The organism is Mangrovibacterium marinum, assembly GCF_003046625.1.
Lineage (GTDB): Bacteria > Bacteroidota > Bacteroidia > Bacteroidales > Prolixibacteraceae > Mangrovibacterium > Mangrovibacterium marinum.
Genome location: NZ_QAAD01000001.1, coordinates 403,700 through 458,741, shown reverse-complemented (window position 1 = coordinate 458,741; position 55,042 = coordinate 403,700). Strand labels below are relative to the sequence as shown.

Below are 55,042 nucleotides of genomic sequence, written 5' to 3'. Positions count from 1 at the left end.
TTCCGAACAGAGAAGTTAAGCCCGCCAGCGCCGATGGTACTGCCTTATGGTGGGAGAGTAGGTCGTCGCCATCTTTACCAAACCCGTTGTTCCTGGGAGCAACGGGTTTTTTTATGCCCGGAAAGTTGTAAAGGAAATCATTGTTCAGAACCAAATTCCGGGTACAAGCATGAATCTTGCCTATTCGATCCAGGAGAAACCTCACGTTTCAGCCAAGCCTATGAATTGTGTCCTGAAAGGCGTTATCGGGGCATTGAATGCTTGGATACCTACCTTGGTACTTCTTCTATTGAGATAGTTGATAATGGGGGCTTGATGTGTTTCGAAGCTTCTCTTAATCGTGGATTTACTTTCCCGTCCACCGCCTATCTTTACATCTCAATAAGGATTCTTAACGCTTAAGGTAACCAGCATACTGCAAATAGCACGATCATTAATCGACTTTGGCTACCTTATCCTCCGGATTTCTATATTCTTCCGGAATGATATTCTTTTTTTTTACGGAAAGATGGTTTGCGGTTTGTCGTAAACAGACTGTCGACTTTCAAAATTAGATTCAACTTCTCTGCGAGACTCCCGAATACTTGAGAGGAGAACAACAAGGGCAACAGACGTTCATGTCTGTTGTTGATTTTCTTGGATTATCTGTTTTTTCTATCGGGGTTTTTTGACCACATCAGTCAAATTCAATATTCTTTTACCTAAAAAAGATGCCTAAAAAGTCGTTATTTCTGTGCGCCAAAAAATTCGTTCGTATAGCCAAAGTGCAGTTTCGTCCAAAATTCGTAGTCGTTCCTCAAGTTGTTTAAGTTTTACTTGACTTGTATCTTTCGGCTATCGTATCTTTGTTAGGCTTTTACGATAGTTAATTGTATCAAACCTTTTTTATTTTTCGTTCCATTCTTAAGCACGAAGCCGGCAAATTTGTTGTCGGCTTATTTTTTTCAGGATGGCCAGTTATCAGAGGAGGCGCTAATAGATGGGTGCGTTGCACGAGCTGTTGTACGGCTGCCGATGGAAGGCGACTTTGATGATCAGGGAACCGCGAGAGTGTATGCAGGGCTGCACGGTCTGCTTTTTCTGCGCCATCTCCGTCTTCTATTTTACAAGTATTTTCTGTCCGTCGAACTCGATGATGTCGCCGGGACGAATTTTGGCTCTTTTGCGGTATTCAACTTCTCCGTTTAACAGCACATAACCTTCGTCGACTACCAGTTTGGCTTGTCCACCCGATTCGACTAGTTGAAGACGCTTTAAAAGCTTGATCAGTTCAATATATTCGCTGCTTAATTCAAATTCAATCATTGTTGTAATTAAAGGTTGTTCAATTCTTCTTTTTGTTTGCGGGTTAACTTGGCTGCCACCAGCTGGTACGATTCGTCAATCCATTTTTGCAGTTGAGCATCACTTAATGTTCCGTTTATTCGAATAGTGGCCCAGTGTGTTTTATTCATGTGGAAAGCCGGAGTTATGCTCGCATATTGTTCGCGCAGTTCGACCGCTTTATCCGGATCACACTTCAGGTTAATGGCAAATTCGCTTTCCAGGTCTGTTAACACGTACATCCTGCCCATCACTTTAAACACAAGCGTGGTTTCATCGAAAGGGAACTCTTCTGTCGTGCCTTTTTTCGACATACAATAGTCTCGAAGGTCTTCAATGTTCATGGGTTAAAAATAATAATTTACGCAGTGGGATAAAATGCATTTTTGAAATGTTCAAGTTCGAAGTCATCATCCCGAAAGATGATGGTAATCACGTCGAATCTGGTATCGCAGTGGCTGTCGGTTTTAAAAATATAAGCTTCGGCGGCTTCAATCAGAAAGCGGATCTTCCGAGTGCTGATGGCTTCGCTGGGATGCTCATACGCAATCCCGGTTCGCGATTTTACTTCCACAATCACCAGTTCGTCTCCATCTTTGGCAATAATGTCAATTTCGTAATGGTGAAAACGCCAGTTTGTCGCCAATAGTTGATAGCCTATTTTTTGCAGATATCCTTGTGCAATTTCCTCTCCTTTGTCCCCTATTTCCTTTTGTCGTGTCATTAGGCTGCTGGTTTGGTTTCATTAAATCATTCATTTTAAGTTTAAATATCGGAAATTATATCGTTCGACAGACTAATTTATGCATTGAAATACCACAGTATAATGCGGGAACACATTTGAAAACCAATAAAAAGCGAAATGATTTTATGGGGTAATTTTAAATACAAATGGGTATTATTACAGAATAGGCTCTGTGCTTGGCTGTCAATAGTACTTAACCCGCGTCGTTTTTGCCGGTGGCTGGTTGGTAGCAGTTGGTCGTTCGAACGGCATGATTGTCAGTGGTAGTTTTAATGACTGTATGTCGGTTAATTAGTTGCTCTGCAATTATTTACTTGATTCAGAAGATGTACTTTGCCGCACACCTGAATGAACGATAAAACACGACGGAGCACAAACAACAAGTTTCGAGCCTTCGCCATACAATACTGGGCGCTGGAGGGGCAATTGGTCGTTGCCTGGCAGACGAATTAACCAGACAACACAAAACAGTTCGGCTGTTAGGTAGGCAGGCTTATGCCACGGGCTTTGTCGAGTCGGTTAAAGGAGACGTTGGATTTTTGTCCGATGTTGTTAAGTCGGTAAAGGGCTCCTATGTGGCATATTTTTGTGCCGACCAGCCTGAGCGCTGTTACCGGCGGAAAGAGCGATGGTCGCGGATTATGGATAATGTTACAGAGGCTTGCATACAGGAAAATGTGTTGCTGGTGTCTCTCTGGATAGTTTTGACGTGTACGGGCCTGTTGAAGGGCTAATAACCGAGACAACAACCTATAATTCATGCAGTAGAAGCGGAGAAGTAAGGGCTGGTATAGCTTTGCAGTTGCAGAGCGAGATGCAGCGGAAGAACATTCGGGCAATTATAGCGCGCGCTGCCGATCTTTACGGACCTCATGCGCAGCACCACGGGCGTTTTTGCCGACGGGCAGTTCGAAATTGGAAGAAAGGAAAAAGAGCCCGCTGGATGGGCAGCCGGGATGAGCCTCATTCGTGCAGCTATACCCGCGATTGTGCGAAAGCACATAGTATACTGGCTGAATCGCAGTTTGCGCAAGGTCAGCTGTGGCATTTGCCAACCTCTAATCCTGGATTGACAGGTCGTCAATGGGCTCAGCTTATGGATGAAACCCTGGGCGCAAATCCGAACAATAAATCAGGCTCGCTGTGGGCGCATAAGCTTTGGGGTTATATCGATAAAGTGACCGTCGAACTTTACGAAGCGGGATGCCAGCCTAAGCGAGTTTGTCAGTTTGACTCCTCAAAATTTGAAGGCGCTTTCAACTTTGTTCCAACTTCCTATCGGCAGGGTTTAAAGGAGACACTTGATTTCTGGAATATTCTTTAGTCGGGCAGGGGGCTTAGAGTCACTTCCCCCGCGCTGTTCGCCAGCGAATAGCGGTGCCCGAGAAGTAGTGGCCTATTTTCATCGATATGGCCGGACGGGCAGTTGAAGAAAACCGGATAATCGTATTCCTTAATGGCATCGAATATGATTTCTTCCACACTCGATCCGAAGGGAGAACTATTATCTTTCATATCGGTAAAGCTACCCACAAGCAAGGCCTTCAAATTTTTGAGCGAGCCCGACAGCTTCAGGCTGTGCATCATGCGATCGAGTTGGTAAAGGTATTCCGACAGATCTTCTATAAACAATATCTTGTTGGTTGTATCGACCTGCTGCGGAGTTCCGAGCAGACTGTAGATAATTGACAGATTGCCTCCGCAAAGTTCGCCAGTTGCCTGCCCCGGGCGGTTTAAGCTTGCTTGCGCCAATGAATAGGCCGGTAGTTTACCAGTAAGGAGCTGCATAAGTTGCCTAAAGCTCGTTGTTGGTTGGTTTTCGTTCTGGTAGAAGCCCGGCATGGGCCCGTGAATGCTGCAAAAGCCTTCTTTTTGAAGATAGGCGTGCAGAACGGTGATGTCGCTGAACCCGACTAGCCATTTCGGATTTTCGCGAAAGCGCCGGAAGTTTAATTGGTCAGCAATCCGAACAGAGCCATAGCCACCGCGGCTGCAGATGATGGCTTTGCATTGGGGATCATCCAAGGCCTCTTGTAAGTCGGATAAGCGCTGTTGATCGGTCGCCGCGAACTGAAAGTGGTTCCCGAACACGTGTTTCCCCTGCACCAAGTCATAACCTTCGGCTCTTAGAAGCTCCAGACCGGGCCAAATTTTGTCACGATTCACTTTCCCCGCCGGCGAAATAATGCGTATCCGGTCTCCTGCTTTTAAGAAAGGTGGTTTTATCATGGTGTTCTGTTTTGGGTCTGAAGATAATAAATCTTCCTCCAAGCAGGTTTTAACTTAATGCTTAAAAGATCGTAAAAGACAGCAATGTAGGCTTTTATTAACCCTATAAATGTCAGAATTATGAGAAATCGGGTTGGTGTACTCGGCTCCGGCGTTGTTGGCCGGGCGTTGGCAGATGGTTTTCTGAAACATGGTTATCAGGTGAAGGTTGGTACTCGCCAGCCGGGGAATTTGCAAGACTGGCTTGCCGAAGCCGGTGAAAGCGCCTCGTTGGGCTCGTTTGAGGATGCGGCTCGATTTGGCGACGTGGCTGTGTTGGCTGTAAAGGGAAGTGCTGCCGAGTTTGTGCTTGACTTGGCGGGAGCTGCCAATTTGCACGGCAAAACGGTCATAGACACCTGCAACCCCATTAGCAGCGATCCGCCCGAGAATGGGGTGTTACGATATTTTACAAGTCAGAATTCCTCGTTGATGGAACGACTGCAGGCAAAATATTCGCGGGTCCGCTTTGTGAAAGCGTTTAATAGTGTGGGGAGCGAGTTGATGGTGGATCCGGATTTCAAGGAAACTCCAACCATGTTTATCTGCGGCAATAGTGATGAAGCTAAAGGCGAGGTGAAAGCAATTTTGAAACAGTTTGGCTGGGATTGCGCCGATATGGGAGCCGCTGAGGCAGCCCGCCCGATCGAAATGCTGGCTGTGCTGTGGTGTATCCCCGGCTTTTTACGACACGAGTGGAAGCATGCTTTTAAACTGCTAAAATAGGAGCAAGAGGAATTGAGGGAAAAAGAAAAAAGGCTGTCGTTACGACAGCCTTTCGTGTATTTCAATTTCTACATTTTCTTATAGATCCATGCTCCGGAGCCGGACGATTGGGCTAAATAATCTTCGCGGGCGTTTAAGGCGGCATCAATGTTGGCATAGCCACCAAGCGAAATATAGTTCAACCCTTTGATAACGCCCAGGTTGGTTCCCTGAAAGCCTTTTGTCTCAAGCTGACGGATAAATAAGTCCGCGTTTTCTTCATTCTTGAAACTCCCGACAATCAGAAAATAGCGGGCAGGTGCTTCCGGCACGTTTTCTTCAACGGCTGTCGTTTCCGGTATTGCTTCGTCTGCAATGATTTCCGTTGTAGCAACTGGCTCTTCCTCCTCAGCAGTTGCTGCGGGACTCATCATCTCGCGGATGTAGCTCATATCCGACTGCTGGATGTGGGATGTGTTGTTCTTCAGCGGGATCACAGCCAGTGCCATCAGCAAAGGAATAGCGACTAACACTTTTTTCAAGCTTCGTTTTTGGAAGATCACTTCAACGGCCTGGCGGTTTTCCATCGATACGGCCTTACGCGCTATTTGTCGTGCAAACAAACTTTCGTACGAAAAAGAGCTTAAGCCAAACGCATCGATATTCAGGTTTCCTTCAATTCTAGGTTTGAATACCAGGTGCTGTTGTTCGTCGTAATGCAGGATACCAAGTCCCGGAATGGTTATTTCTTCACCATCTGTTAACCGATAATTCAACTCCTGAACCAGCAGGTCAACTTTTTTGCGGGCTGCGATGTAATTTACGGCTTCCTGGGAAGCAACGTGGTTAATGAACAGACCATCGTTGAAGTTCAACTTTCGGTTGAAGCTAACCGATTTTCCCGGGGGAGTAAACTGATCGGCATGTACTCCGGCTTGCTTGTAGTTGGTTACAAAACCACCAAAACCCGGAATGATCACGCAATCATTCAACAATAATAATTCTTTGATATAAGCTAGTAATTCCACAGGCTTTTGTCTTTACTAAGTCAAAAATAATGAAAAATTAATGGCCTGCCAACTGAAAGTTTTCAACAGATTAAATCATTTTTTAACCAATAGGGCTGTAATGATGTTCCGGCGGCTTGCTAAGCTCGTTTGTTTATTGCTATTTTTACCTGAAATTTAAAACTAACTTATGGCAGCAAAAATATTGGTAACCGGCGGTACCGGTTACATTGGATCTCACACGGTGGTTGAACTTCAGCAGTCTGGCTACGATGTTGTGGTGGTTGACGATTTGTCCAACTCGAGCATCGATGTACTGGATAATATCGAGAAAATTTCGGGTATTAAGCCTGCATTCGAACAATTAAACCTGGCTGATGCAGTAAAGACAGACGAATTTTTCAGTAAAAACACCGACATCGCCGCAATTATCCACTTTGCCGCATCCAAAGCGGTGGGCGAATCGGTGCAAATCCCCTTGCACTACTACCGGAACAATCTGGTGTCGTTAATGAATATTCTCGATTGTCAGTTAAAATACAACATTCCGAATATTGTTTTTTCATCATCATGTACTGTCTACGGGCAGCCCGAAGTGTTGCCGGTTACCGAAAAAACGCCCCGCAAAGATGCTGAATCGCCTTATGGCAACACCAAGCGCGTGAACGAAGATATTTTAAACGACAGCATTAAGGCCTACCCGCAGCTGAAGGGAATTGCATTGCGTTATTTTAACCCGATTGGGGCGCATCCTACAGCTTTGATTGGTGAGTTGCCGCTGGGCGTACCTCAAAACCTGGTGCCTTTCATTACACAAACAGCAGCCGGCCTGCGCGACGAACTGAAAGTTTTTGGCGATGATTACGACACCGTTGACGGATCGGCCGTTCGCGATTACATCAACGTGGTTGATTTGGCCAAGGCGCATGTGGTAGCTATTGCACGCTTGCTGGAGAACAAAAATAAAGCGGGATACGAAATCTTTAATTTGGGAACCGGTAATGGTTACTCGGTTTTGGAAATCGTTAAGGGCTTTGAGAAAGCTACCGGTGTAAAACTGAACTATCAGATTGTTGAACGTCGCGCCGGCGATATCGAAAAAATTTGGGCCGATACCACTTATGCCAACGAAGAATTGGGGTGGAAAGCCGAAAAAGGACTGGAGGAAACCTTGCGTTCAGCCTGGAATTGGGAAAAACGCGTTCGCGGAATTCAATAAATTTCAGAATTATTGTTTGACATGAAGAGTCTTGTGTGTTTATGCAAGGCTCTTTTTTGCTGAAAGTCCCTTCGGGTGGTGCGGTTTCCAACCGCACCGGGGATGCCTTGAATAGCGGTTCAGTTTGAACCTGAAGCAAAGGCTCATTTTGTAACAAACCAGTATTGATGGGCATTGCCTTAAACCCGACTGCCTTTTCTATTTTTGATCAAAGAGGAACTTTGTCCTACCGGACGGGTTTTCATCTTTCAGCAATGGCTTTAGCCATGCAATTTGGGTAGCACGTATGTTAACACAGCAGACTCTCCCGTCCCGTACGGGACGGAATTTCCCCCTGTCGTCGTTATGCTACCCAAATTGCATCCCTCCGGGATTGCAGGAAGCTTTCCGTTTGATTTCGGCCTCTTAAAAATAGGCCAACTGACTCCCAACTTTTTGACATTGATCAAACCACCTCCTTGCTCGTTGACGCTGTTTTGGACAACAACTTGATAACTTTTGAGAACAACGACAACAGCATAGTCGATAAATGGTAAACTTTCATTCCTGTTGGTGATTCCTCGGAATCATCTGTATTTTTTATGCTTGCCGGTGGATCGGCCACGACAGCCCGTTTATAGCTTGCCACACACTTGTTTTTCCACAGTTTTCCAAAGTCTGAAGAATAGATTTATCTTTGTGTCGGTCAGATCGTTTTAAGCGGTTTGCAAAACTAGTTGATTGAAGAATGAAAAATAAGAAAGAAAGCAGCGATAAAGCTAACAACCCCAAAGATCGGGGACCGAAGACGATTCAGTTCAAAGTGAAGCAAGAGGAAGAGTTGATGAAGTTTTTGATCGCGAGCTTGCCGCACAAAAACCGGAACAACATTAAGACCATGCTTAAGAAACGGCAGGTAGTGGTTAATGGTACGGCTATCAGTCAGTTTAACCATGTTCTTAAACCCGGCGATTCGGTGGAGTTAAGCCGCCGTCCGGCCGAAAGTGCACTGAAAATGCCTGGTGTGGTGATTGTTTACGAAGATGAACACCTGATTGTGGTGAATAAAAATGCGGGCTTGCTGACCATTGCTACCGAAAAGGAAAAACGCGACACGGTATACAGTATGCTTAGCAGCTATGTGAAGACACAGGATAAAAGTAACAAAATATTCATTGTTCACCGTCTTGACCGCGAGACCAGCGGCTTGATGCTTTTTGCCAAATCGCGCGAAGTGAAAGAGCAGATTCAGGAAACCTGGACTCAGACGGTAGCTGAGCGGAGCTATCTGGCCGTGGTGGAGGGCCATCCGGATCCGTCGGAAGGAAAACACAGCTCTTACCTGTTCGAAAGTAAAGCTTTTATTGTTTACTCAACGCAAGATCCGGAGCGTGGGCAGCTGGCCATTACCAATTATTCGACGATGAAAACCAGTGAGGCTTTTTCGCTTTTGAAAGTTAACCTGGAAACCGGTCGTAAAAACCAGATTCGTGTGCACATGAAAGATCTGGGGCACCCCATTGTCGGGGATAAAAAATATGGTTCATCCATGAACCCGATCCGCCGCCTGGGATTGCATGCCTGGGTGCTGGCCTTTAAGCATCCGCTTACCGGGAAAAAACTCCGTTTCGAGACTTCCATTCCCGGAAGCTTTCTGAAGTTGTTCTGATTCGATTTAAAAAATTCGACCATCGCTTAAAAACGATAGCATGAAAACAATATTAATTACCGGGGGAGCCGGCTTTATTGGTTCGCACCTTGTGCGCTTGTTTGTCAATAAATATCCGGATTATAAGATTGTCAACCTCGACAAGCTGACTTATGCCGGCAATTTGGCAAACTTGAAAGATATTGAAGACAAAGCCAACTACGAGTTTGTGAAAGCCGATATTGTTGACGGCGAACAGATGCTGGCTCTATTTCGAAAATATCAGTTCGACGGTGTGATCCACCTGGCTGCCGAGTCGCATGTTGACCGCTCAATATCGAATCCCACGGCTTTTGTTTTTACCAATGTCATCGGGACGGTAAACTTGCTGAATGCGGCTCGTGAATGTTGGAAGGACAACACGGACGGTAAACTTTTCTATCATATCTCAACCGACGAGGTTTATGGTTCGTTGGGCACTGATGGGTTGTTTACCGAGGCAACAAAGTACGATCCGCACAGCCCGTATTCGGCATCCAAGGCGAGCTCCGATCATTTTGTGCGCGCCTATTGCGATACCTTTGGTTTGCCTACGCTGGTGTCCAACTGTTCCAACAACTATGGCTCGTTTCAGTTCCCCGAGAAGCTGATTCCCCTTTTCATCCATAATATTCGGAACAAAAAGCCACTTCCGGTTTACGGAAAAGGCGAGAATATACGCGACTGGCTGTGGGTTGAAGATCATGCCCGGGCTATCGATTTAATTTTTCACCAGGGGAAAGTTGGCGAAACCTACAATATTGGCGGACACAACGAGTGGACCAATATTGATCTGATCCGGCTGATGTGCCGCATTCTGGACCGCAAGTTGGGACGCGAAGAAGGGAGTTCTTCCAAGCTGATCACCTTTGTGAAAGACCGCGCCGGCCATGATTTGCGTTATGCCATCGACTCGTCGAAACTGCAATACGAATTGGGCTGGACACCAAGCTTACAGTTTGAGGAGGGCCTGGAGAAAACCATCGATTGGTATCTGGAAAATGAGGATTGGCTGGAGAATGTGACCAGCGGCGACTATCAGAAATACTACCAACAGCAGTATTCGAAACGCTAAAGCAACCGGTTAACGAGCTTGAGATGTGGCCTAACGATTTGAAACACTTTATTATTTTCACGATTAACAGCTTTTGGGTAACTTCGCCCAAATTCAAAATCAATTAGCATGTTTTCAGGAATTGTAGAAGAATATGGCGTTATTACGGCCATTGATCGAGAACAGGAGAACTATCATTTTACACTCAGCTGTTCGTTTGTTGATGAGTTGAAAATTGATCAGAGTCTGGCGCATAATGGTGTGTGTTTGACGGTGGTGAACATCGACAATGAGGCAAAAACATATACCGTGACAGCAATCAAGGAGACGATTTTGAAAACCAACCTGGGCTGCCTGGAAGTTGGTTCAAAGGTGAACCTGGAGCGTAGTATGATGATGAATGGCCGCCTGGATGGTCATATCGTACAGGGCCATGTTGATCAGACTGCTGTATGCAAGAAGGTGGAAGAGGCCGACGGAAGCTGGTATTTTACCTTTGAGTATGAATTTGACAAAGCACAGGCTCAAAAAGGTTATATGACGGTTGAAAAAGGATCGGTGACCGTGAATGGTGTTAGCTTAACCGTGGTTAATTCGAAAGACAATTCATTTCAGGTGGCTATCATTCCTTACACCTATCAGGAAACCAACTTTCATACTTTTAAAGAAGGATCGGTTGTGAATCTGGAGTTTGATATCATCGGTAAGTATCTGGCAAAACTGAATACGTTCAAATAACGACTTTTTAACTTACAGGAAGAATCCGGGCACGCTGTCCGGATTTTTTATTTGGTCGCTTTTCAAAATAAAGCAGCGAATATCGTCCGATATCCGCTGCCTGTTATCTGTCGTCGCTTATGAGTGAAAAACCAAAAGTGGTGTTTTCACATGGAAGACCATTTTTCGGGCTATACTCGGGTTAAAAATCCGGGTAATCATGTTGCGTTTATGGGTGGTCAGCGAGAGAACATCAATCTGGTGCTCTTCAATAAATTTATCCAGATCTTCGAGAATGTTTGCTCCTTGCTGGATGATGCACTCAATTGGTGTGTCCGGGTATTTTTGACTAAGCAGGTTATGCAAACTCTCCAGTTTGGCTTCGTCCCATTCGCGGGCGGCATCGGGGCCGACGTGCAGGCAGGATAATCTCGCTTTGAAGGGTTTCAGCAAGCCGAGTAGTTTGTCGATCGAAACCAGGTCTTTATCATCAAAATTGGTGGCATAAACAATATGCTTCATCGAAGCCAGGTTCAACAGCGGGGCTTTGGCCGGAATTACCAGCACCGGGACGGGCGATTTATAAATCACGCCGGCGGTTGTGCTGCCCATAATCTCCGGATTTTTCTCATCCGGCCCCTTAATTCCCATGACAATTAGCCGTGGCGGATGCTTGTCGGTGAAGTACAGGATATCGTCTTCGGGGTAACCCAGTTTGATGATGTGTTCCGACTCAATCGCCTCCCAGGCATTTTTACCCACATAGTCCTTAATCTTGGTGACAAACTTGCTAAGTTCTTCGTTGGCCAGTTCTTCCCGTTCTTTCAGGTGATCGTATAAACCCGTGTTGAAGGCCATCACATCGGAATAGGGCATGCTGAAAAAATCAGGCTGTTGGATGACATGGAAGAAAATCAGCTTGGAGCCCAGCTTTTGGGCTAGCTCGAAAGCCATCAAACCCGCCTTAAACGAATAGGTGGAGAAGTCGACCGGTACCAGGATGGTATCTTCCGATTTCACCTGATCTTTAACTTCTTTACCCAGCAGTTGGTCAATCATTGGCCAGGCTTTTTTGATGTCTTTCTCATTGATTCGCACTTTAACTCCCGAAGCAACAGCTCCTTGTATCAGATTAATATTCTCGAGGGTGCATTCAATACCTTCGGCTTCCAGCATCGAACGCAAAATTTCTGCTTGCGAATAGGGGAGCAGGGCAATTGTGATTAGTTTTTCGTTCATGGCTCGATCGTTTTGGATTCAGACTCTACTTATTATTTCGTATTTGAACCGCCGATTGTTTCATCCTTTCATCTTTTTCGTTGTTAAAATGTTATTTAAGTTATTTCGCACCGGAAATTTGCGGTTAGTTTTGCTTTCCGGGAAAAGAGTGATTCGGGTTTGAAAGAAATTAACTATCTTTTTTTTCTGAATGCGGCGAAAGTGAAGGTTTGGTTCGCGGGCCAGCTGATTGCAGCTAGTCAGTTCTTTTTGGCGGAACTACGCCTGCATTGGCCGTTAGCGACCCGGTTAACGCTGACCATTTTACAACACAGATTATAACGCTAGAGCAAGAATATGACGAAACGTACAGCATTAATTACAGGATCGGCCAAACGGGTTGGAAAAGAGATTTCGTTACACCTGGCCGAGCAGGGATGGAGTTTGGCCTTGCATTACAACAGCTCGGAAAAGGCCGCCGGCAAGCTTATTAAGCAGTTGCAGAAGGATTATCCGGAGCAGCAGTTTGTGTTGTTTCAGTCCAATATGCAAAACCCCTTTGCAGTCGAAAGCCTGATTCCGGAGGTATTGCGGGTGTTTGGCCAGCTCGATTTGCTGGTGAACAATGCATCGGTGTTCGAACGTGCTTCAATCTTCGAGACCCACTTCGATTTGCTCGACCGCCAGATGATGATTAACTATCGGGCGCCCTTTTTGCTCATTCGCGATTTTGCACGGCATATTGGCAAGGGAATGGTGATCAACCTGGTCGATACGCGCATTACCAATAGTAAATCCGATTATGCAGCTTACAGCCTCTCCAAAAAAGCGTTGTGGGAGTTAACCAAGATGGCTGCTCTGGAATTTGCACCTTACATTCGTGTCAACGCCATTGCTCCGGGGGCTACTTTGCCGCCAGCCGACAAAGATGAATCGTACCTTTGGTTGCTGGCCAAGAAAACACCAATGCAAAAGCCCAGCGGAATCGAACCAATTCTGAAAAGTCTCGATTATATTATCGAGAATGATCACCTGACCGGGCAGCTGCTGTTTTGCGACGGCGGCGAAAATCTGGGACTGATTGTGTGACGGTGGCAACAATCTTTGTAAGTTCATGTTATTGTAAAAAGCGTTTCGGCAACGCACATAGTCGAACTAAAACAGAAAACAATTATGGCAAAAATACGCGTCAAAAACTTGTTGCTTCGAACCTATATCGGGTTCAACCCCGAGGAGCTGGTGAACAAGCAAGATGTGCTGATTAATGTTGAAATTGAAGCGGCAATTTCTCCGCAATCACTCGCCTCGGACGAGCCCGATGGTATTTACAACTATAAGTTGATTACTAAACGCATTATCGCCCACGTGCAGGAGGGGCATTTTAAGCTTTTAGAGGTGTTAACAGCGAACTTACTGGATATGATTATGGAGGATGAACGGGTAAGCTATGCTAAGGTTGAAGTTGACAAACCTCATGCGCTGCGATTTGCCGAGTCGGTGTCGTACGAAATGGAGGCCCGACGTTGAATACTTGCATCATCTCAATCGGGTCCAACATTCATCCGGATGAAAATATCCGGAAAATGCTGGCCATCCTGTGTGCCGAATGTTGTCTGCTAAAGGTCTCCGATCTGATTCGAACCAAGCCAATCGGAATTGAAGATCAGCCGGATTTTGTGAATGGTGCTGCCCTGCTGAAAACCGAACTCGAGCGGGGCGTGTTCGAAGCCTACCTGAAAGATGTTGAAGATCGTTTGGGGCGTGACCGATCTCTGCCTAAATTTGGGCCCCGAACAATGGATCTGGATCTTGTTGTTTGGAACGATGAGCTGCAGGATGAAGACTATTTTACACGCGATTTTTTGCGAAAAGCAGTCAACCAGCTGGGCTATCGTTTGTAAGTTTTTCTTCTTGTTAAAATTCATAAAATGAAATATCGAAAGCAGATATCCTGGTTGTTGCTCCTGGCTGTTCTTTTTGTATCCGGAGCATGTAATAGCAACGACACAGAGACGATTCAGAAGCCGGACGCAGTCTTGTTGAGCAGTGAACTGGGGACTTCAATTCCTAAAGTCATTATTCAGGCCGGGATTGGCGCCTTGGAAAGCCGCTATCCCGAAACGTCGGGCGTAAGTAGCGCTGTTAAATCAGGCGTGAATGTTTACAAAATAACCTACCAAACTACTTTTCAGGGCGAAGATTTGACAGCCTCGGGGATTGTTGCCATCCCCGGCGATGCAGGAGACTATCCCTTGCTTTCGTTTCAGAACGGCACAAACGTGCTGTACAGCGATGCGCCAAGCAAAAATTTTGAGTTAACATCGACGGCTGATCTGGAGAATACCACGGTTGTTTCGGAAAGCCTGGCTTCCTTAGGTTTTGTGATCGCCATAGCCGATTATCCGGGTTTTGGCAGCTCCGAGTCGGTTTTTCATCCTTATCTGGAAAAGGAAAATACCTTGCCGGCCTTGGTGGATATGATCCGGGCCACCAATGAGCTAATGGCGAAAGCTGAAATTCAGGCTAAATTGTCGGGCGATTTGTTTCTGGCCGGTTATTCGCAAGGTGGCTGGAGTACGATGCAGTTGTTGAAGGAGCTGGATCAACAACCGCTGGAGGATTTCAGCCTGGTTGCAGCTTCCTGTGGCGCGGGCCCCTATAATTTGAGCCAAATGAACGAACTGGTGCTTGGCAGCGAAACTTATCCGATGCCTTTTTACTTCCCTTATTTGTTGCACGCCTACCAGTTACATGGGCTTATTTCCAATTCAATGGCTGATATTTTTCAGGAACCCTATGCCTCGGCTATTCCGCAGTTATTCGATTTTGAAACTTCCGGAGGCCAGATCAATGCTGCTTTGACTGATAATATGGCTGAACTGTTTCAGCCGGCTTACCTGGCGGGTTCTGTCACCGACGATCAATTTGAGACGGTCAAATCGGCTTTGGCGGCAAACAGCGTTACAGCCTGGAACTTAAATACGCCTACCCGTCTGTTTCACGGCGATGCCGATGTGTATATCCCGATGGAAATTTCGGAAGACTTCCTGCAGGATTTTCGCGAGCTCGGAGTGGGCGAGAGTACCATTCGCTTAACCGAAATTCCCGATGCCGATCATTCGGGTGGCGTTCTCCCTTACGGACTTCAGACGCTTAGCTGGTTTATGACTTTTGAAAACCAGAACCTGACAAAAAGCAGTTTACAGGAAGCTGTTTCCTTGTAATTTTGTAGCAAACAATTATAACCATGTGTGTTTTTGATGTCGAAATAGCACTTTCCGGACAACGATACCTGAACATCAAGAAACGCGATTCATTTCATTTTTAATCGTCTGTATTTGTGTGCTCTAAACCGTCGTGTTCAGAGCCAGCTTTGCAGTACACCCTCGTGTATTGCCTTTTCGTGTTGAATTTTATTACAGAATAACAAGATTAAAAAGTATAGATATGAAACTTCCTTTTGCAGAAAATTACCGGATAAAAATGGTCGAACCGATTTACAGAAGTACGCGTGAAGAACGGGAAAACTGGATTCGTCAGGCTGATTATAATTTGTTTAACCTGCGCAGCAATCAGGTTTATATCGATTTATTAACCGACAGCGGAACGGGAGCCATGAGCGACCGGCAATGGGCTGCTGTGATGACCGGCGACGAAAGCTATGCCGGGTCGTCGTCCTTTTTCAATTTGAAAGATCGCGTGAAGCAGCTTTTCGGTTTCGATTATCTGTTGCCGGTTCATCAGGGGCGGGCGGCCGAAAATGTCTTATTTTCAGTACTCGTGAAAGAGGGAAATGTGGTGCCCGGCAATTCGCACTTCGATACAACCAAAGGACATATCGAGTTCCGGAAAGCGCAGGCCATCGATTGTACTATTGATGAAGCTTTTGATACCACCGTATATCATCCGTTTAAAGGCAACATCGATTTAAACAAGCTGCAGCTGGTGCTTGAAAGCTATCCGAAGGAGCAAATCCCCATGATTATTGTTACCGTAACCTGCAACAGCTCGGGTGGTCAACCGGTATCGATGAATAATTTACGCCAGGTAAAACAGTTGGCTGATACTTACGGGATACCGGTTGTTTTCGACTCGGCCCGTTTTGCCGAAAATGCCTGGTTTATTCAGCAGCGCGAAGAAGGTTACGCGGATAAATCGATTAAAGAGATTGTTGCTGAAATGTACTCTTATGCCGACGGCATGACCATGAGCAGTAAAAAAGATGGCATCGTCAATATCGGCGGTTTGCTGGCTATGCGTAGCAAAGAGTGGTTCGATCAGGCTTCGGTATACAACATCATGTACGAAGGTTTTCTGACTTATGGAGGGATGTCGGGGCGCGACATGAATGCGCTGGCAGTAGGGCTGGATGAGGCTACGGAAGCCGATTATCTGGAGGCTCGCATCAGCCAGGTTCATTATCTGGGAAATCAATTAATTGAAGCTGGCATACCGGTTCAGCAGCCACTGGGCGGGCATGCTGTTTTTGTGGAAGCACGGCGCTTTTTACCGGCCGTTCCACGCGAAGAATATGTGGCTCAAACGCTGGCTGTAGAGCTTTATCTGGAAGCCGGTGTGCGCGGGGTGGAAGTGGGCACCCTTTTGGCCGACCGCGATCCGGTGACCCACGAAAACCGCTATCCTAGCACCGAGTATTTGCGGCTGGCTATTCCGCGCCGCACCTACACCAACAACCATATCGATGTTGTAGCGGCTGGCCTGATTAATTTGTACGAACGTCGCGACCAGATTACGCATGGCTTTACGATTGAGCACGAAGCACCCATCATGCGTCATTTTACCGTAGGCTTGAAAAAGATTGACTAGACGCTTACTGATGCAACAGTAAGCGATTTAGCAGAAAACAAAAAATCCCGATCATAACGACCGGGATTTTTGTTTGCCATAAACTGAATTTGGCTTATTTCTTTGCATTTGTTGTAAAGTCGCGGTGGGCTTTAATCAGGTTGATATAGTGCATCAACATATTCTTAGTCTCCGATACGATATTGAAGAAAAGCACGGAGTTACGCGTATTTACATCTTTATTTTTGATTCGCTTAATTTGTGCCTTTTCCAGTTGCGCCAGCTTTTGAATCAGCTCGTCGCGTTGTACAATGGCATTGTCCAGCTCGTCGAATTTCTGTTCTTTAACCAGGTGAAGCGTTGAATTAACGAAACTGCTTGTTTCACTTAAAAATTCGGTTAATTCCTGAATCTGTGCTTCCTTAAATGGTTTGTGGTTATTCTCGAGATGTTGGAACAGCGGGTCAACCAAATAGGTCAGCGAATGCGAAACTTCACGCATATAATCAACCAGTTGTACATAGAAGTGGCCGACCTCCAGCGAGTCGCTTTGTTGCAGTTTATCAATCACCGATGAAACCTTATTTTTCATCTTTTTGGTTTTCTTGTCGAAATCCTTTCGCATTTCAGCGGCTCCCTTCAGGTGACTGCGGTCTTCGTTCAGGAAACTTTCCAGTGCCATCGAATAGACCTGATTAACTGTTAATACAGCGTTGATGACTTGTTTCTGCGTTTTGTCAATCACCTTGTCGGTTCCATCGGTCTCCGATATTGATTCTTCTTCTTCATTAACTTTGCTGGCAGCTTTTTTACGCAAAACGATATGTGTACGAACCACTGTGAAAATGGCCAGACCGATGAATATAAAAATCATGAAATTGCCGCTTACAGAAATGATCAGCGCGATGATGGCCGATACGGTAAAAGCAACCAAGGCAGTCATAAACCAGCCTCCTACAACGGCAAATACACCCGATATACGGTATACGGCGCTTTCGCGACCCCAGGCACGGTCGGCCAATGAGGTACCCATGGCGACCATGAAGGTTACATAAGTTGTTGACAGGGGAAGCTTCAAGGAGGTTCCGATTGAGATTAGGATACCCGAAACAATCAGGTTGATGGCTGCACGGATCTTATCAAAGGCAGCCTCATCTTCCATGGCTACAATCTGCTCGCCTTTGGGGTGTTCAAAGCGTCTGTCGATGAAATTGCTGATGCTGTCGGGAAGTACCTTACGCAGGTTGTTGTTGAATTGAATGGTCTTCCGCACGATAACGCGCGATAATAAAGATGATCCGAAACGCTCGTCTCCTTCACTTTGCCGCGATAAATCGACAGTTGTCGCGACCACATTGCGGGCTTTTTTCGACATGATCAGGGTAACGATCATGACTAATCCGGCAATAAGCAGCATATAAGACGGTGTGGCAACTTTTCCTTTGAGCATCTCCATCGAGAAAGCATCGGGAGCTGCGGCGCCACCGGCAACCCATGCTTTAAAAGATTGGAAGCCGGCCAGGGGAACACCAATAAAGTTCACCAGGTCGTTTCCGGCAAAGGCCATGGCCAGACCGAAAGTACCAACCAAAACAATCATCTTGGGGATATCAATTTTAAAGACCCAGGTTAACAGTTGAAGGATGATTGACCAGCCCACAAAGCTGATCAACAGGATTTGCAACATGTTTTCTTTCATGTAGCTCAGCATGTCTTCGGTGATGAAAGTTGCTCCTTTGGCTCCTTTGATGATCATGAAGTAGGTCATTGCGGCAATGGATATACCACCAAAAACAGCTCCGTAGTATTTCAGGGTGCGGTGCTGGCGGAACGAGAATACCAGGCGCGCCAGGTACTGAACAAGAGCACCTACTGCAAAGGCAATAATCACCGAAATAAGAATACCCGAAATGATGGCCAGGGCTTTCTCGCTGTTGATGTATTGTGCCAAAAATCCAATTGGTTCGCCGGCCAGTTTGATTTTCACAACCGACACAGCCACTGCTGCACCGAGCAACTCAAACACGATGGATACCGTGGTTGATGTTGGAAGCCCAAAGGTGTTAAACATGTCCAGCAGGATTACATCGGTAATCATGACGGCCATAAAAATGATCATGATTTCGGAGAACATGAACATGTCCGGGTGAAAGATGCCTTTACGGGCAACTTCCATCATCCCGCTGGAGAAGACAGATCCCACCAGCACGCCAAGACTGGCAACGGTAAAAATAATCCATTTGGGGGCTGCTTTTGATCCGATTGCGGAGTTTAGGAAGTTTACTGCGTCGTTGCTAACACCAACAATGAGGTCTGAAATGGCCAGTGCAAATAGCACGACGATCAGGATAAGATAGAATTGTTCCATTTTTGATTTTTATTATAATCGCGGGCAAAAATAAACCCTCTGTTTATACTGCTCAGAAATAATAAATTAAGAAACCGTTAAAAATCCGTTAATGAGTATTTACGGCGAAATAAGTATTTTTTGTTCGATTTTCGCTATTAATTTTTGAATTTCCCCGAAATTATTTCGCTGATTATCTGATTGTAAGTTCACGCTTTTTATCTTTGCGCGACCCAAGTACGCTGGCCTTTTGTGAATTTGTGTACTTTGGATGCTCTTGAAAGACAAATTCTGTTTACCCGAAAATTGAATGTGAATGAAGATTTATCCGACGAAGCGATTAGCTTTTTATGTAACTGTTTTAATTGCGGTTCTTTGTTTGTGCGAGGCTTTTGTGTTGTTAGTATTTAAGTTGCCTGTTTGGGTGAAACTGACCATGATTGCCTTGTTGCTGGTTGTTGTTTATTACCTGACAATTCAGTTGCTCACCCGTTACATCAACGATAAAATAGAGCCGATTTACAAGGTTATTCGCGAAACCCCTTTGCAGGGAAAAGCAACAAAAATCAACAACCAGCCGGTGAACGAAATTGCCGATGTGCATAAAGAAGTTGAACAATGGGCGAAAAATCAAACCCAGGAAATCACCCGGCTGAAAGATCTGGAGCGTTACCGGAAGGAGTTCGTCGGGAATGTGTCGCACGAGCTGAAAACACCGATTTTCAACATCCAGGGCTATATCCTCACGCTGTTGGAAGGAGGCCTGGACGATCCCAAGATTAATATGCTCTACCTGAAAAGAACGGAGAAAAGTATCGATCGGATGATTTCCATCGTCGAAGATCTGGAGTCAATCAATAAGCTCGAATCCGGGGTGATGCGCTTGCGGGTTGAAAGTTTCGATTTGGTGAAGATGGTTGACGATGTGCTTGAAATGGAGCAGATGATGGCCAGCGAGCGTAAAATGCAGTTGGTCTTCGATCGTCCCGAAAAGCCGGTCCTGGTTCGTGCCGATAAGAAACGGATGATGGAGGTGCTCACTAATCTGGTGACCAACGGAATTAAATACGGGCGCCAGAAAGGCTTTGTACGAGTCACCTTTTACGATATGAAGGATCATCTGATGGTTGAGGTGATGGACAATGGAATTGGAATCGACAAAGGTGACCTGCCGCGGATCTTTGAGCGCTTTTACCGGGTCGACAAGTCGCGTTCGCGCGAGCAAGGTGGCACCGGGCTTGGCTTGTCAATCGTTAAGCACATCATTGAGGCCCATAAACAAACCATTAATGTTAAATCGGAAGCGGATGAGGGGACAACTTTCACCTTCACCCTTGAAAAAGCCAAATGATTTTGGTACTTTTCGTGAAATTCAAGATTATTTCAACTTTAATCGTAATCTTACATCAAAGTAATACATTGCCCCAGTAATTTGATCTGATATGAGTGAAGAAAAATACAAAATCCTTTTGGTGGATGATGAAGTCGATATTTTAGAGTTCATCAGTTATAATCTGGAGAAAGAAGGTTTCCAGGTGTTTACCGCTCAAAACGGAGCCGAGGCGATTAAAATTGCCGAAAAAAATGTACCTCATTTAATTATTCTGGATGTGATGATGCCCGAGATGGATGGTATTGCAGCTTGTGAAGAGCTTCGTAAGATACCGGCATTGCAAACTTGTATCATTGCATTTTTAACCGCTCGCGGCGAAGATTATTCACAAATAGCCGGTTTCGAAGCAGGAGCGGATGATTATATCACCAAGCCTATCCGTCCGAAGGTGCTGGTTAGCCGCGTAAAAGCCTTGCTGAAGCGTACTGGCGGAGGCGGTGGAGCCACAGCAGCTGCGGTGGTCGAAAATAGCAACACGGTTGCCATTGGCGATCTGGTGATCGATAAGGAACGTTACCTGATTAAGATGAATGGTGAGGAAATGATCCTGCCGCGCAAAGAGTTTGAATTGCTTTCGTTGCTGGTTTCAAAGCCGGGTAAAGTATTCACCCGCGAGGAAATCTATTTCTCGGTTTGGGGCGACAATGTTGTTGTGGGCGATCGTACCATCGATGTACACATCCGCAAACTGCGCGAAAAAATCGGCAACGACCACATTAAGACCCTGAAAGGGATTGGTTACAAGTTTGTTGAATAAGGCTTTTTGAAAGCTCTTTATAATATATTGAAGCACGGTCGGATAATGGCTGTGCTTTTTTTGAAAGTCTTACCACGCAAAAGACACTGAGGCGCGATGCCAATAACTGGTTTTAATTAGATGTGGGATGACAACCCGACAACTTATGAAAACAACGACAACAGCATAGTCGAAAAATAGTGAACTTTCATCCCAGTTGGTGATTCCCGGGAATCATGAATGTTTTTTTTGAAAGTCGATGCAGGTGATGCGCCAGCCGTTGGTCGGCTTGGTTTTATTCAAGTCGGGAATGTTTTAGCAAGTCGTCTTGATTTGATAGAGAGCTCCGGATCTAATTTGTTTCAAATTGCTTGGTGGGATGCTACCGTGTTTTCACTGAATCTCTTGCATCTGGTGTTCGGTAATGCATACAGATTTGTATTTGAAATCACCGAATGAATTCGCTTTTTTCTAATGGTTTCCAAATATCTATTGTTCCCTGCAGTCAAGACAGAATAAAGCGATAAAGCAAATTTATGGAGGCTGTCCTGGAGGCTTTGCAACAGACTAAAATTTTTATTTTTGTATTCAAATTAGGATAGAGGTAGAAAAAGCATGGCCAAAAGAATCAATCAAAAAGACTAACGAGTCAGCATAAAGAGTCTAAAGGTGTAGTTGGTATATTTGGAGAAGAAGCAAGATCACATGACATAACAGTTGGGAAAATTTCACATTTTGTAATTGACCAGCTTGAAAAGGAGTTCCCTCAATTATCTTTTCGATATAAAACAAGTATAAAAAAGGCTGAGATAAACGAAGCTTTAAAGAAAGTAGATCCAGAATTAGGGCAAAACCTTTTTGTGCCAAATTCAAGTATCATACCTGATGGTGGTATAATAGAAGTTAAAGACGATAACGGTAATTGGAGAATCGTTCTAGTGTCGGAAGCTAAACATCAAGGGAAAGACATTGAAAATATCAAAATAGGAAAACTGGTAGGTAAGGATAGCAATCAAGACTTAATGGCCGCGGGTAATGCCATAGAAAGGTCACATAAAAACATATCTGAAATCGCCAATTTGATGTTGTCTGAATCTCACTTCCCTTATGTCTTATTCCTGGAAGGCTCAAATTTTTTAACCGAAACTATTTCAGTTAAAAGGCCCGATGGAAGGATAGTAACTCTGGAATACAATTCAGGCATGTTAAATAGGTTAGACAGATTAACTTCTGCAAATTATGGGATGCCAATAAATAAAAATTTGTGTAAAAATAAGTTTGTCACCCATAAAGATAAAACAATAATGCTTCAAGCAACGTCTATATACACACAAGGAAATGGTGAAAGATGGGATGTTAAAAAGATGTTTGATATTATGCTTGAAATTTCTAAAACATCTCTTCAACTATTAGGTAGTGAGATATTTAATCAGATAACCAAGGTCGATAACTAAGAACAGAAGCTTTATTAAAAACAGAAGTGGAAAATGGCAAGAAATGCAACAAATGAATTATTACAAAAAGCTAAAAAATCTAAAAGTGACGAGTTTTATACACAGCTTTCAGATATAGAAAGTGAACTACAACATTATAAAAGTCATTTCTACAATAAAATAGTTTATTGCAATTGCGATGACCCCCGAATTAGTAACTTTTTTAAGTATTTTGCTTCAAACTTTAAAAAATTAGGTCTTAAAAAATTAATAGCAGCTTGTTATAGAGAACAAGTAAGAGATTTATTTAATCCAGAAGAAGATAAAAATGGTTTTTTCTTCGAATATACAGGAGCAGAGGGGGAAAAGAACGAGCCAGGGTCAACTGACATTGTTTCCTTTAATGGGGATGGCGATTTTCGTAGTTCGGAGAGTATTGAACTATTAAAGCAGTCCGATATTGTTGTCACTAATCCTCCATTTTCATTATTCAGAGAGTATGTAGCTCAGTTAGTTAAATATAATAAAAAGTTTTTGATAATTGGCAATATTAACGCAATAACTTATAAAGAGATTTTCAAGCTAATTAAAGAAAACAAGGCGTGGTTAGGGATAAACCTAGGTAGAGGAATTTCTGGTTTTATTGTACCTGATCACTATGAATTATATGGGACAGAGGCTCGTGTTGATAGTTCCGGGGATAGAATAGTTTCTCCAAATAATTGTTTATGGTTAACCAATTTGGACACATCAAAGCGACACGAAGATATAGTGCTCACAAAAAAATATTTTGGGCACGAAGATGAATATCCCAAATATGACAACTATGATGGAATTAACATTAATAGAACACAAGACATACCATCAGACTTTAAGGGATATATGGGGGTGCCAATAACATTTCTGCATAAATTTAACCCTGACCAATTTGAGATCGTTAAATTCCGGAAAGGGAATGACGAAAGAGATTTATCAATAAATGGGAAATGCCCGTACTTTAGAATATTGATCAAAAATAAGCGGATATAAACTAAATAGTCCGAGAATAGAGGAATGCTGGTAGTTAGTACTACGCATTGTATATCAGATGAATAATGGTCGTTTTGGGGATCGTACGATTAATGAATATTGTGGTGGTTTGATTTGAAAATTGCATTGAAATGTCAAACGTTTTATATCTACACCAACAGGATTACCAGCGAGTTTACCAGCAAGCCGATGACGAAACCGGCGTACACCTGTTGCGGGCTGTGTTTTTGCAGCAGGATACGCGATGTACCCACCAGGCCGGCAACCAGAAGCAGGACGCTTAACAATAACGAACCGTTGAAGTTGAGTCGCAACGACAGAGCCAGAAAAATGCCAATTAGGCCCCCAATGGCCGCCATGTGTGCGCTTATTTTCCAGCGTATGGTGATGAGCAACAGTATGGCAATGGTTAGCACACTGGATATGAGCATGAGTTTGTAGATGGGGAAAATGGGGAGCTTGCCCAAAAAATAAAAGCCCAGGTAATAGAAAATGGCCGTATTCAGCATCGGAATAATGCGGTCGGAAGCTTTGTCGAGGTTTAGCTTGAAGCGCGTGGTAAGCATCATCAGGCCAATGCTGATTAATGGCAGAACCAGGGTGCTCATCAGCACAATCAGTAGGATAAATTTTTTGGCTTCAAACGAGATGAGCGTAAAGTAAAAGCTACTGTTCATTAAAAGCAAAAATCCCAGTGTTGGGATCAGCAGCGGATGAAACACATAGGATAAAGCTTTGGCCACATTTTTAATCATAGACTTGAGGGGTGTTATAGTTCTTTACGCATTCGTGCTACCGGTATGCCCAGTTGTTCGCGGTATTTGGCCACCGTGCGCCGGGCAATGGGGTACGATTTTTCTTTTAAAATCTGAGCCAGTTTGTCGTCGGTCAATGGCTTGCGTTTATCTTCGTTGGAGATACATTCCTCCAGGATTTTTTTGATTTCACGGGTCGAAACTTCCTCGCCGGTATCTTTTTGCATGCCTTCCGAAAAGAAATATTTCAACGGAAAGATGCCGAAGTGCGTTTGAATGTACTTGCTGTTTGACACCCGCGAAATGGTCGAAATGTCGAGCCCTGTACGATCGGCAATGTCTTTCAATATCATGGGTTTAAGCTTCGTTTCATCCCCTTCCTGAAAGTATTCTTTCTGAAAGTCGATGATTTCCGACATGGTTACCAGCAAGGTTTGGTGGCGCTGGCGAATGGCATCGATAAACCATTTGGCCGAATCGAGCTTTTGCTTGACAAATAGCATCGCATCTTTTTGGTCGCGTGAGATGTTTTTGCGATTCTGGCTGTAAGCTTTCAGCATTTCCATATAATGGCTGTTCATCCGTAAATCGGGTACATTACGCTGGTTGAGCGAAAGTTGCAACTCGCCATCCAGATTGTCGAGCAAAAAATCGGGGACAATTACCTGATTCGATTTATTGAGCGGATTGCTGTACGAGCCTCCCGGTTTGGGGTTGAGCTTGAGAATTTCGTTCAGGGCATCTTTCAGCTCATCTTCGGTCACCTCGTATTTGCGCAGAATCTTATCGTAATGCTTTTTGGTAAACTCGTCGAAATTGTGGGCCAGGATTTTTTCGGCAAGCATGGCTGCCGGAGTTGCTCTTTTTCGTTGAATTTGAAGCAACAAACATTCCTGCAGATCGCGGGCACCCACACCGGCAGGGTCAAATTCCTGAATAACCTCCAGCAATTCGGCCAGCTCTTCCTCGGTGACATTCATGTTCATGTTGAAGGCCAGATCATCGCTGATCGAAAGCAGGTCGCGTCGCAGATAGCCATCGTCGTCAATGTTGCCGATGATGTATTCTGCCAGTTTGCGCTTTTCTTCATCCAGATCAGCCAAGCCCAGTTGTTCGTGCATGGACTCGTGGAAACTGGTTCCGGCCGAGAACGGAATATCTATCTGTTTGTCGTCTTTCGAATAGTTGTTGGCTGCCAGCTTATACTCCGGAATATCGTCTTCATCCATATAATCTTCCAGCGAGAATTCTTCGTTGTCGCGGTCGTTCGGATTTTCCTCTTCCTGCATATTCCCCTCCTCGTCGGGCAGGTCGTTCTGCATTTCCAGTACCGGGTTTTCCTCGAGCTCTTTTTTGATGCGTTGCTCCAACTGCACGGTAGGAATCTCCAAAAGTTTAATCACCTGAATTTGTTGCGGTGATAACTTTTGCAGCAATCGTTGTTGTAAACTAAGTTTCTGAGATGGCATACCGTTATTACGTATTTGGAACTTAAATATGTTCGGGGCCGATGAACAATTTTGCACTCATCTGCCGACTCCTGCTTTTTGCAGCAGTATACTTTCCCAAAAATAGAAACTTTTACGCGTTATTGAGAGCGATAAGCTCAAAAAGCGGCCGATTGCGGCTTCTCATTTAAAATTAGCCACCATCAGCCTTGCTGCCTGTGCTTAGTACGGATTGCGGAAGATGAGGCCATTGCTGCGCTTTCGTTTAATTCTTTTCAGCTTGAAAAAGGGAAGATAATCCACTTGTTTATAACGTACTTTGGGGCCAAATAAGTTGAGATCGACACCGAAGGTGAAGCTGCAGTAGTCCGAAAATTTGGGTACAAAGGGCGACAGCAGGTTGTCGGTGCCCAGATGAAACTGCGCCGCCCGCCAGCTGTAGAGCAGCCCAACGGGAAGGTTTTTTAAGGATGTTCCGTAAACGCCCAGGCCGCCCACGATCGTTAATCGCTCGCTGGCCCTGTAGTTTGCTAATGCCGAAAAGCTGTTGTGCCCCATCTTTTTTTCGTAGATGTAGCGGTTAACAATACCGATGCTCAGCTGGCTGTGAACCTGGTAATTTAGGCCGGCATAACAGGTTGTTGGCAGCCGGGTTGTATAGGTTTCGGGGCTGTCGGTAATTTCGTACAGGCTCGAGATGTTGTCAATCAGATCTACTTCGTCGGTTTCTTTTTCCAACTGCTCGGTTTGAGGGTTGTAACGGATATTTTCGATCTCGTAAAGACCTTCGTCAAAGTCGAGCTTGTAGAGGTATTTCTTCCAGCTTATTTTGCCCAGATCCAGAACACTGACAGTAAAAGTTAGTTGCGGGTTTATCTTCCAGCTCATTCCCAGGTCTATCCCCAGTCCCTTATTGCCGGTGTTGAACACATAATCGCTTACCGACTTGCCATCCATCAGATTGATTTTGCTCGGTGGTATGGTGTCGGTTCCATTGTCGCTCGCCGGAGCTGAAAGTATGATACTGCCGCTCGATTTGGCATAAAAGGCGCCCTCTTTTTCAATCATCCGGCCGCTGACATCCGAGGTCGTAAACGATTTTCCGTAGTACAGTTTTAGACGGGCACCTACTGTCAATATCTTTGGCACAAGTTCGTTGGCATAGCCCAGCGAGTATTCCCTGAAGTGCATGGCTTCGGTTGGAAAATGCTGAAGTTCGTTTAAGCGAACTGTCTCGGTGCTTAAGGTGTCCATTAAAAAGCGCGAAAAGGAACCCCCGTAGCGCATCAGCACGTATGCCTTTTCCTTAACCTGGAAATTCAGGGCGCCATACGCACCGTTAATTCCGATATTGAAGAGGTTTATATCCAGATAGTTGTATGACAGGTCTTTTTTGATCAGACTGCGAAAGATCTCTTTCGATTTGTCATTGATTTCTTCGTTAAAAAGAATTTTTCGGATTTTGTCAACGGCATCGTAATTATTGTAGCTAAACCCCATGCCCGACAAGGGGAAGATGTTGACTGTGAATTCCTTCTGCTCCGTGAGTTTGGCCGGGTTATAGTCGGCTGCATTGTAAAACCCGTCAGAATGGTAAAAAAGAATGTTTGACTGCGCCCGGGCCAAACCTGCGCTTGAAACCAGAAGGAGCAGCAAAAGCAGATATCGGGGTGAATGTTTCAAAGCCGTCATGGGTTTGTAAGCGCTTTTGTGGTTTTGAGTTGACGAAAGATTGCCGGAAGCAAAAGTCCTCGAAAGAGACCCGGTAAAGATAGTCGGAAATTGAGCGATGCGTGGCTTTTTTGCCAATTTTTATGAACGAACGATTGTTGGTAACCGACTGGTGGAAAAGCATTCAGCTGCTTTTAGACGGACGTAAAGGGTGTGCTTATCACCAAAAAAAAACTCCCGGAGGTAAGGTCTCCGGGAGCTTGAAAATAGGAATGTATACTTGTTTTTAACAGTAGGATTAGAACTCGGCATTTTTCGGAGTTCTAGGGAAAGCAATAACGTCGCGAATATTGCCCATGCCGGTAACAAACAAGATGAAACGCTCGAAACCTAAACCAAAACCAGCGTGGGGCACCGATCCGTAGCGGCGGGTATCCAGGTACCACCACATTTCTTCGACCGGAACATCCATTTCATTCATGCGGCTTACCAGTTTGTCGTAGTCGGCTTCACGCTCCGAGCCACCAATGATCTCGCCAATTTGCGGGAACAAGACATCCATGGCTGCTACCGTTTTGCCATCCTCATTTTGCTTCATGTAGAAGGCTTTGATGTCTTTGGGGTAGTCGGTCAGGATCACCGGTTTTTTGAAATGCTTCTCAACCAGGTAACGCTCGTGTTCGCTTTGCAGGTCAACACCCCATTCAACCGGGAACTGGAATTTTCCTTTTTTGTAAGGTTTCGAGTTGGTCAGGATGTCGATGGCTTCGGTGTAAGTACAACGTACAAAGTCGTTCGCCAATACAAATTCGAGTTTTTCAATCAGCTCCATGGAGCGCTGATCGGCCGGCTTGTTTTTCTCTTCCTGCTGCAGGCGGTTGCTCAAAAATTTGAGGTCGTCCATGCAGTTGTCCAAGGCATATTTAATCAGATATTTCAGGAACTCTTCAGCCAGGTCCATGTTGTCTTTCAACTCGTAGAAAGCCATTTCCGGTTCAATCATCCAGAACTCAGCCAGGTGGCGTGTTGTGTTCGAGTTCTCGGCGCGGAATGTTGGTCCAAAGGTGTAAATCTCGCCCAGCGCCGTTGCTCCCAGTTCGCCTTCCAGCTGTCCCGAAACAGTCAGGTTGGTTGGGCGACCAAAGAAATCCTGTGCGTGGTCAATTTCGCCTTCTTCGGTCATCGGAGGATCTACCGCCGGCAGCGTTGATACGCGGAACATCTGTCCGGCACCTTCTGCATCCGATCCGGTAATGATTGGTGTATGCAGGTAAACAAATCCTTTGCTGTTGAAGTAGTTGTGAATAGCAAAAGCCATGGCATGGCGAATGCGGAAGATCGCGCTGAATGTAGCCGTACGGAAACGCAGGTGAGCATTTTCGCGCAGAAACTCCAGGCTGTGCTTTTTGGGCTGAATCGGATATTTCTCCGGATCTGCTTTGCCGTAAATTTTAATTTCGGTGGCATTCAACTCAACCGACTGTCCACTTCCTTGTGACTCAACCAAATCGCCGGTAACAGCCAGCGAAGTACTGGTGTTGATGTCTTTCAGGAAATTTTCGCCAAATTTTTCAACGTCGGCAACAATCTGCAAATTATTGATGGTCGACCCGTCATTCAAGGCGATGAAGTTGACATTCTTGCTACCGCGTTTGGTTCGTACCCATCCTTTCACCAAAACTTGCTGGCCTGTTTGTCCACCAGCCAATACTTCTTTAATTTTCAGTCGTTTCATACTGTTCGTATTTATTTGCAGGTTACCTATTCTGTTAAAATTTAGAAGAAACAAAAGTACATTTTTCTGTTGAAAAACATGAATCCGGTGACTTTAATGTTACATCATTTGCCGTCAATTAACTTGAGTGTATTTCAAGAGAGCTTCTTCAAACATTTAGACAGACTAATTTCTGTTGTGTGTTGATATTGTTTAATTTCTAATTTCTGTCTTACTTTAATCCATCAACCAACAACTTTAGCAGACTCATGAGAATTGAGGACCGGATACTTTTCAATGAAATAAAGCAAGGCAATCGCAAGGTGTTCGAAGCTCTATTTTATGAATATTACCCGGGATTGATCCGTTTTGCAGAGAACTTCGTTTTTGATTCTGCCGTTTGCGAGGACATTGTTCAAACCCTTTTCCTTTATTTTTGGGAGAAGGCCGCTGAGTTGAATATTCAATTTTCACTGAAAGCTTATTTTTACCAAGCTGTGAGGAACCGCTGTTTGAATTACCTGCGTGATCTGCAGGTTGAAGATAAACACAAGGTTCTCTATATTGAAGCAAGCCTGGATTGTGATGATCCCGATTTTTTTGAGGAGGTGGATTTGAGCCGTGAAGTGGAGCAGGCAATTGAGTTGCTCCCGGACCAGATGAAGGAGCTTTTTTTGCTGAAATACCGCGACGGCCTGCGGACCCGCGAGATTGCCGAATTGAAAGAGGTTTCGGAAAATACCGTCAAAACACAGCTGCTTCGGGCGAAGGAGCGGCTCCGCAAAAAACTGTTGGACAACACATCTTTGCTTTTTTTCTTCTAAGCTTGTCACCTGTTTTCCACCGGGGCGTGTCACAGGGGTAAAAAGCTTATAAAATGGCACCCAAGCCTGCAATCGATATTAATATCATTTGGAAATCGGTTCACGGTCAATTGACCGCCGATGAAGAAAAGCACCTGCAAGACTGGTTGAAGGAAGATTCTTCCCACCGCAGCTATTACCAACAGGTCAAGCGATACTACGAAAGCGGTTCTGCTTTCACCGGCTCCAAGTCGGAATTGGATCGGGCCTGGCGTTCTTTCGAAGGGCGCGAACGTTCGGCTAAAAAGCGGAAGTTTGTGCAGAAAATGGCAATCGCTGCGTCAATCGCTGCTTTGGTTGCCCTCGTTTCTTCTGTCTTGATTTGGCAATTCCAGCCGGCTCCCGAAGTCATTACCAAAAAGCAGGTGAGCCTGATCAAACCGGGCAGCGGCAAAGCAACCTTGTTTTTCGACGACGGCAGAACATACGATCTCACCAATTCGGGCAATCTGGCTTTAAACGAAGATGGAATTATCATCCGGAACACCGAGAACGGTTTGGCTTATTCGGGTGGCGAACTTGCCGACGGCGAGCTTCGGTACAATATTTTGCGCGTGCCGCGTGGCGGCGAATATGTGCTGACCCTTCCCGATGGAACCCATGTTTGGATGAACGCCGAAAGCTCCATTCGATATCCGATTTGTTTTGCTGATGATGAACGCACGGTCGAGCTGCAGGGGCAGGCTTATTTTGAAGTGACGCACGATGGGCAGCGGCCTTTCCGGGTGTGGTCGGGCAACCACGAAATTCGGGTTTTGGGGACCCAGTTCGACCTGAAAGCCTATCAAAATGACGAGACCATTACTACAACATTGGTGCAGGGAAGTGTTCGCATTAGTTTGAAGGACAATCCTGAAGTGCAGGAAACACTGGTTCCGAACGAACAATGCACCTTCAATAAAAACGAAAACATATTGGAAAAACGGAAGATTGAAACCTTGCCATACATCTCGTGGCGAAAGGGCAAGCTAATGTTTGAAGATGAAGAGCTTTCGGAAATTATGAAAACGCTGCAACGCTGGTACGACTGCGATGTGGTATTTGCTTCGCAGCGGGCCCGGCAGATGAGATTTACCGGCACGCTCATGCGCTACGACGACATCAATGAGGTCCTGAATAAAATTGCAAAAACTAACGAAATCAAAATATATGTAAACGGAAATTCTATTCGCATTGAGTAATAAAAAACGGGAAATGTTCGCACCATTCCCCGTCATTTGAACACTCAGTGTTAACACTAAATGTTGGATTCAAACAGCTCAAATTTATGAAAAAAAATCGATGTAATCCTGCTTTTGGGAGCGGGTGGCAAAAACTCTATCTTATGATGAGATTAACACTATTCTTCCTCATTTTGGGGTTGTTGCAGGTCTCGGCCGCAGCATATTCCCAACAGACGAACCTAAATATAAAAATGGGGAATGCGAAAGTTGAGGAGGTCTTGAAAAATATTGAAGATCAGAGCAACTATTACTTCCTGTACCGCTCTGACATGTTGAAGGAGATTCCGGCCGTTAATGTCGACCTGTCCAACGCCAAAGTTGAACAGATTCTCGATCAGGTTCTTCTACCTTACGGTTTCTCGTACGAGATTGATGACCGGATCGTAGTGATCAAAAAAGGCGACGAACAGCCGAACAACACCAAAGTAAACCAACAGCAAAAGAAGGTGATGGGTACCGTTTCCGACAAGGAGGGTTTTCCGTTACCGGGTGTTTCGGTGGTTGTGAAAGGTACGACCGCAGGAACGATCACCGATCTGGATGGTCGGTTTAACCTGCAGGTTCCTTCAGATGCAATACTCCTGTTTAGTTTTATAGGTATGGAGCCGCAGGAAATTGTTGTTGGCGACCAAATCCTGTTTGATGTTGTCCTGAAAGAATCGCTGGTTGATATCGACGAAGTGGTGGTGGTTGGTTACGGGCAAATGCGCCGCAGCGACCTGACCGGTTCGGTGGTGTCGGTGTCGAGCGATGCGATCTCCAAATCGGTGACCACGTCGGTTGACCAGGTTTTGCAGGGACGTGCCGCAGGGGTACAAGTCCAGCAAAACAGTGGTGCGCCGGGTGCCAGTTCGTCAATCCGCATTCGTGGTATTGGTTCCCTGAACCTGTCGAACGAACCGATTTATGTGATCGATGGCGTCATCATCGATGGTTCTACCTCTTCCGAAACATCCAACCCGTTATCCTCGATTAACCCATCGGATGTTGTTACGATGGATGTTTTGAAAGATGCTTCGGCAACAGCGATCTACGGTTCGCGTGCGGCAAACGGTGTCATCATTATTACAACCAAACGGGGTCAAAAAGGTGAAGCCCGGATAACCTACGATGGCTATATGGGCTGGCAGGAAATGCCAACAAAGCTTGACCTGCTCAATCTGCGGGAATATGCGATGCACAAAAATGACCGCGCTGCGATGGGGATCGTGGAGTACGACAACAATTTTGTTCGTCCTGATTTGTTGGGTGAAGGCACTGACTGGCAGGACGAATTGTTTACAACCGCGATGATGACCAGTAATAACCTTTCGGTTGCGGGAGGTAACGAAAAAAGTGCCTATGCGATGGGAGTTGGTTACCTCGATCAGGATGGTATCGCCATTGGTTCGGGGTTTAAGCGCCTGAACCTTCGCGGAAACTTCGATACGCAGGTGAAGGAATACATGAAAGTCGGGATCAACTTCGCGTTTAGTAATTCGAAACAAAAGACCACCGTTTCGGATGATTCCCTGATTAAAAATGCGCTGAAGCAAACACCGAACATCGCTGTTCGGAATCCCGACGGCACCTTTGATGGACCTGATACCGACCAGTACGTTCAGGATAATCCGGTCGGTTTAGCGATGTTAAAAGATAACCGAAATGAGAAGTTTAACATTCGGGCAAACACATTTATGGAAGCTACCTTGTTGAAAGGTTTAACCTATAGAACCGAATATGCAATCGACTATGGCGTAGGCAACGGTTACAAGTTTACCCCAACCTATACATTCGGGGCTAAATCAAACGAAGTTCGGGAAGGCTTCCGTTCAAAAAGCTTTTCGAAATACTGGAGCTGGCGAAATATAATGACGTTCAACCGCGAATTTGGAGTTCATAGTATCAACTTCATGCTGGGGCAGGAAATACAACAGTCGCGCTACGAATACCTGTCTGGAACCAGGACCGGTTACCTGACCAACGGTGCAACCGACCTGGATGCCGGCGATGCCACAACAGCAACCAACTCTAATAATAGTTGGGAAGCTTCCATTTCGTCCTTTTTTGGACGTCTGTTTTACTCGTTCAACGACAAATATTTGCTGACGACCACCTTGCGTTACGATGGTTCTTCGAAATTTCACCCCGACAACCAATGGGGCTGGTTTCCTTCGGCAGCTTTGGCCTGGAAGGTTTCGAATGAAGATTTCCTGAAGGACAACGCGACTATTAATAACCTGAAACTGCGTTTGGGCTGGGGTACCGTTGGTAACGAAAATATACCCGCCAATGCCTATTCTTATACCGCCACTTATAGTTCCGTTGCGACAAACTGGGGAACCGGGCTGCTGGCCGGGAATACTCCAAACCAGGAATTGCAGTGGGAAACAACCTATTCGAGCAACATCGGTTTGGACTTGAATATGTTCCAAAACCGGATCGAGTTTATCGCTGATGTTTATTACAAAAAGACGAAAAACCTGTTGCTTGCTTTGCCCTTACCCAGCTATGTTGGAACCGAGGGGCAAGGTTCAACATCGGCTCCTTGGGTAAATATTGGTTCGCTTGAAAACAAAGGTCTGGAGTTAACATTGAATACGGTGAATATCGACAAAGGCGACTTTCAATGGCGTTCCAACCTGGTCTTCTCGATGAACCGCAACAAAGTACGCTCGCTGGATACCGAAACCAGCATCATCAATAAAACCATACAAGAAGGATCGGAAATTACAGTTGTGACGCGTACAGCAGTCGATGAGGCAATCGGGCAGTTCTACGGTTACAAAGTGATTGGACGCTTTGAGAAAGCTACCGATTTCTACTATAAAAACAGCGCCGGCGAGCTTGTGCCAACAGCGCTTCCGGAAGATATGGCCATTGGCGAGAACGGTATGTGGATTGGCGATTACATATTTAAAGATGTGAACGAAGATGGTGTGATCAACGAGGAAGACCGGACATTTATCGGCAACCCTGAACCCGATTTCATCTTTGGTATTGGGAACTCGTTTGCCTGGAAAGGTTTCGATTTGAATGTTTACCTGACCGGCTCTTATGGAAACGAGGTTGTGAACTATCAGCGTCGCTGGCTCGAAAACCCGCGTGGAAATACCAACTTGCTGAAATCGGCACTGGGGTATGCCCAACTGGATTTAATTGATTCGGAAGGCCCCAATGACTACCGCAATGTTGAAATTGTAGGTGGCGATCCTTACATGCCCCGGATGGCTGCTTCTTCGGCATCGTCTACTTCAAACTTCCGTTTCAGCGATCGCTTTGTGGAAGACGGTTCCTATCTGCGTATTCAAAGTATATCGCTGGGATACAACTTCCCGCGCTCGTTCACCAACAAGCTGGGAGTTGACAACCTAAAAATTTATACGAACCTGCAAAACGTATACACCTTCACCAAATACTCCGGTTATGACCCGGAAATTGGTTCGACAAACCAGGATGCGTTGATGACCGGTATCGACAATGCCCGGTACCCGTCTCCCCGGATTTATACGTTTGGCTTAAATGTAACCTTCTAACTGAAAACGACAGATGATTATGAAAACATACAAATTGATATACACTTTGGCGATCGCGTTTTCGTTGCTTGCAACTGCATGTGATTCGTTTCTGGAAGTTTCGCCGAACGACCAAATTACCGGTGAAAATTTCTACCAGTCGGAGGAAGACTTCCAGGCTGCAACAGCGCCGCTTTATAACAAGGTTTGGTTCGACTTCAACGATAAATTCTATTATGGATTGGGCGATGGCCGCGCTTATAACTTGTATGCTCCCTACTCCGATTACATTTACCCGTTTAGTGATTTAACCGAGACCGGATTGACAGGGCCTTTGGTTTCAGCCTGGCAATCTTTTTACAATGTGATCCAACAATCCAATCGGGTTGTAATCGGAATTAAGGGGAGTAGTGTTGACGATGAAATTAAAAACAAATACATCGCTGAGGCGCGTTTTATGCGAGGCGTGGCCTATTGGTATTTGGCTTCTCTTTGGGGAGATGTCATCCTTTGCGAGGACCCGAATGAGTTGGTGAATAATCCCATTGTGAATACCAACCCGCTTGATCAGGTTTACGAGTTTGTGATGCGCGATTTGGAGTTCGCTGCAAAATACCTGCCCGCCCAGGCTGTTAACGACGGCCGGTTGACCAAGTATAGCGCCTACGCCATGTTATCACGTATTTACCTGTCGGCTGCCGGCATGGGTGATAACCCCAATAGCGGGACAAGAGATGCAGAGTATCTGGCTAAAGCAAAAAAAGCAGCCGAAGTTGCCATAAATGACGGCCCCTACCAACTAATGGAAGACTATGCCGACCTGTTTATGATTGAGAATAACAATAATTCGGAATCAATTTTTGCACTTCAATGGGTGCCCTACCTGAATAATTCAACCGGTTACGGCGTCATCAACACACAGCAAGCCTATTTTGCTGCAGGTTCCGAAATCACCGGCGATGATGCTTCCTGGGGCTATTGGACCCGTGCTTCTTATGATATTTTGGTTCAATACGAATCAGATGATTTACGCCGGAAAGCAACCTGGATGGGCTACGGCGATCATTATGATGAAATCAACAAAGCCAATGGTGGCTATACCTACGAAAAAACCGAAACAGCGCTGAATGTGAAAAAAGGCGTTACCGGTTCAACAAAGGATAACCCGAAGATTGCCCGCATGAACTCAGCCCTGAACACGTATATGATGCGTTTAGCTGAGGTTTACCTGAATTATGCCGAGGCTGTTCTAGGCAATTCGGCAAGTACAACCGATGCAACAGCACTTGGTTATGTGAATGAGCTTCGTGGGCGTGCCGGCCTGGAGGACCTGACGGAACTAACCGACAAGAATCTTCATCAAGAGCGTCGAATCGAGTTGTGTATGGAGGGCCAGTATTGGTACGACCTGGTTCGTCGCGCTTATTACGAACGACAGGAAGTAATTAACGACATTATTGCGCAGGATCGGGGAACGATTCATCCATTTACCTACGACACATCAACCAACACGCTGACCGACGACGATAGCCGGGATCCGGGATCCCGGTCAATCGGCATAATCGATGCAAGCATTTTCCTGCTGCCTTATCCCGAATCGGAAGTGGTACAAAACCCGTTGTTGAAGGAAGATCCTGTTGACTACGAATTTACCGAAGAGAGAATTACCGATCTGTTCTAATCAACTAAAACCTATTTGACATGAAAGACATCTTTTCAATAAAATACCGCTGGGCCACAATCGCTTTTCTGGGATTGTTGCTTGTCAGTGTGCTCTTCCCGGCTTGCGAAGACGATGACACGACAGGAGGGCCCATCACAATCAGTAAAATTTATTTGGAGAACGCTTCCTCCACAGTACCCGACCGCGAAGTAACTTTTGCCCGTTTGGGGCAGTTGTTACGTGTTGAGGGATCTGGTTTTACGGGCTTAAAAGAGTTGTATATCAATGGGTATTCAACTTATTTCAACCCGGTGTTTGTTTCTGATAATTCCATGCTCGTGAGTGTATCGGGCGAAACGCCGATCGTTGACGCTGATCCTGAACTTCGCAATACCATTCAGATGGTGAACGACAACTACAACGTTACATTTGATTTTGAGATCCGGGCCGAAGCTCCCGGGATCACCAGCATCTCGAACACCTTGCCTTTGGCCGGTGAGCCGATCACGGTTTATGGCAGCGGCCTGGTCGAGGTGAACAAAGTTGTGTTCCCCGGCAATGTGGAGGTGACCACTGGAATCGAGTCTGACGTAGACGGTGAATTTTTTACCGTGACTGTTCCCGATGGGGTTTCGGAAGAAGGCGGATCGCTGTTTATTGAATGTTCCAATGGTGGCGCCTATTCGCCGGCTTACTTCAACTTTAAAAACGGCGTGATTTTAGATTTTGATGGCATGGGCTCCCACGGCTATTGGGGAACTGCTGCCAGCATGATCAAACCGGAAGATTTAGCATCAGCAGGCGTTGGCGTCGGAAATGTATCACAAGGAACTTATGTGCCGCATCGTCCGACACGGATTGCCTCCTTCCCGGCAGCCAAAAACCGGAACTCGGAAGTGTGGACTTACGGCAATTACAACGAGGAGGAAAACTTGGGTGATGACTGGCGCGGACAGCTGACACCCTATATTCCGGCAAGTACGCCGTTGGACGAAGTCGCATTTCAGTTTGATATTTATGTGCCTGAGGCGTGGTCCGAATCGGGGTATTTGAAAGTCTGCCTTGTGAATGGCTTCAATGGCGGCGAGTGGAGTGGCCTTTGCTACAACTACGTTCCCTGGGTTGTGGATGGCGAAGTGGTTCCGTTTCAAACAGAAGGCTGGACCACGGTTACTATTCCGCTTACAGATTTCTACAGTTTTGCCGATGGCGATTTTACGTTCGCCGATGTGCTGACTGCCCGTGAAACGTCCAGCTATAAAAACTTCGGGTTTTACTTCGAAAACTCTGACTTTACCCTGAAAAATATTACCGGTAAGGACAGCGACAGTGAGACTGAGTTTCCTTCAGCTGAAACCTCGGTGGATGTTTACACGGATAATTGGCGGATCGTTTCACTGGTAACGCCTGCCTACAGTGATTTCCCGGATGAAGAATAAACTCAAAACTTATGACGATGAACTACAAAAATATATTGCCCTTTGCCGCGTTGGCGGCCATGATGTTCAGCTCCTGCGAAGATCAGATCATGGACTGGACCAAGGATCCCTCGAAGGGAGAAGTGACAGTGGCCGAGCTTCCGTTGGAGCTGGCCGAAAAAATTGAGCGTTACGAAGATCTGAAAAGCTACACCGATTTCACCTTAGGTGTTGGTGTTGGGTTGGACCTTTACATGAAAGACGAAACTTACCGCACGATTGCCAATGCCAATTTCGATGAAGTCACCGTTGGTTACGCCATGAAGCACGGACCAATGGTTGAGTCGGACGGCTCGATTGACTTTGAGCCGGTAGACGCTTTCATTGCCAAAACAAAAGAAGCCGGGCTGAGCACTTTTGGACATACTTTGGTTTGGCATCAAAACCAGAACGCCAGCTATCTGAATGGATTGATTGCGCCAACGGTTATTCCGGCTTCGGGTGGAGCCAATGCGCTCGATCTGTCAGGCATTCAAGATGGATCTTTTAGCGGCTGGGCTACCTGGAATTCCGGTGATGGTATTACCCTTGCTGAGGGAGATGGCTTATCTTCTTCTTCCTCGGCGATTAAACTCATTGCCGGTGCCAGTTCTGCAAATGAGTGGGATTTGCAGCTTGGAACCCCGGATGTCATTGTCGATCCGGCTCATAATTACGAAGTTTCGTTCTTTATAAAATCAGATCAAGCGGGTCGGGGGCGTATTTCATTCAATAATTCGCTACAAAATCAATATCCATGGATGGATTGGTATAATACCGGAGGAAATTGGACGAAGTACTTCGATACCAATACCCAATGGCAACAGGTGAATATTACATTAGCCCCCGCTGATTTTGCCAATGGTATTACCAGCTTTAAGTTCTATATCGATTTGGGGATTGACGCTGGTGTGACTTATTACATCGATGCTGAAAATATAAAGGTTATTGACTTGGATGCCGAACCTACAATTGTCAACTTAATTACGAATGGTGATTTTGAAAGCGGAACCCTGGATGGTTGGAGTGGCTGGGGAAATGGCTCAACTCGTGCCGTTTCGGCTGCCGGTGAAGGTTACGGAGATACCGGCTATGCCATGGTGCTGACCAACCCAACGGCGGCCAGCAACTACCAGGCGCAACAGGTTTATACATTTGCATCGCCGCTGGAACAGGGTGTTGAATATACCTGCACATTTATGGTGAAAGCGACGACGAGTGCGGTGTTACAGGTGCAAATTCAGGGCGAAAATTACAACGGCGATTATTATGGTGGCATTGCTGTTGGAACCACCTGGACCCAGATTCAAAAGACGATTGTCCCTTCGAAAGCTGACCGCACGAAGTTCATCTTCGACTTCGGCGAAACTGCCTGTACTTACCATATTGACGATCTTGTTTTTGCCAAGGCTGAAGGTGGTGGTGCGCCTTCCGGCCCCACAATCATCGAGAAGACCGCTGAAGAGAAAGCTGAAATTATTGGCGATGCCCTGGAAAGCTGGATTTCCGGGATGGTTGACCATTATAAAGCAGATGTTCACGCTTGGGATGTTGTAAACGAGCCGATGAAAGGAAGCGGCGACGTGCGTGATGGCTCTGATGACTACACCGCCGGTGAAGAACCCGACGATTATTTTTCGTGGCCAATGTACCTTGGTAAAGATTATGCCGTAATGGCTTTCAATTTAGCCCGTCAGTACGGCAATGCCGACGATAAACTGTTCATCAATGATTATAATCTGGAATACAGCCCGGCCAAGCTTCAGGGATTGATTGATTATGTAACTTATATTGAAGCGCAGGGAGCTACGGTGGACGGCATCGGAACGCAAATGCACATTTCTGTAAGTTCGGATAAGGATCTGATCAGTCAAATGTTCCGGAAACTGGCCGATTCAGGTAAGCTGATTAAAATCTCCGAGCTGGATGTCCGCCTGGGAACAGCCTCTCCAACAGCAGAGCAGTTGGAGGCGCAGGCCGATATGTACCGGTATGTGATTGATCAGTACCGCGAGATTATTCCTGCTGCCCAACAATACGGCATCACCATTTGGGGAATCTCGGATAACGAGCAGGAACACGAGTATTGGTTGCCTGACGAATCGCCCAACTTGTGGGATGCGAATTACAACCGGAAACATGCTTACAAAGGAACGGCCGATGGCCTGGCCGGCCGGGATGTGAGCGAAGATTTCACCGGCGAATTGCAATATTGACCCTTCAATTTTTCCCATAGAGCAGAGGTAGTTCTTCGGAGCTGCTTCTGCTCTTTTATTTATAAAGGGTATCTGGCTCTTTTGAGCGAAACAAGCTCCGTGCGTTCTTTGAATGTTTAATTGACAAATCCATGGTTTCTCCAATTCATTTCATTTTTAATCAAAAAATGATAATATTGTTCTTCTGTGAAATGCTTGTATGGGAGCTATTTATCAAAAATATGGGTTGACAGATGAATCTTCGTTTGAACGGTTTTTCAAATCGAATTATCATCTGGCCTTGCTGGTTGCTTTACGCTATGTGAAAAGTGAGCAGATAGCCGATGATATCGTGCAGGAAGTCTTTGTGGCGCTTTGGCAGAAAAGAGATGAGTTGACGATCCGGACCAGTTTGAAAAGTTACCTTTTGAATATGGTACGCAACCGGAGCCTGAATTACCTGAGAGATGAAAAGCAGATGGATGAGATCACGGAATCGGCTGTTCCTGCGGAATTGATCGATGATCCCAACGACGATTTCTCGCAGGAAGAACTGGCTGTTCACATTACCAAAGCAATCGATGAGCTTCCGGCACAGTGTAAAAAGGTTTTTCAGCTAGCCTATCACGAACGTTTGACCTACAACGAAATTGCTTCAACACTGAATTTGTCCAAAAACACCATTAAGACCCAAATGGGCATTGCCTACAAGATGATTCGTTTCAAGCTATCCGCATATTTCCTGAATCTTTTCAGTTTTTCATTCCGTCGACGAAAAAAATAGCACTCTGTAATTGTGTTGATTATCAAGGCGAAGTGGTTTTCTGTTAAAAAAAGTTTAATTCGGCTTCACCCTATCAGTCGCTTTTTGTGTCATAAGAGTGAAATGACAGAACAAGCAAAAAATAAGTGGGAAGAGTTAGCTGCAAAGTTGCATGGCGAGGAAACAGATTCGTCGGTGCAGTTTGAAGCGGGCGACGAGGATTTAAAGATTTCTCAGCAAATTCTGGATGCGCGCGACAAGGTGGCTAAACTCCGCAACCTGAAATCGACCGACAAAGCCTGGAGAGAAGTGAAAGGCAACATGAAAAACAGCCGGAAGCTTTGGCTCAGCTTTGCAAAATATGCAGCCGTTTTTGTGGTGGCCGTGCTGCTGACCGGCGGACTGTTTCTAATCCAGTCGCCTTCAGAAATGCCGAATACCTTTGCCTGCATCTCAGCACCCAACGGACAAATCTCGAACGTGACACTTTTCGATGGCACAAACGTGTGGTTGAATGCCGGATCAAACCTAAAGTACAAGCAATCCTTCGGCAGCGAAAACCGCGAAGTTTACCTGGAAGGTGAAGCCTTCTTCTCAGTTACCAAAAACAAAAAAATTCCTTTTATCGTGCATGCCGGTAATTCGGCCGTCAAAGTGCATGGTACCCAATTCAACGTGAAAGCCTACCAAAGCGAGCCGGTGATTGAAACAGTATTGGTTGAGGGACAGGTTGAATTCATGTCGGATAACAATGATGTGATGATGAAGCCCGGACAGCAATTGCTTTTCAGCCGCGAATCGGGCAATGTGGAAACCAAACAAGTGAATACGGATGAGTTTACATCGTGGAAAGGCGGGAAAATCTACTTCGACGACGAGACGCTGCAGAACCTAACCAAACAGCTGGAACGTTGGTACGAAGTGAGCTTTACATTTGAAAATGAAAAGATCAGGAATTACCGTTTTTCGGGTGTAATCAACAAAGACCGCTCCTTGGAGTATACGCTGCGTATTATCCAGCAGATTAATAAAGTGAAATTTGAAACCAATAAAGAACAGATCGAGATAATGGACAAATAAAAAAAAAAAGGCCGGCGATGTTACCAGCATCATCCGACCTAAAATTTCAAACCTGTTTTACCAGAACAGGCCTAATTAAGTATTAAAACTCAAGAACAAACTTATGAAAAAAAATCAGATCTATCCGCCTGATTGGCAGAGGTATTTCGTACCTAAACTATTCTTGTGTATGAAACTAACAATCTTCTTATTCTTTTTGAGTATGTTGGGTGCTACGGCAAGTTCCTTTTCCCAGCAAAGCAAATTCAACCTTCAGTTGAAAAACACAACCATCAAGGATGTGTTCGATGAACTCAAAAGTCAAAGCGATTACCAGTTTTTCTACAGTAACGACGATTTTGATGTCAGTCGCCGTGTTGATGTAGACCTGAATGATGCAAGCATCGAGAATGTGCTTGAACAAATTCTGGGAGACATGGACGTCTCTTACAAGATTGTCGACAAATCGGTAATCATTTCTAAAAGCGATGTTGTGTGGTCGTTCGATCAAAAACAGCAGCAACAGCAAGTGTCGGTTAGCGGAACGGTGACCGATGGAGGCGGACAACCGTTGCCCGGTGTTACCGTTGTTGAAAAAGGAACCACAAACGGTACCATTACCGATTTCGACGGTAAATATGTATTGAGAGATATAGCAGCCACTTCAACGTTGATCTTCTCGTTTGTTGGGATGGAAAATATTGAAATGGCATTGGACGGGAGATCACTGATTGATGTCGTAATGCAGGAACAGACCATTGGTTTGGAGGAAGTTGTCGCTATTGGTTACGGCGTGCAACGCAAAGAAGCAGTGACTGGTTCTGTGGCTTCAGTGGGAGGCGAAGAACTGCGAGCTGTTGCTTCTTCAAACATTTCTCAGTCGTTGCAAGGTCGCGTTGCCGGTGTCGAAATGATGCAAACATCTTCTCGTCCCGGAGCTTCAATGCAAATTCGTATTCGCGGTACTCGTTCGTTAACCGCAAGTAATGATCCGCTGATCGTTCTGGATGGAATCCCATTTGCAGGTTCATTGCAAGACATTAACCCAAGCGATATTAAAAGTCTGGACATCCTGAAAGATGCTTCGGCAACAGCCGTTTACGGTTCTCGTGGTGCCAACGGTGTAATCATCATAACAACATTTAAAGGCGACTCTAAAGACAAAGAGCCTGTTGTAACTTACAGCGGTTATTATGGTGTGAAAAGCTTGATGAACAAGTACCCGATGATGAATGCGGACGAATTCATCACTTGGCGTGAAGAAGCCATTAAAAACGGAGCTAGTTGGCAGTATGGTGTCGATGAAGACAAATCGGTCAGCACCGATTGGCAGGATTTGATGTTTGAAACCGGAATGGTTACCAGCCACGATGTTGGTTTATCTGGCTCGACAAAAGGCGGTGGTTACAGTTTTGGAGCTGGCTACTATGACGAAACCAGTGTATTGCCGGGGCAAGAATACGAACGCTACTCATTGCGTGCCAACTTCGATCAGAAACTGGGTGAGCGCGTAAAGGTTGGTGTTAGTTCAATTAGTTCTTATGGTATTGTAACTGGCGAAACCAGCAACATCCTGGGCACTGTACTCTCATTAACTCCCATCACCAATCCGTATAACGCCGATGGCTCGATAAAAACAGGATCATTGGCAATTAATAATCAGGATATTGGTCTTTACTACAATCCGTTGATGGTAGATCAGCTTGGTGACAAATGGAGAGAAAGACGGAAGAATTTTGCCTCGTATAATTCATTTTACGGAGAAGTTAATATCGTTGATGGCTTGAAGTATCGTATGAATTTGGGCTTAAACTACCGTCAAAGTAACTATGGTAAATACAATGGTGCAGAGACTCCGTATAATGCCAGTACCATTTCGAATGCGCAGATCGAGAACGTGTTGACAACCAATTGGGCAGTAGAAAATTTGCTCTACTACGACAAGACTTTTGCCGAAAAACATACTCTGGGCTTAGTTGCTATGTACTCAGCAGAGCAAACTGAAAGTAACACCTCTAATATGGCGGGTCAGGATGTTGCAGCGGATTTTCTACAATACTATAACTTCGGTTTGCTGAGCGATGACGGGGAAATTACAGTCGATCCGGAGAAGCAGATTTATTACAAACGAGGTTTGACATCGGCTATGGCCCGTGCAACTTATAACTACGATGGCAAATACATGGCAACAGCAACGGTTCGTTCTGACGGTTCTTCTGTATTGGCTTCAGGGAAAAAATGGCACACTTATCCTGCCCTTTCTGTGGGCTGGTTGGCATCAAGCGAAGAATTCATGCAGTCCGTTAAATGGTTGAACTTTCTGAAATTCAGAGTCGGTTACGGACAAACGTCTAACCAGGCTATTCAACCCTACCAAACGCTTGGTGGCTTGTCGACTAACTATTACAACTTTGGTAGTAGAAATGTGAGTGGATACTATGTATCGAATCTGCCAAACTACAACCTCGGTTGGGAGTACTCCACAAACTGGAACTTGGCGATGGAATTTCATGCCCTGGATAATCGCTTGAGCGGTACGCTCGAATACTATACGCAAACAACAAAAGATGTTCTTGTGGCGCAAAGTCTTCCTCCAACCTCTGGTGTTACCGAGTCGTTTATGACCAATATTGGCAAAACTCAGAATAAAGGGGTTGAATTGTCATTGAACGGAAATGTTATTAAAGATCTGAACGGGTGGTCATGGGACGTTGGTGTGAACTTCTTTGTGAACCGGAACAAAATCAAGGAATTGGCCAGTGGTCAGCAGTATGATAAAGGGAACGGCTGGTTTGTAGGCGAACCAATTGATGTAATCTATGACTTCAAAAAAATCGGCATCTGGCAAAAAGGTGAAGAAAATGAGGTGACGAAATACGAAGGCTCCACCGGCGAAGTTGGTATGATTAAAGTTGAATATACCGGCGATTACGATGCACAGGGAAACCCAACCCGTCAAATTGGCCAAGGTACGACACTGGAAGATGATGACCGTCAGATTCTGGGTTCTGTTGAGCCTGATTTCCAGGGCGGGTTCAATACACGTGTTGGCTACAAAGGATTCGACCTATCAGTAATTGGTAGCTTTAAGAGCGGCGGTATTTTAGTAAGTGCTCTTCACTCTCAAACCAGTTACCTGAACATGAACAACGGACGCCGCGGTCAGGTTAAGATCGACTACTGGACGGAGGATAATCCAACGAATGCCTATCCAAAACCTTATGGACCGGAAGTGACAAACAACCCTAAATATGCGAGTACATTGTCATATTTCGATGCTTCGTACGTGAAGGTTTCAACCATCACTCTCGCTTATAACTTCAAGCAAGACTGGTTGCAAAAGCTGAAATTGAATAAGTTGAGACTTTATGTAACGGCTCAAAATCCATTCGTATTTGGTTCGAAATTCTACAAAGAAACAGGATTAGACCCGCAACCTAACTCGAATAGTAGCGACACAAGCACACAGGCAGTCGCAGATAATGCAGTTGTTACAAACCGGATTCAGGTAGTTGGGTACAATACACCGGCTACACGTAACTTCCTGTTCGGATTAAATGTAACATTTTAATTAACTGACAACGAAAGGTAATTATGAAAAATATATTTTTATCAGCATTTGTAGTTGCTGCACTATTTATAACCCCATCTTGTTCAGATATCCTGGATGAGCAGCCCCGCGCGGAAATGACACCTGAATTTTTTAGCACGGTCGAGGGGATCGAATCAGGTTTGAGTTCAGTCTACTCTCAATTACGTTGGATTCACGGTCCTGCCGGGATGATGTATTTGTCGACTGCCGGTACCGACGAAGCAACTTATGGTGACAATAAAGATGGTTATGGATTGAACTTGGATACCTATAATATTACATCAGGGAATGATGGCTTAGGAACAATTTGGAACAATACGTTCCCGGCCATCAATACCTGTAATGGAATTATTGAGAAGGGCGATGAGGCTGGTGTTGACGCATCATTAATCGCTGAAGCAAAATTCTTCCGTGCGTACAATTATTTCCTGTTGGTGACAACTTTTGGTGGCGTTCCGCTGGATTTAGGTTCCGGCGAATTAATGTTCAACACAACACCTTCCCGTTATTCAACCCGAAATACAACACAGGAAGTCTATACGAAGGTGATCTTCCCCGACTTGGAAGATGCAGTTGACGAGTTGCCTTCGACCCCACGATTGACAAGTGCAACAAACAAGATCGCAGCGCAGCACTTTCTGGCGAAAGCTTACCTGACTTACGGCTGGTGGTTAGAACGTACCGGTGAAACAGATACCGATGGTTTAACATCTGCCCAATATTACCAAATGGCTTATGATGTAGCCGTAGCTGCCATCCAAAATCCGGGACCATTTGCCCTGCAGGCGACTTTCCGCGATGTAAACCTGGGATCGAATGACTACAACAGTGAGATTTTGTTGTGTGCTGATCACACTTCAAGTAGCTATGTGTATGACGAAAGTACAGCTAACAGTTGGGGGTCGAACGCCAGTAGCAACATGAAGTCGAACCGTTCCAGCTTCGCCATGAATATGGACTTTGAATTGGCCGTGAACGGCAACAAGTTCATTTACCGTCAGGCAATTCAGGAAGTAGGTCGCCCGTGGCGTTTAATTACACCAACCCACGAAGTATTTACCAATACTTTCCCGGTTTCCGATCGCGATATGGATACACGATTTTCAGGAACTTTTGTAACTGTTTACAAAGCAAACTATCAAGGAAGAACTGCTTGGGATGGCACCGTGCTGAAAGGCATGAATGGCATGGATATTAATAACGGTGATACTGTATTCTATTTTCCACCGACAGACGCCGACAAAGCTTCTCTTATGCAGGAATCGAGCGGTAAGTTTGGTTACTTCAGCAATAAGGCTTATGGCGTTTGGACTCCATCCATGATTTCTCGCCATAACTATCCGTCAGTTTGGAAGTTTGGTCCTTACCGGACAGACGATATTACTCCCGATGGACCGTATAAGAACGATGCTTCTACGCGTCCTTTCCCGATTGCAAAGCTGTCTGAGACCTATTTAATTGCAGCGGAAGCAGCAGTGAAAGGAGCCAATACGCAAGCCAATTATACCGCAAAAGACCTGGTGAATGTAATCCGTCGAAGAGCAGGGGCACCTGATCATGGCGATGATATGGTTGCTGCGACGCCAGCTACAATTGACATCGATTACGTTTTGATGGAACGTTCTCGCGAGCTTTACGGTGAAAACCTGCGTTGGTACGACCTGACCCGCACTGGTAAACTGGAAGAGTATGCCGGCGAATATACCATCTGTGAAACGAACAGCTTTAACGCGGTTACTCATACCCGCGAAATTCAATCGTACCATTACCTGCGTCCGATTCCGGCCAGTCAGTTCGACAACATGGATAACACCGATGCCGAAAAAGAAGCATATCAAAACCCAGGTTATTAGTTTGATAGGATCTGATAATGTTTAATTGAGTAAATTGAGATGGAACCGGACTTTGTTCCGGTTCCGTTTTTCCCCAATAAAGGCAGGCACGATTTGAATTTGTGAACGTGTCGGCTAGTATCGAATTTCCGACCGACCCCGAAAGCGAATCCAAACCGGAGATGCTTTCGCCTAGAAAAACTGAATCAATGATGAATCGAACCTACAAGAAAACCAGAAACTTACTTCTCCTTTGTTTTCTCCTTGTTGCTTTTGGATGCGAACCAAAATCGGCAGCAAAGGATTTAGCCCGCGAACGAATTAGTTTAAACAACGGCTGGACTTTCTATAAATACGACAGCGCCGAAAAGAGTGACTCCCTGATTTACGATGTACGCCCGGAAGTCAAAGAAAATAACGACAGCAAGGATGCCGACTCAAAACCGACCGAGGCTCTCGATATTGAAAGTGAGCAACTGGTTTTGAAACCCTGGGTATTGCCAACAGCAAATGAATTTATCGCTGATTCGAAAACACAACATAGCCGTCCGGAAGGAAATCCGGGTGGAAACTTTCCTTTTGTTCAGGCCGATTTTGACGACAGTTCGTGGGAGCAGGTCACATTGCCGCACGACTGGGCGATCAAAGGGCCATTCTTTGTGGGCGATAATCCCGAAGTTGGTGGAGGTATGGGCCGCCTGCCGAGCAACGGCGTGGGCTGGTACCGTAAAAAACTAAGCATTCCTGCCGAAGACGCGCGAAAATCTATTTTCCTCGATATCGATGGAGCCATGTCCTATGCCATCGTTTGGCTGAATGGAAAGCTGGTTGGTGGCTGGCCTTATGGCTACAATTCCTGGCGCGTGGACCTCACGCCCTATTTAATCCCCGGCGGCACAAACCAGCTGGCAATCCGGGTTGATAATCCCAATTATTCAGCACGCTGGTATCCCGGAGGCGGCATTTACCGCAACGTATGGCTGGTGAAAACAAACCCGGTGCACATTGCCCATTGGGGAACCTTCGTCAAAGCGAGCGATATTTCCGGCGAGTCTGCCAAGCTCGATCTGGAAGTGAAAATTGAAAACAGTTCAGAAAAAGATAGCGAAACAAAACTGATTACACGGATTTTTGAGTTGGACGAAAACGGCAATCGCAAAGAAGCTGTTGCCGGTGATTTCGATCCGCAAACCGTAACAGTGGCAGCCGGAGCGCAAGCTAAAATTGAAGCGAGCATTGTTTTGAAAAATCCGAAGCTTTGGGGGCCGCGCCCTACGCAACAGCCCAACCTGTATGTTGCAGTGACCGAGCTTTATGAGAAGGACAAATTAATCGATCAATACGAAACACGATTTGGTGTTCGCGATGTGAAATTCGACCCGAATCAAGGCGTTTTGGTAAATGGCGAACTGATCAAAATTCACGGCGTTAACCAGCATCACGATTTGGGTGCTTTGGGTGCCGCTTTCAATACGCGTGCGGCTGAACGCCAACTCGAGATATTGCGCGAAATGGGCTGCAACGCCATCCGTATGTCGCACAATCCGCCGGCTCCTGAGCTCTTGGAGCTGACCGACCGCATGGGATTCCTGGTGATCGATGAGATTTTCGACTGCTGGGAAATGAAAAAAACACCGCACGATTTTCACCTTATTTTCCCGGATTGGTCGGAGGCTGATACCCGCGCGTTTATTCGTCGCGACCGCAATTGTCCATCGGTTATCGTATGGAGTTTTGGCAACGAAGTGGGGGAACAGTACACAGCCGAAGAAGGAGCCGCTGTTGGCCAGCGGCTGTACGATTTTGTGAAGGAAGAAGACCCGACACGCCCAACAATAACCGCAATGAACTACGCCAAGCCCTATATGGAGCTACCCAAGGTGGCTGACTTGGTTGGTTTGAATTACCAGGGCGAAGGTATTCGCCAGGATCCAATGTTTGAAGGGACCGACCGCATTCGGACGGCGCCTCAATACCCTGCATTTCACAAGCAATTCCCCGAAAAAGCAATTATCAGTACTGAGTCTGCATCAGCTTTGAGCACACGCGGAACCTACCTGTTCCCGGTTTCTGAAAAGGTGAGTGCTCCGGTTCGTGAAGGAAAAGGTGGAAATGAAGCCAGCGGCTATGTAAGTGCGTATGAGCTTTACGCTGTCGATTTTGGCTCCAGTGCCGATAAAGTATTTGCTGCTCAGGATGCGCACCCGTTTGTGGCCGGCGAGTTTGTGTGGACCGGCTGGGATTACATCGGCGAGCCTACGCCGTATTACTCAGCCCGAAGTTCTTATTCCGGCATCATCGATTTGGCCGGATTTCCGAAAGATCGCTATTATTTGTACCAGTCGCGCTGGCGCCCGGATTTGCCCATAGTGCATATCTTGCCGCATTGGAACTGGCCCGATCGCATTGGCAAAGTCACTCCAGTGCATGTGTTTACCTCGGGCGATGAAGTTGAGTTGTTCCTGAACGGCCGTTCGCAGGGTAAAAAAGCCAAAGGCGAACTGGAATATCGCTTGCGCTGGGACGATGTGCAATACGAACCGGGTGAGTTGAAAGCTGTTGCCTACAAAGACGGAAAAGAGTGGGCCGAACAAACGATCCGTACAACCGGGGAAGCAGCAGGATTGACAGCCGAAGCGGATCGAAATGAAATAAAAGCTGACGGTAAAGATTTGGCATTTGTCACCGTGAAAGTGACTGATGAAAACGGGCTTTGGGTTCGGGATGCTGCGGATGAAATTCAATTCAGTTTGGAAGGTCCCGGCGAGATTGTGGCTACCGACAATGGCGACCCCACAGATATGAACGCTTTCCCGTCGCACACCCGAAAAGCATTTGGCGGTCTCTGCCTGGTAATTGTAAAAGCCAAGCCCGGAGCACAAGGAACAATTCAGTTAAAAGCGGAGTCCGGTCAACTGAAATCCTCAGAGATTGTCCTTCAATTGAAGCCCTGATAATAACCAACGAAAAACCACAAACCAATGAGAATAAAGTCAATCATATTAAGCCTGTTTATACTGTTTTTGGTGAATTCAGCCTCATTCGCTCAGGCGACTGATGGTTCGCAATTGTGGTTCACCAACCAGCAGCTTTCTCCAAAAGTGAAGACCGCAATTCCGACGACTGTTTGCATTCAGGAAGAATCGGCCACCTTCAAAATAATAAAAGAAGAATTGGCCAAGAGTTTCCCGGCATTGGGAGTCGGTGATGTGAGTTTCACGAAAAAATCAACTAAAAATATTGTGCTGATCGGAACTGCCGACTCGAAGGCGATTGCTAGTATGGTGAGTGAAGATGAGTTTGCAAAGCTTGGAGACGACGGATTCCTCATTCGCAGAAAGCAAGGAGATGGTACAATTTTAATTGCTGCAAATACGGAGTTTGGAGCGCTTTACGGGGTTTACGAATTTTTGCGATTGCTTAAAACCAGTGCTACTGATTTAGTAGAAATAGACCGGGTGGAAATTCCATCGTACCAGCGTCGTATTTTGAATCACTGGGACAATCTGGATGGAACTGTCGAGCGTGGTTATGCTGGATATTCGATCTGGAAATGGGACGAGCTGCCCGGAACAATCAGTCCGCGCTACGAAGCCTATGCTCGCGCGAACGCATCCATCGGAATCAATGGCACCGTGTTGAATAATGTGAATGCCAACCCGGATATTCTGACGAAAGACTACCTCGAAAAAGTAAAAGTATTGGCGGGCATTTTCCGCCCGTATGGGATCCGGGTTTATTTGTCAGTCAACTTTTCGTCGCCTAAAGAATTGGGTGGACTGGAGAATTCTGATCCGTTAAATGATCAGGTGAAAAGCTGGTGGAACGATAAAGCAGATGAAATTTACGCGATGATACCGGACTTCGGAGGGTTTTTGGTGAAAGCCAACTCCGAAGGTCTTCCGGGGCCTCAGGATTACGGACGTACGCATGCCGATGGAGCCAACATGTTGGCCGACGCTTTGGCACCGCATGGTGGCATCGTGATGTGGCGTGCCTTTGTGTACAATCCGGATGGCGATGATCGTGCGAAACAGGCTTACAAAGAGTTTGTTCCGCTGGATGGACAGTTTCGGAAAAATGTGATCATCCAGTTGAAAAACGGTCCGATTGATTTTCAGCCGCGGGAGCCGTTCAGCCCAATGTTTGGCGCCATGAAGCACACCACGCTGATGCCTGAATTTCAAATTACACAGGAATATCTCGGATTTTCCGATCACCTGGTATTCTTGTCAACCCTGTTCGAAGAATGCCTGGATACCGATACTTACGCCGAAGGACCGAACACCACTATCGCCCGGATTACCGATGGCGAAGTGTATAATGACTCCATCACCGCGATTGCCGGCGTGGCTAACATCGGAGAAGATACCAACTGGTGCGGGCATCATTTCGCCCAGTCAAACTGGTATGCTTTCGGTCGCCTAGCCTGGAACAATAAACTGTCCTCAGCAGAAATTGCCAATGAGTGGCTGGAACAAACCTTCACCCAGGACGCCGATTTCGTGGCTCAAATGAAGCGGGTGATGCTGCAATCGCGCGAGGCGGTTGTGAATTATATGACGCCAATCGGCCTGCACCATCTGATGGGCTGGAGCCACCACTACGGGCCGGAACCCTGGTGTGAGGTGCCGGGAGCACGCCCCGACTGGTTGCCGACATACTACCACAAAGCGGATTCGATGGGCATTGGTTTCGACCGCTCAACAACCGGTAGCGAGGCTGTTTTGCAATATGCCGAGCCGCTGCGTTCAATCTACGATAATGTATCCACTTGTCCGGAAATGTACTTGTTGTGGTTTCACCATTTGTCCTGGGATTACGTCTTGCACAACGGCAACACACTGTGGGACGAGCTGTGCTATAAATATTCTTCGGGAGTGGATCGCGTGAAAGTGTTTCAAAAGATCTGGGATCGGATGGAAGGCAAAGTTGACGCGCAACGCTTCAAGGAAGTTCAGGCGAAACTGGCGATTCAGGCTACCGAAGCCATCTGGTGGCGCGATGCCTGCCTGCTTTATTTCCAAACCTTCTCCGGTAAACCAATTCCGGAAGAACTGGATCGGCCGGTTCATGTGCTTGAGAAGCTGAAAATGCTCAAGTTCGATATGACGCACCACAACTAGCAAATCAAAACAACAAATCGAATCAAACATAAACTTAAGAATAAAGGAAATGAAAACAGCAATAATGACCGAACTGGAGAAGGTGGAGATTATCGATACAGCGATCCCGGTTCCCGCAGCCGATGAGGTATTAGTGAAGATAGAATATGTAGGTGTTTGTGGCTCGGATTTGCATTATTACGAGCATGGACGCATCAGTAATTTCATTGTTGAAACACCTTTTGTGCTGGGGCACGAATGTGCCGGAACAGTGGAAAAGGTTGGCGAAAAAGTGACTCACTTGAAAGTCGGAGATCGCGTGGCCCTGGAGCCGGGAAAAACCTGCGGTGTTTGTGAACACTGCAAATCGGGAAAATATAACCTGTGTCCGGATGTGATTTTCTTCGCAACTCCGCCAGTACCCGGAACTTTCCAGGAATATGTGACACACGAAGCTGGTCTTTGCTTCAAATTGCCGGATAATGTAAGTACCATGGAAGGAGCACTGATTGAGCCGTTGGCGGTTGGTTTCCACGCCGCCATTCAGGGAGGTGCATCGGTTGGTCAAACAGCTGTGGTGACCGGAGCCGGTGCAATTGGCCTCGTAAGTTTGCTGGCTTTAAAAGCGATGGGCGTATCGAAAGTGTACGTGGTGGATGTGTTGCCGAAACGCCTCGAAAAAGCGCTTGAGCTTGGTGCCACTGGTGTGATTAACGGCATGGAAGAAGATGCTGTGGCAAAAATCATGGAACTGACAGAAGGTCGAGGAGTGGATCTTTCGATTGAAACTGCCGGAACCGAAATTACCATGACGCAGCTGCTGAAAATGGCGAAGAAAGGCTCAACAGTAGTATTTGTTGGTTACAGCGCCAAAGAAACGGTGAGCTTGCCGGTCAACCTGATCATGGATAAGGAATTGTCGATCCAGTCGGTTTTTCGCTACCGGAATATCTTCCCGCTGGCAATCGAAAGCGTTGCAGCCGGCATTGTGCCAATCAAAGATATTGTGTCGGATTATTTCGATTTCGACGACATTCAGGCTGGCTTGCAAAACTGTGTGAAAAACAAAGCTGACATTGTGAAAGCTGTTATAAAACTTTGATCAATGGATCATCAATATTTCGAAAATCCGATTCTGAGTGGCTTCTATCCCGACCCGTCCATTTGCCGGGTTGGCGACGATTACTACCTGGTAACGTCATCCTTTGTTTACTATCCCGGCTTGCCGATTTTCCACAGCAAAGACCTGGTAAACTGGCAACAAATCGGGCATGGTATTCATCGCACCACTCAGCTGGATTATAAAAACTGTGAGACATCTTTGGGTTTGTGGGCACCTACCATCAGATATCACAAAGGGCGTTTTTACATTATAAACACCTTTGTGTCTGAGGGTAGGGAAGCTCGCAGAGACAACTACATCATAACCGCAGAAAAACCGGAAGGCCCTTGGAGCGATCCGGTTTTTGTGGCGGGGGCCGACGGAATTGACTCGTCGCTGTTTTTTGATGACGATGGACGTGTTTGGTACGCTGGGAACTGCATCATCCCTTACGACCAGCAAGAGTACGAGGGGCATCATGCGATTTATATGTGTGAGCTGGATCCCGAAACCTTTCAAATTATTGGCGATAAGAAAATCGTCTGGAACGGGAATCGTACCACCAGCAAGTGGATCGAAGCGCCGCACATCTACAAGAAAGATGGTTTCTACTACATGATTGTGGCCGAGGGTGGCACTTTTACCAACCATAGTGTGATGATGGCTCGGGCCAAAGAGATTGATGGACATTACGAGATTTGCCCTCGCAACCCGATTGTTTCGCACCGGCATTTGTCGCTGATGCATCCGATTTCGGTAGTTGGCCACGCTGACATTGTGGAAACCCAAAACGGCGAATGGTGGATGGTTTTGCTGGGAGTGCGACCGTACGAAGGAATCAACTACAACCTGGGGCGCGAGACCTTTTTGGCTCCGATTATTTGGGACGAAGATGGATGGATTCGACTGGATACGCCTCATGGTTTAATTCAGGAAAAAGAGCGGCGCCCGAATTTGCCGGCACATCCTTTCCCCGCGAAAAAAGTACGGGACGATTTTGATGGTGATCTCGACTTGGTTTGGAATACTATTCATCCTTATTCAACTGAATTTTTTAGTCTGAAAGAACGTCCGGGCCAACTGCGGATTCATTTGCAACCGGAAGTGATCAATGAAATCTGCACACCTGCTTTTGTAGGCCGAAGACAGCAGCACAAGAAATTTGAAGCCAGTTGTTTGATGGAGTTCGAACCAAAGGCAGACTACGACGAAGCAGGGATGGTTTTGCTCAGCGACGATCGCTTCAATTACATCTTTGTTGCCGGCAGAAAAGGCGAAGAATATGTTGTACGGCTATACAAGACTGAAAGCGGTAAAAATGTTTTGATAAGCGAAGTGAAAGGGGTATTTTCAAAAACTGTCATATTAACAATAAGGGGTGCCGATACGAAATACAATTTTTACTATCGATTGCCCGATGGTGAAGAGAAACTTTTTGTA

Annotated in this window: 41 protein-coding genes, 1 rRNA gene and 1 pseudogene (1 of these 43 only partly in view); 32 read left to right on the top strand and 11 right to left on the bottom strand. The window is 45.9% G+C overall.

Features of this window, described 5'->3' with window-relative positions:
- A 5S ribosomal RNA gene (gene rrf / locus C8N47_RS19085) occupies window positions 1-74 on the top strand; the annotation flags it as partial.
- 1,024 nt (window positions 75-1,098) lie between these two features.
- Here the strand turns inward: rrf and C8N47_RS01790 are convergent.
- Genes C8N47_RS01790 through C8N47_RS01780 form a run of 3 tightly spaced genes read right to left on the bottom strand, consistent with a single transcriptional unit; the run spans window position 1,099 to window position 2,047 of the window.
- The gene (locus C8N47_RS01790; RefSeq protein WP_107820794.1) at window positions 1,099-1,305 is read right to left on the bottom strand and encodes an RNA-binding S4 domain-containing protein; all 207 of its coding nucleotides are present in this window, start codon (window positions 1,303-1,305) and stop codon (window positions 1,099-1,101) included.
- A gap of 8 nt (window positions 1,306-1,313) precedes the next feature.
- Window positions 1,314-1,667, bottom strand: coding sequence for an MmcQ/YjbR family DNA-binding protein (locus C8N47_RS01785; protein ID WP_107820793.1), 354 nt, complete (start codon window positions 1,665-1,667; stop codon window positions 1,314-1,316).
- Window positions 1,668-1,684: 17 nt separating this feature from the next.
- The gene (locus C8N47_RS01780) at window positions 1,685-2,047 is read right to left on the bottom strand and encodes a YraN family protein (protein ID WP_107820792.1); all 363 of its coding nucleotides are present in this window, start codon (window positions 2,045-2,047) and stop codon (window positions 1,685-1,687) included.
- A gap of 425 nt (window positions 2,048-2,472) precedes the next feature.
- Between C8N47_RS01780 and C8N47_RS19080 the strand changes: the two genes are divergently transcribed.
- Both C8N47_RS19080 and C8N47_RS01770 read left to right on the top strand, forming a co-directional pair.
- Complete coding sequence (locus C8N47_RS19080; protein ID WP_107820791.1) at window positions 2,473-2,802, top strand: NAD(P)H-binding protein; 330 nt, start codon at window positions 2,473-2,475, stop codon at window positions 2,800-2,802.
- Window positions 2,730-3,392, top strand: coding sequence for an NAD-dependent epimerase/dehydratase family protein (locus C8N47_RS01770; RefSeq protein ID WP_107820790.1), 663 nt, complete (start codon window positions 2,730-2,732; stop codon window positions 3,390-3,392). The genes C8N47_RS19080 and C8N47_RS01770 overlap by 73 nt, the downstream gene beginning before the upstream one ends.
- Here C8N47_RS01770 and C8N47_RS01765 read toward each other — a convergent pair.
- Window positions 3,389-4,297: a S66 peptidase family protein gene (locus C8N47_RS01765; RefSeq protein ID WP_107820789.1), complete on the bottom strand. Its 909-nt coding sequence runs from the start codon at window positions 4,295-4,297 to the stop codon at window positions 3,389-3,391. The two genes, C8N47_RS01770 and C8N47_RS01765, sit on opposite strands and share 4 nt — an antisense overlap.
- 120 nt (window positions 4,298-4,417) lie before the next feature.
- On the opposite strand from C8N47_RS01765, the gene C8N47_RS01760 reads away from it, so the two are divergent.
- Window positions 4,418-5,062, top strand: coding sequence for an NADPH-dependent F420 reductase (locus tag C8N47_RS01760; RefSeq protein WP_107820788.1), 645 nt, complete (start codon window positions 4,418-4,420; stop codon window positions 5,060-5,062).
- 68 nt (window positions 5,063-5,130) lie between these two features.
- Here C8N47_RS01760 and C8N47_RS01755 read toward each other — a convergent pair whose 3' ends face one another.
- The gene (locus C8N47_RS01755; RefSeq protein ID WP_107820787.1) at window positions 5,131-6,069 is read right to left on the bottom strand and encodes an HU domain-containing protein; all 939 of its coding nucleotides are present in this window, start codon (window positions 6,067-6,069) and stop codon (window positions 5,131-5,133) included.
- Window positions 6,070-6,238: 169 nt separating this feature from the next.
- Here C8N47_RS01755 and galE point away from each other — a divergent pair, with 169 nt between their 5' ends.
- The 4 genes from galE to C8N47_RS01735 all read left to right on the top strand — a co-directional run bounded on the left by galE (window position 6,239) and on the right by C8N47_RS01735 (window position 10,725).
- On the top strand, window positions 6,239-7,267 hold the full coding sequence (gene galE / locus C8N47_RS01750) for a UDP-glucose 4-epimerase GalE (protein ID WP_107820786.1): 1,029 nt from the start codon (window positions 6,239-6,241) through the stop codon (window positions 7,265-7,267).
- A gap of 727 nt (window positions 7,268-7,994) precedes the next feature.
- Window positions 7,995-8,915, top strand: a complete 921-nt coding sequence (locus C8N47_RS01745) for an RluA family pseudouridine synthase (RefSeq protein WP_107820785.1) — start codon at window positions 7,995-7,997, stop codon at window positions 8,913-8,915.
- A 40-nt stretch (window positions 8,916-8,955) separates the two neighbouring features.
- Complete coding sequence (rfbB, locus tag C8N47_RS01740; RefSeq protein WP_107820784.1) at window positions 8,956-10,008, top strand: dTDP-glucose 4,6-dehydratase; 1,053 nt, start codon at window positions 8,956-8,958, stop codon at window positions 10,006-10,008.
- A gap of 108 nt (window positions 10,009-10,116) precedes the next feature.
- Window positions 10,117-10,725 carry a riboflavin synthase gene (locus C8N47_RS01735; RefSeq protein WP_107820783.1) on the top strand — a complete coding sequence of 203 codons (609 nt, stop codon included), beginning with the start codon at window positions 10,117-10,119 and terminating at the stop codon, window positions 10,723-10,725.
- Window positions 10,726-10,842: 117 nt separating this feature from the next.
- On the opposite strand, the gene C8N47_RS01730 is transcribed toward C8N47_RS01735, so the two are convergent.
- The gene (locus tag C8N47_RS01730; protein ID WP_107820782.1) at window positions 10,843-11,943 is read right to left on the bottom strand and encodes a universal stress protein; all 1,101 of its coding nucleotides are present in this window, start codon (window positions 11,941-11,943) and stop codon (window positions 10,843-10,845) included.
- A 336-nt stretch (window positions 11,944-12,279) separates the two neighbouring features.
- Here C8N47_RS01730 and C8N47_RS01725 point away from each other — a divergent pair, with 336 nt between their 5' ends.
- From C8N47_RS01725 to tnaA, 5 genes are all read left to right on the top strand, one after another.
- A complete protein-coding gene (locus C8N47_RS01725; protein WP_107820781.1) occupies window positions 12,280-13,011 on the top strand; it encodes an SDR family NAD(P)-dependent oxidoreductase in 732 nt (243 codons plus the stop codon).
- A gap of 84 nt (window positions 13,012-13,095) precedes the next feature.
- A complete protein-coding gene (locus tag C8N47_RS01720) occupies window positions 13,096-13,449 on the top strand; it encodes a dihydroneopterin aldolase (protein WP_107820780.1) in 354 nt (117 codons plus the stop codon).
- Entirely contained in the window at window positions 13,446-13,823 is a 378-nt protein-coding gene (gene folK, locus C8N47_RS01715) for a 2-amino-4-hydroxy-6-hydroxymethyldihydropteridine diphosphokinase (protein ID WP_211316002.1), read from the top strand. The genes C8N47_RS01720 and folK overlap by 4 nt, the downstream gene beginning before the upstream one ends.
- A gap of 27 nt (window positions 13,824-13,850) precedes the next feature.
- Complete coding sequence (locus tag C8N47_RS01710; protein WP_107820778.1) at window positions 13,851-15,146, top strand: alpha/beta hydrolase family protein; 1,296 nt, start codon at window positions 13,851-13,853, stop codon at window positions 15,144-15,146.
- Between the two features lie 223 nt (window positions 15,147-15,369).
- Complete coding sequence (gene tnaA, locus C8N47_RS01705; protein ID WP_107820777.1) at window positions 15,370-16,749, top strand: tryptophanase TnaA; 1,380 nt, start codon at window positions 15,370-15,372, stop codon at window positions 16,747-16,749.
- A gap of 94 nt (window positions 16,750-16,843) precedes the next feature.
- Here tnaA and C8N47_RS01700 read toward each other — a convergent pair whose 3' ends face one another.
- Window positions 16,844-19,096 carry an inorganic phosphate transporter gene (locus C8N47_RS01700; protein ID WP_107820776.1) on the bottom strand — a complete coding sequence of 751 codons (2,253 nt, stop codon included), beginning with the start codon at window positions 19,094-19,096 and terminating at the stop codon, window positions 16,844-16,846.
- Between the two features lie 295 nt (window positions 19,097-19,391).
- Here C8N47_RS01700 and C8N47_RS01695 point away from each other — a divergent pair, with 295 nt between their 5' ends.
- The 5 genes and pseudogenes from C8N47_RS01695 to C8N47_RS01675 all read left to right on the top strand — a co-directional run bounded on the left by C8N47_RS01695 (window position 19,392) and on the right by C8N47_RS01675 (window position 23,666).
- Complete coding sequence (locus tag C8N47_RS01695; RefSeq protein ID WP_107820775.1) at window positions 19,392-20,426, top strand: sensor histidine kinase; 1,035 nt, start codon at window positions 19,392-19,394, stop codon at window positions 20,424-20,426.
- A 91-nt stretch (window positions 20,427-20,517) separates the two neighbouring features.
- Window positions 20,518-21,225 carry a response regulator transcription factor gene (locus C8N47_RS01690; protein ID WP_107820774.1) on the top strand — a complete coding sequence of 236 codons (708 nt, stop codon included), beginning with the start codon at window positions 20,518-20,520 and terminating at the stop codon, window positions 21,223-21,225.
- 228 nt (window positions 21,226-21,453) lie between these two features.
- Complete coding sequence (locus tag C8N47_RS01685; protein ID WP_146161407.1) at window positions 21,454-21,663, top strand: hypothetical protein; 210 nt, start codon at window positions 21,454-21,456, stop codon at window positions 21,661-21,663.
- Between the two features lie 215 nt (window positions 21,664-21,878).
- Window positions 21,879-22,658: pseudogene (locus tag C8N47_RS01680) on the top strand (EcoRI family type II restriction endonuclease); the annotation flags it as partial.
- Between the two features lie 33 nt (window positions 22,659-22,691).
- A complete protein-coding gene (locus C8N47_RS01675) occupies window positions 22,692-23,666 on the top strand; it encodes an adenine-specific methyltransferase EcoRI family protein (RefSeq protein WP_107820771.1) in 975 nt (324 codons plus the stop codon).
- A gap of 149 nt (window positions 23,667-23,815) precedes the next feature.
- On the opposite strand, the gene C8N47_RS01670 is transcribed toward C8N47_RS01675, so the two are convergent.
- The 4 genes from C8N47_RS01670 to asnS form a co-directional block, all read right to left on the bottom strand.
- Window positions 23,816-24,421, bottom strand: coding sequence for a phosphatase PAP2 family protein (locus C8N47_RS01670; RefSeq protein ID WP_107820770.1), 606 nt, complete (start codon window positions 24,419-24,421; stop codon window positions 23,816-23,818).
- Window positions 24,422-24,435: 14 nt separating this feature from the next.
- On the bottom strand, window positions 24,436-25,890 hold the full coding sequence (gene rpoN / locus C8N47_RS01665; protein ID WP_107820769.1) for an RNA polymerase factor sigma-54: 1,455 nt from the start codon (window positions 25,888-25,890) through the stop codon (window positions 24,436-24,438).
- A 201-nt stretch (window positions 25,891-26,091) separates the two neighbouring features.
- A complete protein-coding gene (locus tag C8N47_RS01660; protein ID WP_146161406.1) occupies window positions 26,092-27,552 on the bottom strand; it encodes a DUF5723 family protein in 1,461 nt (486 codons plus the stop codon).
- Between the two features lie 286 nt (window positions 27,553-27,838).
- Entirely contained in the window at window positions 27,839-29,275 is a 1,437-nt protein-coding gene (gene asnS / locus C8N47_RS01655; RefSeq protein WP_107820767.1) for an asparagine--tRNA ligase, read from the bottom strand.
- Between the two features lie 248 nt (window positions 29,276-29,523).
- On the opposite strand from asnS, the gene C8N47_RS01650 reads away from it, so the two are divergent.
- The 14 genes from C8N47_RS01650 to C8N47_RS01585 form a co-directional block, all read left to right on the top strand.
- The gene (locus tag C8N47_RS01650; protein ID WP_107820766.1) at window positions 29,524-30,078 is read left to right on the top strand and encodes an RNA polymerase sigma-70 factor; all 555 of its coding nucleotides are present in this window, start codon (window positions 29,524-29,526) and stop codon (window positions 30,076-30,078) included.
- 53 nt (window positions 30,079-30,131) lie between these two features.
- Window positions 30,132-31,298, top strand: a complete 1,167-nt coding sequence (locus C8N47_RS01645) for a FecR family protein (protein WP_107820765.1) — start codon at window positions 30,132-30,134, stop codon at window positions 31,296-31,298.
- Between the two features lie 143 nt (window positions 31,299-31,441).
- Complete coding sequence (locus C8N47_RS01640; protein ID WP_170111256.1) at window positions 31,442-34,855, top strand: TonB-dependent receptor; 3,414 nt, start codon at window positions 31,442-31,444, stop codon at window positions 34,853-34,855.
- A 19-nt stretch (window positions 34,856-34,874) separates the two neighbouring features.
- Window positions 34,875-36,515, top strand: coding sequence for a RagB/SusD family nutrient uptake outer membrane protein (locus tag C8N47_RS01635; RefSeq protein WP_107820820.1), 1,641 nt, complete (start codon window positions 34,875-34,877; stop codon window positions 36,513-36,515).
- 20 nt (window positions 36,516-36,535) lie between these two features.
- Window positions 36,536-37,936: a glycan-binding surface protein gene (locus tag C8N47_RS01630; RefSeq protein ID WP_107820763.1), complete on the top strand. Its 1,401-nt coding sequence runs from the start codon at window positions 36,536-36,538 to the stop codon at window positions 37,934-37,936.
- Window positions 37,937-37,953: 17 nt separating this feature from the next.
- On the top strand, window positions 37,954-40,170 hold the full coding sequence (locus C8N47_RS01625) for an endo-1,4-beta-xylanase (RefSeq protein ID WP_107820762.1): 2,217 nt from the start codon (window positions 37,954-37,956) through the stop codon (window positions 40,168-40,170).
- 199 nt (window positions 40,171-40,369) lie between these two features.
- Window positions 40,370-40,933, top strand: coding sequence for an RNA polymerase sigma-70 factor (locus C8N47_RS01620; protein WP_107820761.1), 564 nt, complete (start codon window positions 40,370-40,372; stop codon window positions 40,931-40,933).
- Between the two features lie 102 nt (window positions 40,934-41,035).
- On the top strand, window positions 41,036-41,992 hold the full coding sequence (locus tag C8N47_RS01615; protein WP_107820760.1) for a FecR family protein: 957 nt from the start codon (window positions 41,036-41,038) through the stop codon (window positions 41,990-41,992).
- Between the two features lie 169 nt (window positions 41,993-42,161).
- Window positions 42,162-45,542, top strand: coding sequence for a TonB-dependent receptor (locus C8N47_RS01610; RefSeq protein WP_245915649.1), 3,381 nt, complete (start codon window positions 42,162-42,164; stop codon window positions 45,540-45,542).
- Window positions 45,543-45,565: 23 nt separating this feature from the next.
- On the top strand, window positions 45,566-47,416 hold the full coding sequence (locus C8N47_RS01605; RefSeq protein WP_107820759.1) for a RagB/SusD family nutrient uptake outer membrane protein: 1,851 nt from the start codon (window positions 45,566-45,568) through the stop codon (window positions 47,414-47,416).
- Window positions 47,417-47,604: 188 nt separating this feature from the next.
- The gene (galB, locus tag C8N47_RS01600; RefSeq protein WP_107820818.1) at window positions 47,605-50,349 is read left to right on the top strand and encodes a beta-galactosidase GalB; all 2,745 of its coding nucleotides are present in this window, start codon (window positions 47,605-47,607) and stop codon (window positions 50,347-50,349) included.
- A gap of 27 nt (window positions 50,350-50,376) precedes the next feature.
- Complete coding sequence (locus tag C8N47_RS01595) at window positions 50,377-52,521, top strand: alpha-glucuronidase family glycosyl hydrolase (RefSeq protein ID WP_107820758.1); 2,145 nt, start codon at window positions 50,377-50,379, stop codon at window positions 52,519-52,521.
- 49 nt (window positions 52,522-52,570) lie between these two features.
- Window positions 52,571-53,602, top strand: a complete 1,032-nt coding sequence (locus C8N47_RS01590) for an NAD(P)-dependent alcohol dehydrogenase (RefSeq protein WP_107820757.1) — start codon at window positions 52,571-52,573, stop codon at window positions 53,600-53,602.
- A gap of 3 nt (window positions 53,603-53,605) precedes the next feature.
- Window positions 53,606-55,042, top strand: the 5' portion of a protein-coding gene (locus tag C8N47_RS01585; protein WP_107820756.1) for a glycoside hydrolase family 43 protein. Its footprint extends 144 nt past the window's final position; the window shows 1,437 of its 1,581 coding nt (coding positions 1-1,437); its start codon is at window positions 53,606-53,608; the stop codon falls past the right edge of the window.

What these genes read in the sequence shown, in the direction of transcription:
- C8N47_RS01790 (WP_107820794.1), bottom strand. Translation starts at nt 1,305, where the DNA reads ATGATTGAATTTGAATTAAGCAGCGAATATATTGAACTGATCAAGCTT.
- C8N47_RS01785 (WP_107820793.1), bottom strand. Translation starts at nt 1,667, where the DNA reads ATGAACATTGAAGACCTTCGAGACTATTGTATGTCGAAAAAAGGCACG.
- C8N47_RS01780 (WP_107820792.1), bottom strand. Translation starts at nt 2,047, where the DNA reads ATGACACGACAAAAGGAAATAGGGGACAAAGGAGAGGAAATTGCACAA.
- C8N47_RS01765 (WP_107820789.1), bottom strand. Translation starts at nt 4,297, where the DNA reads ATGATAAAACCACCTTTCTTAAAAGCAGGAGACCGGATACGCATTATT.
- C8N47_RS01760 (WP_107820788.1), top strand. Translation starts at nt 4,418, where the DNA reads ATGAGAAATCGGGTTGGTGTACTCGGCTCCGGCGTTGTTGGCCGGGCG.
- galE (WP_107820786.1), top strand. Translation starts at nt 6,239, where the DNA reads ATGGCAGCAAAAATATTGGTAACCGGCGGTACCGGTTACATTGGATCT.
- C8N47_RS01745 (WP_107820785.1), top strand. Translation starts at nt 7,995, where the DNA reads ATGAAAAATAAGAAAGAAAGCAGCGATAAAGCTAACAACCCCAAAGAT.
- rfbB (WP_107820784.1), top strand. Translation starts at nt 8,956, where the DNA reads ATGAAAACAATATTAATTACCGGGGGAGCCGGCTTTATTGGTTCGCAC.
- C8N47_RS01735 (WP_107820783.1), top strand. Translation starts at nt 10,117, where the DNA reads ATGTTTTCAGGAATTGTAGAAGAATATGGCGTTATTACGGCCATTGAT.
- C8N47_RS01730 (WP_107820782.1), bottom strand. Translation starts at nt 11,943, where the DNA reads ATGAACGAAAAACTAATCACAATTGCCCTGCTCCCCTATTCGCAAGCA.
- C8N47_RS01725 (WP_107820781.1), top strand. Translation starts at nt 12,280, where the DNA reads ATGACGAAACGTACAGCATTAATTACAGGATCGGCCAAACGGGTTGGA.
- C8N47_RS01720 (WP_107820780.1), top strand. Translation starts at nt 13,096, where the DNA reads ATGGCAAAAATACGCGTCAAAAACTTGTTGCTTCGAACCTATATCGGG.
- C8N47_RS01710 (WP_107820778.1), top strand. Translation starts at nt 13,851, where the DNA reads ATGAAATATCGAAAGCAGATATCCTGGTTGTTGCTCCTGGCTGTTCTT.
- tnaA (WP_107820777.1), top strand. Translation starts at nt 15,370, where the DNA reads ATGAAACTTCCTTTTGCAGAAAATTACCGGATAAAAATGGTCGAACCG.
- C8N47_RS01700 (WP_107820776.1), bottom strand. Translation starts at nt 19,096, where the DNA reads ATGGAACAATTCTATCTTATCCTGATCGTCGTGCTATTTGCACTGGCC.
- C8N47_RS01695 (WP_107820775.1), top strand. Translation starts at nt 19,392, where the DNA reads ATGAAGATTTATCCGACGAAGCGATTAGCTTTTTATGTAACTGTTTTA.
- C8N47_RS01690 (WP_107820774.1), top strand. Translation starts at nt 20,518, where the DNA reads ATGAGTGAAGAAAAATACAAAATCCTTTTGGTGGATGATGAAGTCGAT.
- C8N47_RS01675 (WP_107820771.1), top strand. Translation starts at nt 22,692, where the DNA reads ATGGCAAGAAATGCAACAAATGAATTATTACAAAAAGCTAAAAAATCT.
- C8N47_RS01670 (WP_107820770.1), bottom strand. Translation starts at nt 24,421, where the DNA reads ATGATTAAAAATGTGGCCAAAGCTTTATCCTATGTGTTTCATCCGCTG.
- rpoN (WP_107820769.1), bottom strand. Translation starts at nt 25,890, where the DNA reads ATGCCATCTCAGAAACTTAGTTTACAACAACGATTGCTGCAAAAGTTA.
- asnS (WP_107820767.1), bottom strand. Translation starts at nt 29,275, where the DNA reads ATGAAACGACTGAAAATTAAAGAAGTATTGGCTGGTGGACAAACAGGC.
- C8N47_RS01650 (WP_107820766.1), top strand. Translation starts at nt 29,524, where the DNA reads ATGAGAATTGAGGACCGGATACTTTTCAATGAAATAAAGCAAGGCAAT.
- C8N47_RS01645 (WP_107820765.1), top strand. Translation starts at nt 30,132, where the DNA reads ATGGCACCCAAGCCTGCAATCGATATTAATATCATTTGGAAATCGGTT.
- C8N47_RS01640 (WP_170111256.1), top strand. Translation starts at nt 31,442, where the DNA reads ATGATGAGATTAACACTATTCTTCCTCATTTTGGGGTTGTTGCAGGTC.
- C8N47_RS01635 (WP_107820820.1), top strand. Translation starts at nt 34,875, where the DNA reads ATGAAAACATACAAATTGATATACACTTTGGCGATCGCGTTTTCGTTG.
- C8N47_RS01630 (WP_107820763.1), top strand. Translation starts at nt 36,536, where the DNA reads ATGAAAGACATCTTTTCAATAAAATACCGCTGGGCCACAATCGCTTTT.
- C8N47_RS01625 (WP_107820762.1), top strand. Translation starts at nt 37,954, where the DNA reads ATGAACTACAAAAATATATTGCCCTTTGCCGCGTTGGCGGCCATGATG.
- C8N47_RS01620 (WP_107820761.1), top strand. Translation starts at nt 40,370, where the DNA reads ATGGGAGCTATTTATCAAAAATATGGGTTGACAGATGAATCTTCGTTT.
- C8N47_RS01615 (WP_107820760.1), top strand. Translation starts at nt 41,036, where the DNA reads ATGACAGAACAAGCAAAAAATAAGTGGGAAGAGTTAGCTGCAAAGTTG.
- C8N47_RS01610 (WP_245915649.1), top strand. Translation starts at nt 42,162, where the DNA reads ATGAAACTAACAATCTTCTTATTCTTTTTGAGTATGTTGGGTGCTACG.
- C8N47_RS01605 (WP_107820759.1), top strand. Translation starts at nt 45,566, where the DNA reads ATGAAAAATATATTTTTATCAGCATTTGTAGTTGCTGCACTATTTATA.
- galB (WP_107820818.1), top strand. Translation starts at nt 47,605, where the DNA reads ATGATGAATCGAACCTACAAGAAAACCAGAAACTTACTTCTCCTTTGT.
- C8N47_RS01595 (WP_107820758.1), top strand. Translation starts at nt 50,377, where the DNA reads ATGAGAATAAAGTCAATCATATTAAGCCTGTTTATACTGTTTTTGGTG.
- C8N47_RS01590 (WP_107820757.1), top strand. Translation starts at nt 52,571, where the DNA reads ATGAAAACAGCAATAATGACCGAACTGGAGAAGGTGGAGATTATCGAT.